This is a genomic window from Arthrobacter sp. BPSS-3 (genome assembly GCF_044628475.1).
Classification (GTDB): domain Bacteria; phylum Actinomycetota; class Actinomycetes; order Actinomycetales; family Micrococcaceae; genus Arthrobacter.
Genome location: NZ_JBIMMV010000002.1, coordinates 1 through 56,160, shown reverse-complemented (window position 1 = coordinate 56,160; position 56,160 = coordinate 1). Strand labels below are relative to the sequence as shown.

Genomic DNA, 56,160 nt, shown 5'->3' with positions numbered 1-56,160 from the left:
ACCACGTGGTCGGCACCGAGTTCACGGGCGGCGGCGAACTTGCGCTCCGACGTCGTGAAAACGGTCACCTCGGCGCCCATCGCCTTGGCGATCTTGACGGCCATGTGGCCGAGGCCGCCGAGGCCCACGACGCCGACGGCGTCGCCCTCCTCGACCTCGAAGTGGTTCAGCGGGGAGAACGTGGTGATGCCGGCGCACAGCAGGGGCGCGGCGGCGGCCGGGTCGAGGCCCTCGGGGATGCGCAGCACGTAGTTGCGGTCCACCACGATCGAGGTGGAGTAGCCGCCCTGGGTGACGGCGCCGTCGTTGCGGGCATCCTTGGCGCCATAGGTGCCGGTCATGCCCTTTTCGCAGTACTGCTCGAGGCCGTCGAGGCAGCTCTCGCATTCGCGGCAGGAGTCGACCATGCAGCCCACGCCCACGCGCTCACCGACGGTGAAGTCGTCGACGGCGGAGCCCACGCGGGTGACCCGGCCGACGATCTCGTGGCCCGGAATCAGCGGGTAGGTGTTTCCGCCCCATTCCCCGCGGCTGGCGTGGACGTCGGAGTGGCAGAGGCCGCAGAACTCGACGGCGATCTCGACGTCGTCGGCCTTGGGGGCGCGGCGGTCGACGGTCAGCGGCACCAGGCCGCTGTCCGGGGCGGTCGCGCCGTAGGCGGCAGCGAGGGTGGGGCCGGCGGCGTCGGTGAGGTCGGGAAGGGGCTTGGCGAGGGGCGGCGGTACGGGGCGTCCTGGAGTCATGGTTCGACGCTACCCCCGGGGTTGGTTTCCGTGCCACTTGGGGGCCTTGCTGGGGTGGCGTCCATTCGTAGTGACCTTTCAGTCCGTGAAGCCGACCGGCTTTCCGGCTGCACGGGCGTAGGCGATTTCGCCGGCCGTGGATTCGCCCACGTAGCCGCCGGGGTTGACCACCAAGATGCGGTCGGCGAGGTCGATCTTGCGGCGGTGGATGGTGCCGAGCGTTGATTTCTGTTCATTGGTGAGCTCTTCCCGTGCCTCGGCCGGCGCGAGGACAATGGCACCCGCGAGGGTTAACTTGAGGTTGGCCGCGCGCATCTCCGCCACGAAGCGGGCCGAGCCGCAGAGGCAGACGATCTCCGGCTGATCTGGCACGGCCGTGTCCCTTCGCGTCGGGTGACTGTCGCCTCATACGACGGCGCCCGCTGACGAGACTACGTCACAGGCGTGCCGCTTGAGGTCAGGCTCTCCCGGCGGACACTCGGGGTGTGCACGGGCCGGTCGGGTGGGCGTCAGCTGATACTTCCTTGGCTTCCACACCCCGGAGTCGGGCCGCCATCCCTTCCAACCTTTAATGTCAGACCCTCGCGGTTGAATGGGGTCATGGAAGGCAGTCGGAAGCTTTTCGAGGATTCAGTCGCAGTGTCGGTCCCGGTGGCGGGAGACGCGGCGGCGATCATCGATGAGCTCCGCGCTTTGGAGGACCGGAAATCGGCGATCGCGGCCCGGCAGGCGAGGTTGACGGTGGCGCTGGACCTGGTCCGGCGGCGGGAACAAGCCGCGCTTGGCTTGCCCGCGGACCAGCCTGGCGCGGGTGTGGCGGCGGAGGTCGCGTTGGCGCGGCGGGAATCCCCGGCCAAAGGCTCACGCCTCCTGGGCCTGGCCCGGGCGCTCGTGACCGAGATGCCGCACACCCTCGCCGCCCTCGACACCGGCCGCCTGAACGAATGGCGGGCCACGCTCCTGGTCCGGGAAACCGCCTGCCTGAACGCCGCCTACCGGACCGCCGTGGACGAGGAACTCGCCGCCGACACCGGCACCTTCGACGGCGCCGGCGACCGGGCCATCATCTCCACAGCCAAAGCCGCCGCCTACCGGCACGACCCGAGATCCGTCACCCAACGCGCAGCCCACGCCGAAACCGAACGCACCGTCAGTCTCCGCCCAGCCCCGGACACCATGTGCTACCTCACCGCCCTGCTCCCCGTCGCCGCAGGAGTCGCCGCCTACGCCGCCCTGACCCGGCACGCCGACACCGCCCAAGCCACCGGAGACCCCCGGACCAGAGGCCAGCTCATGGCGGATGCCCTGGTCGAACGCATCACCGGCACACCCGGCGGGATCACCGCCATCGAAGTCCAACTCGTCATGACCGACCGCACCCTCCTCACCGGCGACAACGAACCCGCCAGGCTCACCGGCTACGGAACCGTTCCGGCCGGGTGGGCAAGACAACTCGTGGCCGGCAAAGGCAACAACTCAGAGTTCACAATCTGGCTCCGCCGTCTCTACACCGCCCCCGCAACCGGGGAACTCGTCGGCATGGACTCCCGTGCCCGACTCTTCCCCGCAGGTCTGCGCCGGTTCATCGAAACCCGCGACAACACCTGCCGCACCCCCTACTGCGACGCACCCATCCGACACCTCGACCACATCCTCCCCTGGCACCGCGGCGGGGAAACCACAACAGCCAACGGCGCCGGACTCTGCGAAGCCTGCAACCACACCAAAGAAACCCCCGGCTGGACCGCCCGACCAGTCAACAGAACAGAGCCGGGCGAAATTTTCCGGGCCGGGCGCCACACTCTGGAGCTCACCACCCCAACCGGCCACACCTACAGGTCGACCGCGGCTCCGCTTCCCGGATACTGTCCGGGGACGGATGTAGCCCAGCAGCCCAATAACCCGGAATCGAGGAGGATGGCCAAGAGACTCAGGCACCAGCAACGATTGCGCCACCGTCACAGGGTCCCAAAAAATGGTCAGCCTGATGATCGGCTCATCGCCTGACGTTAGCGCGCCGGCCGGACTGTCAGCCCGGTCAGGGCTTGGTGCCCGGGGACATGCCGTCGGGCTCGGCGCCAGTGACCACCAGGTTTCCGGGGTTGTTGGACCATTCGGAGAACGACCCCGGATACAGCGCCGCCCGGTACCCTGCGATCTCCAGCGCCGCCACCTCGTGGGCGGCCGTCACGCCGGAGCCGCAGTACACGGCGGTTTGAATCCCGTCGTTGACGCCGAGCTCCGAGAACCGACGGCGCAGGGCATCCGCCGGGAGGAACCGACCGTCGGGGCCCAGGTTGTCCGCGGTCGGAGCGCTGACGGCTCCCGGGATGTGTCCGGCCCGCGGATCCACCGGCTCGATTTCGCCCCGGTACCGCTCGCCGGCCCGCGCATCCAGCAACAGCCCCGAGCCGGACCAGGCGCCGGCGCCGGCGGCATCGACGACGGGCATTCCCCCCTCGGTCAGCACGACGTCGCCCGGTTCCGCGGTCGCCTCGCCGCCCTCGACGTCGAACCCCGCCTCCAGCCAGGCGGCCAGGCCGCCATCGAGCAGTCGGACCGAGGAAACGCCCGCATTGCGCAACATCCACCAGACCCGGGCGGCGGCCATGTTGCCGCTGTTGTCGTACGCGACCACGGTGTCACCCTCGCGGATTCCCCACGCGCGGGCGGAGGCCTGGAACTGCTCCAACGGGGGCAGCGGGTGCCTTCCCCGGGTGGGGTCCTCGTGGGGGGCCGCCAGCTCGGTGGCCAAGTCAACGAAGACGGCGTCGGGCAGGTGCGATTCCAGGTAGTGATCCCGTCCATGAGGGTCCCCCAGGGCCCAGCGCACATCCAGCAGCACCGTCCGCGTGCCCGCATCAAACCGGTCCTTGAGTTCGGCAACAGTCATCAGAGTCTCCATCCCGCCACCCTATCCGGAGCACGGCCCCGGGTAGGCTGTAGCGGTGATCACCGCGCGCCATCAAGACCGGGACTGGGCCGACGAGGCCATCCGCCGAATCAACGCGGAAAACAACCGCTCCGCCGACACCCACCTCTACTCGGTGCCCCTGCCCGAGCGCTGGGGGGTCCGGCTGTATTTGAAGGACGAATCCACGCACCGCACCGGCAGCCTCAAGCACCGGCTGGCGCGGTCCCTCTTCCTCTTCGGCCTGGTCAACGGCTGGATCCGGGAGGGCACCACCATCGTCGAGGCTTCCAGCGGCAGCACCGCCGTTTCCGAGGCCTACTTCGCGCAACTGCTGGGCCTGCCCTTCATCGCGGTCATGACCCGGACCACCAGCCGGGAAAAGATCGCGCTGATCGAACAGTTCGGCGGCACCTGCCACCTCGTGGACCACGCGTCGGAGGTCTACGCCGCGGCCGAGGAGTTGGCGGCCGGCACCGGCGGCCACTACATGGACCAGTTCACCTACGCGGAGCGGGCCACCGACTGGCGCGGCAACAACAACATCGCAGAATCGATCTTCGGCCAGCTGGCCCTCGAGGAGCACCCGGTCCCCCGCTGGATCGTTGTGGGCGCCGGCACGGGTGGCACCAGCGCCACGATCGGCCGTTACCTGCGCTACCAGAGGCACGCGACCCGGCTCGCCGTCGTCGACCCGGAGAACTCTGCGTTCTTCACGGGCTGGCAGGAACACCGCGACGGCGGCAGCTGCGCGGACGTCACCGGCCTGCCCTCCCGGATCGAAGGCATCGGCCGGCCCCGGCTGGAACCCAGCTTCGTCCCCGCCGTCATCGACCACATGATCCAGGTCCCGGACGCCGCCTCGGTGGCCGCCATGCGCCACCTCCGCGACGTCGCCGGGCTGCACGCCGGACCGTCCACCGGCACCAACCTCTGGGGCGTCTGGCAGCTGGTGGCGCAGATGATCGCCGACGGCGAGACGGGCAGCATCGTGTCCCTGATGTGCGACGGCGGCGACCGCTACTCCGGCAACTACTACGACGACGGATGGCTGGAGGCGCAGGGCCTGGACCCCGCGCCGCACGAGGCCACGCTCCGGTCCTTCTTCGAGACCGGGACCTGGCCCGCCTAAACCTCCACGGAATCGCCGCTGGACAGGTGCCGGTACTCGGTGCCGTAGCGGGCGCCGATGCGGGTCACGTGCGCCTCGACGAGCCCCACGCCCAACTCGTTGAGCAGCCCGTCGTGGACCGGGAAGGCCCGGGGCGCCCGGACGCTGATCACGAAGTCCACCACCTCGCCGATCTTGTTCCACGGCGCGTGAATGGGCACCAGCAGCGTGCCGACCGCAATCCCGTCCGGCACCGCGAAGGAATCCCCCGGGTGGTACACATTCGCGTCAATCAGGTAGCCGATGTTGGCCACCACCGGAATCTGGGGATGAATCAGGGCGTGCTGGCCGCCGAAGCAGCGCACCGCGAAGCCCGCCACCTCCCGCTCATCACCCTCGGCGGCGGCGTGGATCCGGCCGGACGCCGCCGGCGCCTTGCCCCGCAACGTGGCGGCCACCACCTCCGGCGCGTAGAGCTGCAGCTCATCGTCGGCCAGCAGCGCCGCGGTGACGGCGTCGACGTCGATGTGGTCGCCGTGCTCATGGGTGATCAGCACCGCGTCGGCGCCGGCGAGCGCGACGTCGGTCTCGGAGAAGGTGCCGGGGTCCAGCACCAGGACCTTGCCGTCCTTCTCGAGCCGGACACAGGCGTGGGTGAATTTCGTCAGCTTCATCCGGCCAGCCTAGGACCCCCGTCGGAGCGGTGTCCACGGCCCGGCTGGTAATCTGGAACCCCTCTCATCCGGCAGCACCCCCGAGCAGCGAAGCGAGTTCCCATGTCCCACGGCGCCACCACCGACGGCCGGGCGGCCGCCGCGCCGACCGGCGGCAAGGACCAGCCCGCGGGCCGGGAGCAGCGGGTGACCAAGCAGCGGCTCGCCGTCAGCGCCGCGCTCGATGAACTCGCGGACTTTGTCAGCACCCAGGAACTGCACCGCATCCTGCAGGAACGCGGCACCTCCGTCTCCCTCGCCACCTCCTACCGGATCCTGCAGTCGCTCGCCGACGAGGGCCTGGTGGACGTGCTCCGTAACGCCGACGGCGAGGTGGTGTACCGCCGCTGCGCCGTCACCGGACACCACCACCACCTGCTCTGCCGGAACTGCGGCAAGGCCGTGGAGGTCGAGGCGCCCGCCGTCGAGGCGTGGGCCGCCCGGATCGCCGCCGAGCACGGCTTCACGGCCGTCGAGCACACGGTCGAGATCTTCGGCCTCTGCCCGGAGTGCACGGCCCTGCAGGCCAACAGCTAGCCCGTTACCCCACCCACGGCGAACCGGATCTGGCCGCGCGGGTTGGTGATCACCAGCTCCGCCGAATCCAGCTGGTAGACCGACGGCTCACCGAAGAAGTCCCTTAGCCAGGCGCGCTTGTCCGCATCCAGGCAGTCCCCCACACCATCGGTCGTTCCCACCCCATCCGGGACCATGCCGAACCCGTCCACCGCCATCGGAACGGTCAGGTCCCCGCACGCGGTGCCGAGCACCGCCGTCGTGCCTGCCCGCCGATCGAAGCGCAGCTGCACGGGAGTGGCGGTGAGCCAATACAGATTCCGGCCGCGGGCCTGGGCCCACGACGAGCTGAACGTCCGGCAGCTCAGGTCGTCGGCACCGTAGGGAGCGCCGGGCGCGGTCCCGCGGCCGGCGGTTGCGGTGGGACAGCTCGACGGCGCGGCTGACGCCCCGGGCTGCGGGGCAGGCGGGGTGGACCGGGTCCGGGTGGCGGGATCGATGATCTTCGCTCCCCCGGTCGGTGGATTCCTGGGCTCGCCGATCGCGAGGGACCAGCGGTCCCCGGCCCAGGAGATGGCGAACCGGACGGCGGCCTGCCGGCCCTCACGCCAGGCGGTGACGTTGGCAACCGAGGGGAAGTCGCTCCGTACGCCCAGCTGCCAGGTGCCCTGGCCCCAGCCGCGGGTGGCGTCCACCAGCTGCTGCGCCTCCGGGCCGGCGTTCGTCATGGCAACTCCGACGAGGGCGGCGACTTCGTCGGAGTTGCCGCCGATGGCCGCCGCCATCACGCTGCGGGCGAAGGGTTCGCGGCCGGCGGGATCCGGCGGGTGCGACGTGGCCCCGAGGCCGCAGGATGTCACCGCCAATACCAGCGCGGTGACAACCGCCGCCACAGCTACGCGAAAAACGCCACGGAAGCCGCCGCGCACCACACTCTGATCCCCCATGCGAGCACCCTACGGCACGGATGCCCGGAAAGCGTCGATTCCGCCTAAGCGGCCACAGGACTGGTCCGGCCGTTGAGGCCGCGCCGGGTGCGGACGCCGCCGATGATCCGGCAGACCACATAGATCAGGAAGGACAGCGTGGTCACGTACGGGCTGATGGGAAGCCGGCCGCCCAGTGCCAGCAGGATCCCGCCGACCGTGGCGGACACGGCGAAGAGCACGCTCAGCAGCACCACCAGGCGAGGCGAGGATGTGACCCGCAAGGCCGCGGCCGCCGGCGTGATCAGCAGTGCCAGCACCAGCAGCGCCCCCACGATCTGGATGGACAGGGCCACGCTGACGCCCAGGAGCACCATGAACCCCAGGGCCAGCCCGCGCACCGGGACACCGCGGGCGGCTGCCACCTTGGGATCGACGCTGGCGAAGGTGAGCGGCCGCCAGATGGCGATGAGCGCCAGCATCACCACGACGGCGGCACCGGCGAGGACCTGCAGCTGGACCGTTCCCACCGAAACGATCTGCCCGGTGAGGAGGCCGAACTTGTTCGCGGCGCGGCCCTCGTACAGGGAGAGGAACAGGATGCCCAGGCCCAGGCCGAAGGGCATGAGCACGCCGATGGTCGAGTTCTTGTCGCGCGCCCGGACCCCCATCACGCCGAGGATCAGGGCCGCCACCACGGACCCGGCGAGCGAGCCGGCCACCACGTCGGCGCCAACCAGCAGCGCGAAGGCGGCGCCGGCGAAGGAGAGTTCGGAGATGCCGTGCACGGCGAACGCGAGGTCCCGCTTCATCACGAAAGTGCCCACCAGGCCACCCAGCAGGCCGAGGACCGCCCCGGCCCAGAGCGAGTTCTGCACCAGGGCCAGCAGCTCGCCGTAATTCTCGAAGTTGAAAATGGCGTGCAGGATGGCATCGAAGTCCACTTAACCCACCTCTCCGGCCACGGCGTGCGCGTCCTCGTGGTGGTGGGTGGTGGCGTCCGGCAGGCCCACCACAATCAGCCGGCCGTTGGCGCGGATCACCTCGACGTGGCTGCCGTAGAGGTCGGAGAGCACCTCGGTGGTCATCACTTCCTCGGGCGTTCCCACCCGGAAGCGCCCGCCGGCCAGGTAGAGCACCCTGTCCACGTAGTCCATGATCGGGTTGATTTCGTGGGTCACGAACACCACGGCGCTGTTCTGCTCGTGGCATTGCCGGTTGATCAGGGAGCTGACCGCCTGCTGGTGGTTCAGGTCCAGGGAGAGCAGCGGCTCGTCGCACAGCAGCACGCCCGGATCCGTGGCGAGGGCCTGGGCCACCCGCAGCCGCTGCTGCTCGCCGCCGGAAAGCTGGCCGACGGGCACCTTGGCATAGTCCTGCGCGCCCACCTCGGCCAGCAGGTCATCGATCCGACGGTTGACCTTTCCGCCGCCGACGCGGATGCCCCAGCGGTGGCCGTCAACGCCGAGGCCCACCAGGTCGCGGGCCCGCAGCGGGGTGTCCGGGTCGAAGGATTCCTGCTGCGGGACGTAGCCGATCCGCCGGTTCCCCCGCGCGATCGGCTGCCCGTCGAGGGTACCGGTACCGGCGCTCAGTTCCTGCAGGCCCAGCAGCACCTTGAGGAAACTCGTCTTGCCGCTGCCGTTGGGCCCCAGGACGGCGAAGAACTCCCCCGGCATGATGTCCAGGTCCAGGTTCTCCCAGAGGACGCGGTTCCCGAACCGCAGGGAGGCGCCACGCAGGCTTACGACGGGTGTCAACTCGGGGATCCTCAATTTCTGTCGGGCCGAACGGCCGCGTCTGATGGGATGATTCTAGGTCCGCTAGCCCCGGCCGAGGGCCTTGGCAAGCGCGTCGATGTTGCCGGACATCCACTGGAGGTACGTTTTGCCCTCGGGCAGCGTCTCGCCGAAGTCCACCACCGGCACACCGGCCGCGGTGGCGGCGTCCTTGAGCGCGATGGTTTGCGGCCCCTCGGTTTGCGGGTTGTACGCCAGCAGGCGGATGGAACCGGATTTCACGAGGTCGACGGCGGAGCGCAGCACGGCCGGTGGCACGTCGGCACCGTCCTCGATCGCCGCGGTGTACTCCTCCGGCGTCCGGTTCTGCAGGCCGGCGGCCTCAAGCAGGTAGAGCGGCACAGGCTCGGTCACGGCGACGCCGGCGTTCCCGTCGGCGGCCTTAAGCGCGGCCAGCCGCGTGTCCAGTCCGGCGAGGTCCTTCTTCAGGGCCGCCGCGTTGGCCTTGAAGGCATCCGCGGAGGAGGGTTCCAGGGCCGCCAGCTTGTCGGCCAGGGCGTCGGCGAAGGTGCTCATGCCTGACATGCTGTACCAGACGTGCTCGTTGAAGGACGAGGCATCCCCGGTCTTGAGGCCCGAGGCGTCGGAGGCGTTCAGCAGGTTCTTCTCCCCCAGGCCGGCGTCCCCGGCCAGCTTGTGCAGGAAGTCGTCGTAGCCGCCGCCGTTTTCGACCACCAGCTCGGCCTTCGAGACGGTCAGCTTGTCCTGGGTCGTCGCCTCATAGGAGTGCGGGTCCTGGCTGGTCCGGTTGATGATCGAGGTGACGCGGACCTTGTCTCCGCCCACAGACTTGACCACATCCCCGTACACGCTGGTGGAGGCGACGACGTCGACCACGCCGTCGCCGGCACCCGCACGGTCTGCACCGGAACCGGTGCCGCAGGCGGTCAGCAGCAGGCTGCTGATGCCTGCGAGGAGAAGGACGGTGGCGGAACGGCGCACGGGAAGCCTCGAATCGTTTATTGAGAAGCGTTAGCAATAAAACGAGTCTAACCCTAAATAGGAATCATTCCTATTTAGGGTCAGACCCGCGCGCCGCTACTCCTGTCCGAGCCTCCGGTAGCCGGTGGCCTGGGTGGCGTCCCGGATCTCGCCGACCAGCAGTTCGATGACGTCCTCGAGGAACAGCACACCCTGGGTGTGGCCGTCCGCGCCGATGACGCGGGCCAGGTGCGAGCCCGTGCGCTGCATGACGGACATGGCCTTCTCGATCTCGTCCCCCACGGCCAGGTTCGCGAGGGACCGGATCCGGCTCTCGGCGATCGGGTGGTGGTAGCGGGACTCCGGGATGGAAAGCACGTCCTTGATGTGTAGGTAGCCGGAGAGCATCCCCTCGTCATCCAGCATCGGGAAGCGGGAGAACCCGGTCCGGCTCACTGCCTTCTCGAACTCCTCCGGGGTGGTGGCGTCCTTGAGCATCACCAGCCGCTCCAGCGGCACCATCACCTCGGCCGCGGTGTGCTCGGAGAACTCCAGCGCACCGGTGATCAGCCCGGCGTCGTCCACTACCAGCCCGTGCCGGGTGGATTCCTGGACGATCGACTGGACCTCCTCCAGGGTGAAGGAGGAGCTCACCTCATCCTTGGGCTCAATCCGCATGAGCTTCAGGATGTGGTTGGCGGACCAGTTCAGCGCCACGATCGCCGGCTTCACGCCGCGGGCGATCAGCATCAGCGGCGGCGCCAGCAGCAGGGCCGCCTTGTCCGCCACGGAGACGGAGATGTTCTTGGGAACCATCTCGCCGAACGTCACGTGCAGGAACGTCACCGCCAGCAGTGCGATCGCGAACGCGACGACGTCGGCCATCTCCACCGGGATACCCACGCCCTCCAGCGGAACCGCCAGGAGGTGGTGGATGGCCGGCTCGGCCACCTGCAGGATCAGCAGGGAGCAGACGGTGATGCCGAGCTGCGCGCAGGCCAGCATGAGGGAGACGTTCTCCATGGCCCGCAGCGTGGTCTGCGCACGCTTGGATCCGGCCTCGGCGAGCGGTTCGATCTGGCTGCGCCGGGCCGACATGATGGCGAATTCCGCGGCGACAAAGAAGGCGTTGCCGAGCAGCAGCACGGCCAGCCACAGGATTCCTACCCAGTCGCTCATGCCGCACCTGCCTTCCCGGCATCGATGCGCCCGTTGTCCGGGCCGCCGCCGTGATCAGGCGGTGCAGGCTTGAAGCAGATCCGGTCGATCCGGCGTCCGTCCATGCGCGTGACGCTGAGGGTGCCGCCGACGACGTCGACCGTGTCACCCACCGCCGCGATCCGGCCCAGCTGGCTCATGACGTAGCCGCCCACGGTCTCGTACGTTGACTCGTCCGGGACGGTGAGTCCGGGAATCTGTTCGGAGAGTTCGTCCGGGCGCAGGAGCCCGGGGAAATACCAGTCACCCGAGGCGCTTTGCAGCAGGCCGGGGCGGACCTTGTCGTGCTCGTCGGCCACCTCGCCCACGATTTCCTCGACGAGGTCCTCGAGGGTGGCGATGCCGGCGGTTCCGCCGTATTCGTCCAGCACGACGGCCAGTTGGAGATTGCCCTCGCGCAGTTCGGCCAGCAGTCCGTCCAGGTGGATGGTCTCCGGCACCCGGAGGACCTCGGTCATGATGGCTCCGGCCTCGAGGTTGGCGCGGCGGTCCGCCGGGACGGCGATCGCCTTCTTGATGTGCACCACGCCGCGGATGTCGTCGGAGGATTCACCGATCACCGGGAACCGGGAGTAACCGGTGCGCTTGGCGGCCTCGACAATGTCGGAGACCGGCTGGTGGCTGTCGATGGTTTCGACCCGGATGCGCGGGGTCATCACGTCGGCCGCGGTGCGTCCGGAGAAGTTCAGCGTCCGCGACACGAAGTTCGCGGTCCCCTCGTCCAGGGTGCCCATGGCGGCGGAGCGGCGGACCAGCGAGGCGAGCTCGGCGGGCGTCCGGGCCCCGGAGATCTCCTCCTTGGCCTCCAGGCCGAAGAGGTGCAGGACCTTGTTGGAGAAGCCGTTGAGCAGCACGATGGCCGGCTTGAAGATGGCGGTGAACACCAGCTGCGGCCGGGCGAGAGCCTTGCCGACCTGGAAAGACAACGCGATGGCCGCGTTCTTGGGCACCAGCTCGCCGATCAGCATCGAGAGCAGGGTGGCCAGGATCATCGCCACGATCAGGGACACCGACGTCGCGGCAGCCTCCGCCAAACCGAGGGCAGCGAGCGGGCCCTCCAGCAGGCGGCCCACCGAGGGCTCCATGACGTAGCCGGTCAGCAGCGTGGTCAGGGTGATGCCCAGCTGGCAGCTGGAGAGCTGGGTGGAGAGGGACTTCAGGCATTTGAGCAGCGGCGCGGCCGCCGTGTCGCCGTTGTCCACGGCGCGTTGCACCGTTGCCTGGTCGAGCGCCACCAGGGAGAACTCGACAGCCACGAAGAAACCGGTGCCGAGGATGAGCAGGAAACCTGCTCCAAGCAGTAGCCATTCCATTTAGCGGCCCGCTTCGCGGGGCTGGAGGCCGGGCCGGGGGAAACGTCCCGGCGGAGGATGGTCAGCGGACGCCGACCCTGTTTCCTTGAAGACACTCCGGCCGGCGAAGGACGCGTGCCGGGCGCACGGGCTGTGCCGGGCGGCGGGAGTGTGATGGGCGCGTGAACGGGGTTTGCCGGCTCTGTGGGTGGACTGGGCGGGAACGGCGTGCGTTCCGCGCTGACAGCCCCCAGGCCGGCACCTAGATTTACTGTCCATAAGACTTTCAGTCTACAGGAGCACCGTTCCCCGCCACCGGGGTGTTTCCCGCCGCCCGGGCGCCGCTACCAGCTCTGCGGGACCGGGCGGCCTTCCTCGTATCCGGCGGCGGACTGCAGGCCCACCACCGCCCGCTCGCGGAAGGCGGCCAGGTCCGTGGCGCCGGCGTAGGTCATGGAGCTGCGCAGGCCGGCGGTGATCATGTCCAGCAGGTCTTCCACGCCCGGGCGCGCCGCGTCCAGGTACATCCGCGAGGTGGAGATGCCCTCCTCGAAGAGCGCCTTGCGGTCCTTGTCGAAGGCGCCCTCGCGCTGGTTGCGGTTCTGCACCGCCCGCGCCGAGGCCATGCCGAAGCTTTCCTTGTACTGGCGGCCGTTGGCGTCCAGCTGCAGGTCGCCCGGGCTCTCGTGGGTGCCGGCGAACCAGGAACCGATCATCACCTGGCTGGCCCCGGCGGCCAGGGCCAGGGCCACGTCGCGCGGGTAGCGGATGCCGCCGTCGGCCCAGACGCGGCCGCCCGCGGCCCGGGCCGCAGCGGAGCATTCGAGGACGGCGGAGAACTGCGGGCGCCCGACGGCGGTCATCATGCGGGTGGTGCACATGGCCCCGGGGCCGACGCCTACCTTCACGATGTCCGCGCCGGCGGCGATCAGTTCGCGGGTCGCCTCGGCGGTGACCACGTTGCCTGCCACGACGGGGACGCCGGGGTTGAGGCCCTTGACGGCGGCCAGTGCGTCGAACATCTTCTGCTGGTGGCCGTGGGCGGTGTCCAGGACCAGGACGTCGACGCCGGCGGCGAGCAGTTCGGCGGCACGGCCGGCCACGTCCCCGTTGATGCCGACGGCGGCAGCCACCTTGAGGGATCCCCCGGCGTCCAGCGAGGGACGGTACAGCGTGGAACGCAGCGCACCCTTGCGGGTCAGGACGCCGGCCAGCACGCCGTCGCGCTGGACCGGGGCGAAGTCCGTGCCCGCGGCATCCATCGCCTCGAAGGCCCGGCGCAGCGCCTGGCCCGAATCCTCCCCGGCGGCGTCGAGGTCGGCGGCGTCGAACACCAGCGGCTGGTGGCGCATCACGGAGCCCAGCGACGCGAAGCGGTCCTGGCCCTCGAAGTCCGCGGCGCGGACAACGCCGGCGACAGCACCGGCGTCGTCCACCACGACGGCGGCGCCGTGCGGACGCTTCCCGATCAGGTGCAGGGCATCGATCACGGTGTCGGTGGTGCTCAGCCGCACCGGAGTCTCGAAGACCGCGTGCCGGGACTTGACCCAGGAGGCGACATCCCGCAGCACCTCCAGCGGGACGTCCTGCGGCAGCACGGCCAGGCCGCCGCGGCGGGCCATGGTCTCGGCCATCCGCTTGCCGGTCACGGCCGTCATGTTGGCCACCACCAGCGGAATCGTCGAGCCGGTGCCGTCGTCCGCGGCGAGATCGACATCCAGCCGGGACGTGACCTCCGACCGGGACGGGACCAGGAAGAGGTCCGAGTAGGTCAGGTCGGTGCTGGGCTCACTAAGGAAACGCACGGTTGCTCCTTGCCGGAAAAGGGGTTCTCCGAACGATTCTAGGCGAGCCCTGCGACACTCCGGCGGCCGGCCCGAACCCGCTATTCCCGGCCCGCTACGGCCAGGCAATGATTTGAGTCACGCTTATTGGCGGATTCGCGCGGGTCGTCACTAGACTGGCAAAGGTCTGGGTTCACTGGACGAGGAGAACTGGTTCGATTGACGTGCTGCGGCACCGTGGAAACCAGCGGGAATCAAACTCATGGAAGAGGCGTATTTCAAGTGCCAGAGCAGCCAAGCCACCGTCTACCCGAGGAATTTGGCGGAAACGAGTGGCTCGTTGACGAACTGTACGAGCGGTACCAGCAGGACAAGAACACGGTAGACGCCAAGTGGTGGCCCCTGTTCGAGTCCTTCGAAGCCAGCGACGGTTCCTCGACCAACGGCGCGACGGCTCCGGCCGCAGCCCACCCCACCACCCGCGAACTCCCTGTCGTGCCGCCCGCCGCCCCGGCCCAGGCAGCCCCTGCCGCCCCGGCTCCTGCCGCCCCGGCTGCTGCGCCCGCCGCTGCCGCCCCGGCCCCCGCCGCCCCGAAGGCTCCGGCCACCGTGGCCCGCGACGGTGCGAAGACCGCAGAGCCCGGCGCCGGCACCCAGCCCATCCCGGCCCAGCTCCCCAAGAACGTCAAGGCACCGACCGCCCCCGAAGAGGACGTCGTCTCCGTCCTCCGCGGCCCGGCGAAGGCCATCGCCGCCAACATGGTCACCAGCCTCGAGATTCCCACCGCTACCAGCGTCCGCGCCATCCCGGCTAAGCTGCTGATCGACAACCGCGTCGTGATCAACTCCAACCTGGCCCGCGCCCGCGGCGGCAAGGTTTCCTTCACCCACCTGATCGGCTACGCCGTCATCCGGGCCCTCGCCCAGTTCCCCTCCATGAACGTCTACTACGACGTCGTCGACGGCAAGCCCTCCGCGGTGCAGCCGGCGCACGTGAACTTCGGCATCGCGATCGACATGCCCAAGCCGGACGGCACCCGCCTCCTCATGGTCCCGAACATCAAGAAGGCGGAGACGCTCAACTTCTCCGAGTTCTGGCACACCTACGAGGACCTGATCAAGCGCGCCCGCAACGGAAAGCTGACCGCCGACGACCACGCCGGCACCACGGTCTCGCTCACCAACCCGGGCGGCATCGGCACCGTGCACTCGGTCCCCCGCCTCTCCAAGGGCCAGGCCGCGATCATCGGCGTCGGCGCGCTGGATTACCCGGCCGAATTCCAGGGCGCCAGCGAAAAGATCATCGCCCAGAACGCCATCAGCAAGGTCCTGACCCTGACCTCCACCTATGACCACCGCGTCATCCAGGGTGCCGGCAGCGGAGAGTTCCTGAAGCTGGTCCACCAGCTGCTCCTCGGCGCGCAGGGGTTCTACGACGAGATCTTCGAATCCCTCCGCATCCCCTACGAGCCCGTGCGCTGGAGCCCGGACCTGCAGGTGGACCCGGCCGACGAAATCAACAAGGTCGCCCGGATCCAGCAGCTGATCCACTCCTACCGTGTCCGCGGCCACCTGATGGCGGACACCGACCCGCTCGAGTACGTCCAGCGCAAGCACCCGGACCTCGACGTCCTGACCTACGGCCTGACCCTCTGGGACCTGGACCGCGAGTGGCCCACCGGCGGCTTCGGCGGCAAGCCGATGCTGAAGTTCCGCGACATCCTGGGCGTGCTCCGCGACGCCTACTGCCGCACCACCGGCATCGAGTACATGCACATCCAGGACCCGGCCGAGCGCAAGTGGTTCCAGGACCAACTGGAGCACCCGTACTCCAAGCCGAGCCGCGACGAGCAGCTCCGCATCGTCTCCCGGCTCAACGCCGCCGAGGCGTTCGAGACCTTCCTGCAGACCAAGTTCGTCGGCCAGAAGCGCTTCTCCCTAGAGGGCGGCGAGTCGCTGATCCCGCTGCTGGACGCCATCATCTCCGACGCCGCCGACGACGGCCTCGACGAGGTTGCGATCGGCATGGCCCACCGCGGCCGCCTGAACGTGCTGACCAACATCGCCGGCAAGACCTACGCCCAGGTCTTCCGCGAGTTCGAGGGCACCCAGGATCCCCGCTCCGTGCAGGGCTCCGGCGACGTGAAGTACCACCTCGGCACCGAGGGTACCTTCACCTCGGACAACGGCAAGCAGACCAAGGTCTACCTCGCCGCCAACCCCTCGCACCTCGAGGCCGTGGACTCCGTGCTCGAGGGCATTGTCCGCGCCAAGCAGGACCGCCTCGACCAGGGCGAGACCTTCCCCGTGCTGCCGATCATGGTCCACGGCGACGCGGCCTTCGCCGGCCAGGGCGTCGTCGCGGAGACCCTGAACCTCTCCCAGCTGCGCGGCTACCGCACCGGCGGCACCATCCACGTGGTGGTCAACAACCAGGTCGGCTTCACCACCGCGCCGTCGTCCTCGCGGTCCTCCACCTACTCCACCGACGTCGCCAAGATGATTCAGGCGCCCGTGTTCCACGTGAACGGCGACGACCCGGAGGCCGTGGTCCGCATCGGCCAGCTGGCCTACGAGTTCCGCCAGCGGTTCCACAAGGACGTCGTCATCGACATGGTCTGCTACCGCCGCCGCGGCCACAACGAGGGCGACGACCCCTCGATGACCCAGCCGCTGATGTACAACCTGATCGAGGCCAAGCGCTCGGTCCGCAAGCTCTACACGGAGTCCCTGATCGGCCGCGGCGACATCACCGAGGAAGAGGCGGAGCAGCTGCTGCGCGACTACCAGGAACGCCTGGAGCGGGTCTTCGCCGAGACCCACGCCGCGCAGACCTCGCCGATCCCGGTCATCACCGCGGACACCGGCGCCGTCTCCGACCTGGAGCTCCCCTCGGCCCAGCAGTCCGACACCGGCTCCGGAGCCCCCGAGTCCACCGCGATCTCCGCGGAGACCCTGGCCCGGATCGGCAAGGCCCACATCGAATACCCCGAGGGCTTCACCGTCCACGCCAAGCTCAAGCAGCTGCTGGAGAAGCGTGAAGTGATGTCCCGTGAAGGCGGCATCGACTGGGGCTTCGGCGAACTGGCTGCCTTCGGCTCGCTGACCATGGAGGGCGTCCCGGTCCGGCTCGCCGGCCAGGACTCCCGCCGCGGCACCTTCGTGCAGCGCCACGCCGTCTTCCACGACCGTGCCAACGGCGACGAGTGGACCCCGCTGGCCAACCTCACCGAGGACCAGGCCAAGCTCTGGATCTACGACTCCCTGCTCTCCGAATACGCGGCCATGGGCTTCGAATACGGCTACTCGGTGGAGCGCCCCGACGCGCTCGTGCTCTGGGAGGCCCAGTTCGGGGACTTCGTCAACGGTGCGCAGACCATCATCGACGAGTTCATCTCCTCCGCCGAGCAGAAGTGGGGCCAGCGGTCCTCGCTGGTGCTGATGCTCCCGCACGGCTACGAGGGCCAGGGCCCGGACCACTCCTCGGCCCGGATCGAGCGCTTCCTGCAGCTCTGCGCCGAGGAAAACATGATCGTGGCCAACCCCACGACCCCGGCCTCGCACTTCCACCTGCTGCGCCGCCAGGCCTACAGCCGTCCGCGGAAGCCGCTGATCATCTTCACCCCGAAGCAGCTGCTGCGCCTCAAGGCGGCGGCGTCCTCGGTGGAGGACTTCACCTCGGGCGCCTTCCGCCCGGTCATCCCGGAGCACGAGCAGCTGCAGGCGGACGCCGTCGAGCGCGTGCTGCTGGTCTCCGGCCGGCTCTACTACGACCTGCTGTCCACGCGGCAGAAGACCGGGGACACCACGACGGCGATCGTCCGCGTCGAGCAGCTCTACCCGCTGCCCGCCGAGGAGATCGCGGCCGAACTGGCCAAGTACCCGAACGCCGAGGTTGTCTGGGCCCAGGACGAGCCCGCGAACCAGGGTCCGTGGCCGTTCATCGGCCTGAACCTGCCGGACGCACTCGACCGCCGCGTGCGCCTCGTCTCCCGCCCCGCCTCCGCCTCCACGGCGGCCGGGTCGATGAAGCGCCACGCCGCCGAGCAGGACACCTTGCTCAAGCAGGCATTCGCACGTAAGTAGCACCGGGCTGCCCGGCCGGAAGTGGACCACCACGAACCGGCCGGGCAGCGTCGTTTAAACCAGCAGCCGGGTCCGTGGGCAGCGTCCCGGGTCGGGGCGCAGGGAGTGAAGAGGTAGACGTGGAAGATCGTAAGCTGCGGATCGCAGCCGTGGGAGATGAACTGCTGGCCGGCATGGGCGATCCCCGCGCCCTGGGCTGGCTGGGCCGGGTCCTGGCGCGCACGCCGCAGGACGGCCTCAGCCTCGAAAGCTACCCGCTGCCCTGCCCCCAGGAGGGCACCGAGGGCCTGGCCGAGCGCTGGCTTGAGGAAGCCGGCCGCCGCTTCTCCCCGCAGAGCGAGAACCGGCTCGTCATCGGCCTCTCCGGACGGGACATCGAATTTGGCCTCTCCACCGCCCGCAGCCGGCTCAACCTCGCCAACATCCTGGATTCGGCCTCGCAGAACAAGATCGAAGTCTTCGTGGTGGGGCCGCCGCCCACCCTCGACCCGGCCCAGAACCGCCGGCTGGGGGACCTGAACACCGCGTTCGCCGACGTCACCACCCGCCGCAAGCACCTCTACGTGGACACCTTCTCCCCGCTGCTCAACCACGACCAGTGGCGCCAGGACCTGGCCGCGAACGGCGGGACCCCGGGGCAGGCCGGTTACGGCCTGATGGCCTGGCTGGTGCTGCACCGCGGCTGGTTCCAGTGGCTGGGCATCGCCACCCCGGAATAGGACGCGATATATCTTGACCCCTGCCTTCCCTGGCGGTAGCGTGGTGCCATCAACGCGATATATCGCATCCTGCAGCCGAAGAGGAAACCATGGAAGAGAACTCATGGACCGTCACCGGTCCCCGGACCATCGACGTCGACGGCGTCCGTTCGCTCAAACTCGGCATCGTCCGGGGCCGCTTCGACATCGTCAGCCATGACGAGGACGTGGCCCGGATCGAAGTCTCCGCGATTGACGGCGACCCGCTGGCCATCAGCCTGACCGACGGCCGGCTGGAGATCCGGCACCAGCTGCACGGACCGCAGGGCTGGTTCAAGAACCTCATGGGCACGGTCAACAACAACTCCACCAACTCGGTGGTCATCAGCATCGCCCTGCCCGCCGGCGTCGATGTCGAGGCGGGCACGGTCAGCGGCGACGGCATGGTCTCCGGGCTGACCGGCCACACCCGGCTTAACACCGTCTCCGGCTCCGTCCTGGCCGACGGCACCGAGGGCGAGCTCGGGGTCAACACGGTCAGCGGCGAGGTCATCGCCCGCAACCACCGCGGGGTCCTGACGGCCAAGAGCGTCTCCGGCGAGGTCACCGCCTCCGGCGACTTCAGCAACATCCGCGCCAACACCGTCAGCGGCGACCTCAGCTTCGACCTCTTCGGCTTCACCCAGGACTTCGGCGCCAATTCCGTCTCCGGCGACGTCACGGTCCGGCTCCCCCACGACGTCGGCGTGGACATCATCGCCAAGTCCGCCAGCGGCGCCGTCGTCATCGACAACCAGCAGTACACCCAGCCCGGTGGCAGCGTCCAAACCATCGCCGGCCCGGACGCGAAGCTGATGCTGGTGCGGACCAACTCGGTCTCCGGCAAGACCGCGCTCTTCCACCGCCAGCCGGAACCGGGCAGCGAAGCGGGCCTCTGATGCCGCCCGTCTTCGCCCACGGCGCGCTCCGGCTCTACCTGCTGGCGCTGCTCGAATCGGGTCCCAAGCATGGCTACGAGCTGATCAAGGCCCTCAGTGACCGCTTTGGCGGCACCTACTCCCCCAGCGCCGGGACGATTTACCCCCGGCTGGGCAAGCTCGAGGAAGAAGGGCTGGTGGCCACCAGCTACGAGGGCCGGCGCACGAACTACAGCATCACCGACGCGGGCCGGGTGGAGCTGGACCGACGGCGGGACGAACTCGCCGCGGTGGAAAGTGACATCTCCGCCTCCGTCCGGCGCCTGGCCGATAAGCTGCGCGACGACATCCGGAGCAACATGCAGGGCCTGCGGGCCGACCTGGCCGCGACCGCCGAAGCCGCCCGCGGCGCGGCCCGGGCCGGAGCGGCGTCGCGCTACTCGCGGGAGGGCGACCTCCGGCTGCGCGAAGCCGAAATGCTGGTGCAGTCCTTCCGCGACGACATCCGGGTGGAACTGCGGCGGCACGCCGGGCAGGAACCGGTCAGCCCGGTGACCCTGGAGACCGTCAGGACCGTCCTGGACCAGGCCCGGATCTCCATCCGGAACTCCCTGGACGGATGACGGTCCGACCCTGGCGGCAACGCCCGTCCGGTTCGCGGCGGCCCCGCCAATGTGGGAGACTTGAGGGCAGCTCTTTTGAGTACTAAAAATTAAGGAGGCCAGCTATGAGCAAGCGTGCACGTAAACGTCGTGACCGTAAGCGTGGCGGCGCGAACCACGGTAAGCGCCCCAACACCTAAGCCACGGCTTGGATAGACAGCTTTAAAGCCGAAGACCCCGGAAACCATCTGGTTCCGGGGTCTTCTGCTGTCTCGACCGGCCGTTGTTGCCGGCGGCCGGCTCAGGCGTCGGCCGGCTTGTACGAGTGGATGCGGTCGAGGATGGAGTTCTTGAGGTTCTCCGGGGCCGCCTCGGAGCAGGAGCGCTTCACCATGACCCGGATGACACACTCCAGGTCATACTGCTCATGGCATTCCGGGCACCCGTCGAGGTGGTCCTTGATCTCTGCAATGTCGTCGTGCGTCAGGGCGCCGTCGAGATACTCGTAGATGCGCTGCATCCGGGTGTCTTCGCAGTCGCCCAGTCCCTGGCAGTCGCTCATTTCCTGTTCTCCTGATTGTTGCCTTCGGCCGCGGCGGTCTCGCCTGCGGCCCTGAATCCCCGCTCAGCCGCGTAGTCGGCCAGCATGTCCCGCAACATGCGCCGCCCGCGGTGCAGCCGGGACATGACGGTCCCGATCGGGGTGTTCATGATGTCTGAAATTTCCTTGTACGCGAAGCCTTCGACGTCGGCGAAGTACACCGCCAGCCTGAACTCCTCGGGAATGGACTGCAGCGCCCGCTTCACGTCGGAGTCGGGCAGGTGGTCCAGCGCCTCCGCCTCTGCCGAGCGCAGCCCCGTGGAGGTGTGCGATTCGGCGCGGGCCAGCTGCCAGTCCTCGATGGTGTCCGAGTTCGACTGCAGCGGCTCGCGCTGACGCTTGCGGTACAGGTTGATGTACGTGTTCGTCAGGATGCGGTACAGCCAGGCCTTGAGGTTGGTTCCCGGCTTGTACTGGTGGAAGGCGGAGAAGGCTTTGGTGTAGGCCTCCTGCACCAGATCCTCAGCATCCGCGGGGTTCCGGGCCATCCGCATCGCCGCCGAATACAGCTGGTCGACGTACTGCATGGCGTCACGTTCGAAGCGGATGCGCCGCTCCTCCGTGCTTTCGACGTCGGTGTCCAGCGGCGTGCCGCTGCCGTCCACCGCGACGGTTTCGCTGGCGGCGCGCTCGGCCGCAACGTCCTCGGCGGTGGTGTCCCGGTCCGACGGGGTGGCGGCTGCATCGTTCCCGGCTGCCTGGTGCTTGGCCGCGACGGCCGGATCCATGGTGCTCATTGCCTTCAAGTCTACTGTCACCGCGGGCCTGCCACCGGTTGTGATGGTTCCCGGCGGACCCGCGAAGGCGCGGGCCCAGGGGTTGGCGACGTCCGTGTCGGTCCGTTCCGTGGTCTGAACCAGAGTCAAACTTCCACCTCTCCTCGCTTCTTGCGGCACTACCTGCACAACCCCCGTCAGCGGGCAAATATTCCGCAAAAGTGCAAGACTAGAACCGGTTCCCCGCAGAACACCCGCGGTTCATCCCTCCAGGAGGAAATTCATGTCGCCAGTCCGGTTCTTCGCCCGTCCCATGCTCGCCTCCAGTTTCGTGCTCGCAGGCATGGACAAACTGCGGAACGCGGACGATACGGCCACCCAGCTGTCCCCGCTGCTGAGCCGCGCTGCCGACGCCCTCCCCTTCCAGACCTCCGAGAAGACCCTCGCCCGCGTGATCGGGGGCGCCCAGGTGGGCGCCGGCGCCTGCTTCGCCCTCGGCAAGTTCGCCCGCCTCTCCGCGACGGTCTTGGGCGTCATCTCCGCCCTCAACGCCTACGTCGAGTGGCGCTCCGCCGACATCTCGTCCAAGGAAGGACGCGAGAACCGGCGCAAGCAGCTGCTCAAGAACATCACCCTGACCGGCGGCGTGCTCCTGGCCTCCGTCGACACCAACGGCAAGCCGAGCCTGGCCTGGCGCGCCGAGCACCTCGCGGCCGACGCCCGCCGCTCCACCGCCCACCTCGCGGCCGACGCCCGCAAGAGCACCGGCAAGAAGCTGAAGAAGGCCGACAAGGCGGTCCGCAAGGCCGTCGACAACGCCGTCGGAGCCTAGAGCGTCAATGTCTGGTACTGCCCCCGCCGCAGCTGAATCCGTGCCCGCCGGGGGCGGCCCGCACTGGCCCGCGCCCTTTGCCGGCCACCCGGTCGACGCCACCGTCACGGTCCCGGGCTCCAAGTCGCTCACCAACCGCTACCTGGTGCTCGCCGCCCTGGCCGACGGCCCTTCGCGGCTCCGCGCCCCGCTGCATTCGCGGGACTCGGCCCTGATGATCGCGGCACTGCGCCGTCTCGGGGCGACCATCACGGAGGTCCCCGGCGACGGCGCGTTCGGCCCCGACCTCGAGGTGCTGCCGGTTGCCGCCGGGGCGTCCACGGGGTCGGCCGACATCGACTGCGGCCTGGCCGGCACCGTGATGCGTTTCGTCCCGCCGCTGGCCGCACTGCGGCGGGGCCGGACGGTGTTCGACGGCGACCCCCACGCCCGGCTGCGGCCGATGGACACCATCATCGAGGCCCTCACAGGACTCGGCGTCGACGTCGCCGCACCCGACGGCGGCCCGGCGACGGCCCTCCCCTTCGCCGTCGAGGGCACCGGTGAGGTCCGGGGCGGCCACCTGGTCATCGATGCCAGCGCCTCGTCCCAGTTCGTCTCCGCCCTGCTGCTGGCCGGCGCCCGCTTCACCGAGGGACTGCACCTTGAGCACCGCAGCGCGGCCAACCCCGGCCAGCCCGTCCCAAGCCTCGACCACATCGCGATGACCGTCGCCACGCTCCGGGAGCTCGGCGTCACCGTCGACGACTCCCGCCCCAACCACTGGATCGTCTCCCCCGGCCCCATCCGCGCCTTCGACCGCAGGATCGAGCAGGACCTCTCCAACGCCGGACCGTTCCTCGCCGCGGCCCTCGCCACCCGCGGAACCGTCCGCATCCCCGACTGGCCGGAAGGCACCACGCAGGTCGGCGACCTCTGGCGCGACATCCTCGCCGCGATGGGTGCAACCGTCAGCCTCGAGGGCGGCACCCTGACCGTCACCGGCGGCCGGTCCATCAGCGGCGGCACCTTCGCCGACACCAGCGAACTCGCCCCCACGGTCGCGGCACTCTGCGCTTTGGCCGAAGGCCCCTCCACCCTGACCGGCATCGCGCACCTGCGCGGCCACGAAACGGACCGGCTCGCCGCCCTCGTCACCGAGATCAACCGGCTGGGCGGCGACGCTGAAGAAACCGCCGACGGCCTCGTCATCCGGCCCGCGCCGCTCCATGGCGGGGTGGTCCGCAGCTACGCCGACCACCGGATGGCCACCGCCGGCGCCATCCTGGGCCTCGCCGTCCCCGGCGTCGAGGTCGAGGACATCGCCACGACGGCCAAGACCATGCCGGACTTCCCGCGGCTCTGGGCCACCATGTTGGCCCCGGCCGATGGCACCGGTACAGACGAGGCCCGTGCAGACAAGGACGCCGCCGGTGGCCCGCAGCACTGACTCCTGGGACGAATCCGACGTCCGGATCCGCCCGAACAAGAAGGGGTCCCGGCCGCGCACCAAGGACCGGCCCAGCCACGACGACGCCGTGACCGGCCGGATCATCACGGTGGACCGCGGCCGCTACACCGCGGTCGTCGCCGAGGGCACCGATGAAGAGCGCACCGTGATCGCAGCGCGTGCCCGCGAACTGCGCCGCAATCCGGTGGTGGCCGGCGACTTCGTCTCCCTGGTCGGCAACGTCAGCGGCGAACCGGACACCCTCGCCCGGCTGGTGAAGATCCAGGACCGGCGTACCCTGCTGCGCCGCAGCGCCGACGACACCGATCCGATCGAGCGGGCCGTGGTGGCCAACGCGGACCAGTTGGTGGTCGTCGTGGCCGCCGCCAACCCGGAGCCGCGCACCGGCTTCATCGACCGCGCACTGGTGGCCGCCTACGACGCCGGGATCGAGCCGCTGCTGCTGATCACCAAGGCCGACATCAAGGACCCGGCCGAGCTGCTGGCGAACTACCGCCACCTCGACCTGCCCGTCATCATCTCCAAGACCGCCGATGCCTCCGCCTCCGGCATCGACGCCCGCTCGGACGACGGCCTCTCCGCCCGGCTGGACGGCCCGGCCGTCGCCGAACTGCACGGCTACCTGGACGGCAGGGTCACCGTCATGCTCGGTCACTCCGGCGTCGGCAAGTCCACCATGGTCAACGCCCTCACGGGGGCGGAGCGGGCCACCGGCGGCGTCAACGCCGTCACGGGCCGCGGCCGCCACACCTCTTCCTCCGCCCTGGCGCTGAAGGTCACGGATGCCCCGGCCGGCAGCTGGATCATCGACACCCCCGGCATCAGGTCCTTCGGGCTGGCCCACGTGGACCCGGACCGCATCCTGCGTTCCTTCCCCGACCTGGCCCCCGGCACCGAGGACTGCGAGCGCGGCTGCAAGCACGACGCCACCGCCGTCAACTGCGGTGTGGACGCGTGGGTGCAGGCCGGCCACGCGGGACCCTCCGGCCCGGCCCGGCTGGCCTCGCTGCGCCGGCTGCTGGGCACCGACCCGCGGCAGGAAGCCCAGGAGACCAAGGAACTGGGCACGGTCTCCTGACCGTACGTCACCCATTCGTCCCGCGGGCGATCCGGCCGTCCGGGACGTGGCCTCCCCGGCCGGGGCGCGTTTAGACGGTAGTTTGGAAGCATGAGCCAACCCGCGTCGAGCTACAACGATGACCTGCGCCTTGCCCACGTCCTGGCGGACTCGGTCGATTCCCAGACCATGAGCCGCTTCAAGGCCCTTGACCTCAAAATCGAGACGAAGCCGGACCTGACGCCGGTCACCGACGCCGACAAGGCCGCCGAGGAGGCCATCCGCGGCCAGCTCTCCCGCTCCCGCCCCCGCGACGCCGTCCTGGGCGAGGAATTCGGCAGCTCGGGCCACGGCTCCCGCCGCTGGATCATCGACCCGATCGACGGCACCAAGAACTTCGTGCGCGGCGTCCCGGTCTGGGCCACCCTCATCGCTCTGGTGGACGAGGGCGAGCCGGTGGTCGGCGTCGTCAGCGCCCCTGCCCTCGGCAAGCGCTGGTGGGCCGCCAAGGGCGCCGGCGCCTACACGGGCCGCTCGCTGGCCGCCGCCACCCGGCTGCGGGTCTCCAACGTCTCGGACCTCTCCGACGCCTCCCTCTCCTACTCCAGCCTGGGCGGCTGGAAGCAGCGCGGCAACCTCGACGAATTCCTGGGCCTGACCGAGGAAGTCTGGCGCACCCGCGCCTACGGCGACTTCTGGTCCTACTGCCTGGTGGCCGAGGGCGCCGTCGACATCGCCTGCGAGCCGGAACTGAACCTTTACGACATGGCCGCCCTGGTCCCGATCGTCACCGAGGCCGGCGGCCGGTTCACCTCCCTCGAGGGTGAGGACGGCCCGTTCGGCGGCAACGCCCTGGCCACGAACTCGATCCTGCACTCCGAGGTCCTCAAGCGGCTCAACCCGAACCTCGACGACCTGCTCTAGAGCGGCGCCTTCTCTAAGGGCCGGTTCCGCGTAACACAGCGCTTCACATTGCCGCGCCCCTTTCCGGGGCGCGGCACATGTGTCCTAGGCTCGAACCAGGTCACGAGTGCCAGCGCTAAACCCCGGTTTGCTGGCCGGCAACCCTCCTTTCGCGGCGGGGTGCCCCGGGTGACGACCTGGCCGGTCCGGAGCGGACCCGGCAAGCGCGGATCCCCAGCACGCGGGGTCCTTTTCGAGCGAGGTCCCATGTCGACTGCCATTTTTTCGTCCCCAGCATCCACCTCCACGGCTGTATCCGCCGCGCGCGCCCCGCTGGCCGCCGTGACCGGCGCCGAGATCCAGGCGCCGCTGATCCAGGGCGGCCAGGTCCGCTACGCCAATCTGGACTACGGCGCCTCGGCCCCCGCCCTGTCTGTGGTCTCCGCGTACCTCAACGAGATCCTGCCCTACTACGCCAGCGTCCACCGCGGCGCCGGCTACGCCTCCCAGCTGAGCACCTCGGTCTACGAGAACGCGCGGACCATTGTGCGGGACTTCGTCGGCGGCCGGCCCGACGACGCGGTCATCTTCACCCGGAACACCACCGATTCGCTGAACCTCCTGGCCGGGTGCCTGCCCACCGCCGGCGGCCGGCACCTGGGCGAGGTCCTGTACCTGGACATCGAACACCACGCGAACCTGCTGCCGTGGCAGGGGGTTCCGCACCGCAGCGTCGTCGCCGCGCCGACCCTCGCCGGGACGCTGGCGCGGCTCCGGGCCGAGCTGGCAACCGGCGGCATCAGCCTCCTCGCGGTCACGGGCGCGTCGAATGTCACCGGCGAGATCCTGCCCGTCCGGGAACTGGCTGCGCTGGCGCACGAGCAAGGGGCGCGGATCGTCGTCGACGCAGCGCAGCTGGCCCCGCACCGCCGGATCGACGTCGCGGCCGACGGCATCGACTACGTCGCCTTCTCGGGGCACAAGCTCTACGCGCCCTTCGGCGCGGGTGTCCTGGTGGGGCGGCCGGACTGGCTCGACGCCGGGACGCCGCATCTGGCCGGCGGCGGCGCCGTCCGCGACGCCCGGCTGGACGCCGTCAGCTGGACCACCGGACCTGCCCGGCACGAGGGCGGCTCCCCCAATGTCCTCGGCGCGGCCGCCCTGGCCCGCGCCACCCAGGCGGTCGCGGCCCTGGACGAAGCATCCTGGCACGGCCACGAGGATGCCATCCGGTCCTTCCTTGCCGACGGCCTGCGGGAGATCGACGGCGTGAGCGTGCACCACATCTTCGAGGAGACCGACCGCGGGGAGGGCCACGGCACCATCGGCGTGGTGAACTTCTCGGTCGCGGGGTACGACGCCGGTCTCGTCGCCGCGTACCTGTCCGCAGAGCACGGTATCGGTGTGCGGGACGGCAGGTTCTGCGCGCATCCGCTGCTCAAGCGGCTGGGCCTGCCCGCCGGGTCGCTGCGGGCCAGCTTCGGCCTGGGCTCCCGGCTCGAGGACGCCGAGCGGCTGCTGGCCGCGCTGCGGACGCTGCGGCGGCACGGCCTGGACTGGGACTACGTGGTGGATGCCGGGCGCTGGGTACCGGCGAACGACACCCGCAGCTACCCGCACTGGGCGCCCAACACCCCCGGCACCGCCGGGGCGGCCCCCTGCACCCTCGACGGCCCCGAATAGCCGGTTTACGGTAGATTCGACGGGTATCTTCCCGAGCTGCCGAAGGAGAGTTCACGTGGCAGGCGGCGGCCCCAAACTGCATCAGACCCGGCGGAAGGAGCTCGGAGCGAGCTTCCAGGACGGCGGGGAACACTACGACCGGGTGCGGCCCGGCTATCCCGCCGACTCCGCCGACTGGCTCATTCCCGCCGTAGCCCGGGACGCGGCCGACGTCGGGGCGGGGACCGGTAAGTTCACCGCCCTTCTCGTGGCCCGCGGCCTGGCCACGGCCGCCGTCGACCCGTCGGCGGACATGCTGGACCAGCTGCGCGCCGCCCTCCCTGGTGTCCCGGCCACGGTGGGTACCGCCGAACACACCGGCCTCCCGGCGTCGGCCTTCGACCTGGTCACAGTGGCGCAGGCCTGGCACTGGTGCGAGCCGCTGCAGGCCAGCACCGAGGCCGCCCGTATCCTGCGGCCGCACGGGGTGCTCGGGCTGATCTGGAACCAGTTGGACACCTCCATTCCGTGGGTGCACCGGCTGTCCCGGATCATGCACGCCGGGGACGTCCACAAACCCTCGTTCCGTCCACCGGTCGGGCCCGAGTTCGGCGGGCTGGAGAGCCACCTGACCCGGTGGGAGGACCCGGTGACGCCGGAGGAGATCCTGGAACTGGCCAAGTCCCGCAGCTACTTCCTGCGGGCCGGGGAGGCAACCCGGGCCAAGGTGCTGGCCAACCTCCAGTGGTACCTGTACGAGCACCTCAGTCATGGTCCCGGCGAGACGCTGGCGCTGCCCTACCTCACCCAAAGCTGGCGCGCGGTGAAGGTCTGAGCCTATGATTTCGGTATGCCTAACTTTTTTGTTCAGGCATACGGAACTCATTTGACCCACCAGCCGCAGGAGCCTGCAATGTTGCACCTCGCCGAACAGGATCCCGCCGCCGGCGGCCGGAGCCCGGTCCGTGGCAGGAAGGGGCCCCGCCGGGCCCTGCTGGGGCTGCTGGGGCCGGCCTTCGTCGCCGCGATCGCCTATGTGGATCCCGGGAATGTGGCGGCCAACCTTACCGCGGGCGCCCAGTTCGGCTACCTGCTGGTCTGGGTGCTAGTGGTGGCCAACGTCGTCGCCGTCCTGGTTCAGTACCAGTCCGCCAAGCTGGGCATCGTCACCGGCCGCAGCCTGCCGGAACTGCTCGGGGAACGCCTGCGTCCCGGCTGGCGGCGCGCCTTCTGGGTCCAGGCCGAAATCGTCGCGGCTGCCACGGACCTGGCCGAAGTGGTCGGCGGTGCCGTGGCCCTCTACCTGCTCTTCGGACTCCCCCTCCCACTGGGCGCCGTCGTCGTCGGCGGCATCTCTATGGCGCTGCTGGCCATGCAAAGCCGGAACCGGCAGCGGCCCTTCGAACTGGTGATCATGGGCCTGCTCGCCATCATCACGGTGGGCTTCCTGGCCGGGCTGTTCATCAGCCCGCCGGACGCGTCAGGGGTCCTCTCCGGCTTGGTCCCCGGGTTCCGCGGACCGGACACCGTGCTGCTGGCCGCGAGCATGCTGGGCGCCACCGTCATGCCGCATGCCATCTACGTCCATTCGGCGCTCTCGCGCGACCGGCACCGCCCCGACCGGCACCGGCACGTTCCGCAGCACGCGGTGGAGCGGCTGGTTCGCGCCACCCGCTGGGACGTCATCGCGGCGCTGGCCGTAGCCGGCATCGTCAACATCGGCATGCTGCTGCTGGCAGCGTCGACCCTGGGCGGGGTGGAGGGCACGGACAGCATCGAGGGCGCCCACGCCGCCATCAGCGCCAGCCTGGGACCCGTGGTGGGCGTGGTCTTCGCCGTTGGGCTGCTCGCCTCCGGGCTGGCCTCCACGTCAGTGGGCTGCTACGCCGGGGGAACCATCATGGAGGGGTTGCTGAAGATCAGGATCCCGCTGATGCTGCGCCGGCTCCTGACCCTGGTGCCCGCCGTCGTGCTGCTGGCCGTCGGCTTCGACCCGACCTGGGCCCTGGTGCTCAGCCAGGTGGTGCTGAGCTTCGGCATCCCCTTCGTGCTGGTCCCGCTGGTCGTGCTGACCAGCAGTACCCCGCTGATGGGCGGCTTCGTCGACCGGTTGCCGCTGCGGATCGCGTCGGTGGTCAGCGTGCTGCTGGTGGTGGCCCTGAACCTGGCGCTGCTGTGGTTCACGTTCACCGGTGCGGCCGGACGGTAGGCTAGGGGCTGTGAAAACCAGCCCGCCTTCTTCCTCGATCGAGGACTACGTCAAGGTCATCTACACCTTCACGGAGTGGCAGGACAAGCCGATCACCTCCACGCAGCTGGCCCAGCGCCTCGGCGTCGCGAACTCCTCGGTCTCGGAGATGGTCCGCAAGCTCAAGGAGCAGGGCCTGGTGGACCACAAGCCCTACGGAGCCGTCACCCTGACCGCGGACGGTGAGCGGCTGGCCCTGTCCATGGTCCGGCGGCACCGGCTGATCGAGACGTTCCTGGTCCAGGAGCTCGGCTACCGCTGGGACGAGGTCCACGACGAGGCGGAGACCCTGGAGCACGCGGTCTCGGAAACCTTCATCGACCGGATGGCGGCCAAGCTGGGCCACCCGGTCCGCGACCCGCACGGCGATCCCATCCCCGCGGCGGACGGCTCAGTCCTGATGCCCCCGGCGGTGCGGATGAGCGAATTGCCAGCCGGCCAGGGCGGCCGCATCACGCGGATCAGCGACGAGGACCCGGACCTGCTGCGCTATCTGGCGACCGAACGCATCGAGTTGGACGCCGCCGTCGCGGTGCTGGGCAGGAAGCCGTTCGGCGGACCCCTGACGGTTCGGATCGCCGGACCTGACGGATCACGGGAGCTCGACCTTGCCGACGGGGTCGCCGACGCCCTCTGGGTGCACCCTGTGTCAGCCGACGAGGAAGAACCCGGCAGCTGAGCTGCCGCTAGTCTCAGCTAGCCCCTTGGGCTCCCCCGCCGTCGCCCGGCACGCCGTCTGGCGCAGTCCCGTCTGCTGCAGGTCCGGCGGACGCGTCCGCGGGCGCTGGCGGATTCCGGATCCCGACGGCGGAGGCCAGCGCGCCGGCGACGAACAGCGCGGCGGTAACCAGCGACGTCGCGTGCAGTCCCGCGGTGGTGATCACCGGCCCGGTGATCAGCCCGGCGAAGGCGATCGTCACCAGCCCGGCGATGCGGGCGACGGCGTTGTTCACGGCCGAGCCGATCCCGGCCTCCTCCGGCGGAACCGCGCCGAGGATGGCCGAGGTCAGCGGCGCCACGGTGACGGCGAGCCCGATCCCGAAGACCACGACACCGGGAAGTACTTGCCACGCATAGTCCAGGGGCAGGCCGATGCCGAGCATCAGGAGGAACCCGGCCGCGCAGAGCAGCGGCCCGGCGGTCATGAACCAGCGCGGGCCAAACCGTCCGGAGAGAGCCCCCATCCGGGAGGAGAGCAGCAACAGGATCAGGGTGGAGGGCAACAGGGCCAGGCCGGCGGCGGTGGCTCCGAGCCCGGCCACCTGCTGGAGGTAGAGGCCCAGGACGAAGAAGCCCAGGTTCAGCGCCCCGTAGATCACCAGGGTGGCGGCGTTACCCCAGCCGAAGTTCCGCACCGTGTAGAGCCGCAGCGGCATCATCGGCGCGCGGGTCCGGCCCTCGTGCACCAGGAAGGCGGCGAGACCGGCGATGCCCACGGCCAGCGGCAGCCACACCTGCGGCGAGCCCCAGCCCTGGCTGCCGCGCTCGATGAAGGCATAAACGATCCCGCCCAAGCCGACGACGGCGAGCACCGTGCCGGCCACGTCGATGCTGCTGCCGGGAGGCCGCTCCAGGTCCTGGGCGCGCAGCCGGCGCAGCGCCGGCCAGACGGCGGCGGCCGGAACGATGTTCAGGAAGAAGATCACCCGCCAGGTGAAGACATCCACGGAGATCCCGCCCAGCAGCGGGGCGGCGACGATCGCGCCGGAGGTCCACGCGGACCACTTGCCGATCGCGGCGGACTGGGCCGGGCCGCTGAAGACGGTGACGATCAGCGCCAGTGAGCTGGGCACCAGCAGCGCACCGGCCACACCCTGGAGACCGCGGAAGATGATCAGCGACTCGCCGTTCCACGCCACGCCGCAGAGAATGGAGGTGGCGGTGAACCCGGCCAGCCCCCACTCGAGGACCCGGACGCGGCCGAACTGGTCGGAGAGGGATCCGGCCACCAGGATCAGCGCGCCGAGGGTCAGCAGGTAGGCGTCCACCACCCATTGCTGGACCACCAGGCCGCCGCCGAGTTCCCGGCTGATGGCCGGCAGCGCCAGGTTCACCACGGAGCCGTCGAGGAAGGCGATGAAGGAGGCCACGATCGCCACGTAGAGCACGCGCTTCTGCAGGCTTGTCATGGGTGCGGCGGGGGTGCCGGGCATGGTTCGTGCCTTCCTGATCCGGTGCCCTGAGCCTAGCACCGGGCGGACCTCCGGGGGCCCGCGGCCGTTCCAGACGACGGCCGGCCGGGGTCCTCCGGCGCCCCTTCTCCCGCCGTCGCGTAAAATTGACGGATGATTACCCGCCGCGAAGCAGCCCAGGTCCTCGATATTCCGCTGGAAATGGCCAGCCGCCACGGCATTCCCGCCCGGCTCTCGGACGCCGAACTCGCCGAACTGCTGGACAGCCCGCCGGCGTGGCTGCGCCAGTCCAAGGCCAACCGGACCGGCAAGCGCCCGGTGTGGGTCCAGCTCACCTGCGCCGTGTGCGGCTACTCGGAGGCCGCTCGGCCTAAAAAGTGGTGGCCCGAGTTCAGCTGGGTTTGCTGCGAACGGCACTCCCCCTTCGAGCTGCCGGAACTGGCTCCCAACTACGTACGGAGTGAGTACGAGGGCGTCGGAACCCGGTTTGTTGGCGTCGTGGACGTGGCCGTACCCGGGGCGTAGCCTGAAACGAACGGGTTCATCCCGGGCCCGTTTCTTTTGAGGGAGTGCGCCATGCCTGATAAGTCGCCGCACCGGCACCAGAGCAAGAAGCCGGTCAAGACCATCAAGGAAAAACGGGCTGAGAAAAAAGCCAAGCACATCGTCGATGAGCACACGGACCAGGTGTCCCACATCAAGCGGCGTTAACGACGAAACGGCCGGAAGCTGAAGCTTCCGGCCGTTTCGCTGGGTTGGTGGAGATGGGGGGAATTGAACCCCCGTCCGATGTCGTGTTGTCAGGGCTTCTCCGGGCGCAGTTTGCGTCGGATTTTCTCGGCCCCAGCCATCCTGCAAACAGGTGGCTGATCCGGGCCCAGTCATCTAAGAGTCCCGTTTACCCCGATGACGGGGGTAAACAGCAGTGGCTATCTAAATGACGCCAGGATCCGGGGCAATAGCAACCTCGGGCTGACGGACTGTCTTACTGCTTAGGCAGCGAGAGCGAAGTCAGTGCGTTTTGATTCGGCACTTATTGGTTTGCAGACAGCGTTTACGAGATAATTCTGCATCCTCGGCCCGCTTCACCTGTCGCGACTAACATCGTCGAAACCGATCATCCCCGTGTTTAGTTATCAAACGTCCATAACCCGCCGTTCGGGATCCTGTGGATCCCTCCCGGACAATCAATGATAACGCAGCCGCGGTCGGAATCATTCCCGCGGCCGGCGCGTGGCCGTCCCGGCCTTAGCGGCGGTTGCGTTCGCGCATGACGCGCAGGGCCTCGCGCTTGTCCTGCTGTTCGCGCAGGGTCTGGCGCTTGTCGTATTCCTTCTTGCCGCGCGCGACGCCGATCTCCACCTTGGCCCGTCCGTCCACGAAGTAAAGCTGCAGGGGCACGATGGTGAAGCCCGACTCACGGACCTTGTGCTCGATCTTGGTCAGTTCCTCGCGGTGCAGGAGCAGCTTCCGACGGCGGCGGGCGGCGTGGTTGGTCCAGCTCCCCTGGTGGTACTCGGGGATGTGGATGGCTTCCATCCATAGCTCGCCGTTGTAGAAGGTGCAGAACCCGTCCACCATGGACGCGTGGCCCTCGCGCAGGGACTTGACCTCGGTACCCATGAGCGCGATGCCCGCCTCGTAGGTATCCAGGATGTGGTAGTCGTGCCGGGCCTTGCGGTTGGTGGCCACTGCCTTCCGGCCACTTTCTTTGGGCACGGTGCTAACTCCTCAATCGATGGTGCAATTCACTCCAGTTTAGAGCAGGCCCATGGGGTCGACCGCCTGGCCGTTGACCCAGGTCTCGAAGTGGGCGTGGCAGCCGGTGGAGTTGCCGGTGGTGCCGGAGTAGGCGATGAGCTGTCCCTGGCTGACCTGCTGGCCGACGGAGACCACCACGGAGGTGTTGTGGTAGTAGACGGTGGTCAGTGAGTTGCCCTGGATGACGCCGTGGGAGATTTTCACCCGGTTGCCGCCGCCGTCGTTGCCCCACCCGGCGGAGAACACGGTGCCCGCGGCCGCGGCGTAGACCGGGGTGCCGCAGGTGGCACCGAAGTCGATGCCGGTGTGCATGTAGCCGCCCTGGCCGTAGAAGTCGATGGTGCCCGGGGGCGTCGCGCGCCAGCCGAAGCCGGAGGTGATCGGGATGTTGGCCGCGAAGGGGTGCCGCAGCTCGAATGCCGAGATGGGACCCGGTGCGGGCGGAACGTAGGGTGCCTGGGGCGGCGGCGCCTGGCCCTGGGCCTTGGCCGCTGCGGCCGCTGCCGCCGCGGCGGCCTCGGCGATCCTGCGCTGTTCGGCCAGCCAGGCCTCGCGGAGCTTGCGGTCCCGCTCGGCGATTTCGGCGGCCACGGCGTCCTGCTGGGCCTTGACCTGGGCGAGCTGGTTCTGGATGCCCGGTTTGGCGGCCTGGAGTTCGGCGTTGATCCGGGTGGTGTCGGAGATGAGCTTGTCGACCTGGGCCTTCTTGGCCTCGGCCTCGTCGCGGGCGGCCTTCTCCCGCTCCAGCGCGGCGTCGGCTTTGGACTTGAGGTCCTTGATCTCGGCCTCCACCGCCTGCAGCCGCGCCTGGGAGTTCACGTTGGTGGCGTTCTGCTGGGTGAGCTTGTCCATCGCCGAGTTCTGGCTGCGCAGGGCCTGGTCGGCCAGGTCGATGGTGTCCGTGAGGCTGCCGCCCTGGTTCGACCCAAAGAAGAGCGAGAGGTTGGAGGGAACGCCGCCGGACTTGTAGGCCTGGGTGGCGATCTGGCCGATCAGCTTCTTGGTCTCGGTGATCTTCTGCTGGTCGTTCTGGAGCTGCTGGGTGATCTTGGCCTTGTTCTGCTGTGCCAGGTCCACCCGCGCGGCGAGGGCGTCGACTTCCTTGACCGCCCCGGCCACCCGGCCCTGGGCCTCGAGGAGGGACTGCTGGGCCCCGGGCAGCTGGCCCTGGTACACCACCAGGTCGGCCGCGGCCTGGGAGATCTTCGCGTCGACGAATTCGAGCGAGTCCTGGACCCTTGCGGCCTGGTCCCGCAGGGCGGCCTGCTGGTCCTCGAGGTTGTCCGCCACGGCCAGCGGCGCGGGCGCGCCGAGGCTGGCGGCGAGGGCCAGCAGGACGGCGGTGCTGACCAGCCGGCTGTGGCGGAGGGCCTTGCGGGCCGCTGCGGTCCGTCGTGCTTTCGGTGTCATGGGCAGTTCCTCTACGTTGCGCACGGCTAGACCCTAAGGTACCGGCGGAGGGTCAGGAGCGATGATATTCCGGCGAGCACGATGCCCAGCCCGATCAGGGCGGGGGCAAGGATCAGCGTCTGGCCCGGGGAAATGAAGGCGGTATCCGGGTACTGCTTGGACAGGAAACCGTTGAGGAAGAAGTTCGCCACGGCCCAGAGCGTGCCGGAGGCCAGGGCCGCACCGATCACAGCTGCAATAACGCCCTCAAGGATAAAGGGCAGCTGGATGACGGTCTTGGAGGCACCGACGAGCCGCATGATGCCAGTTTCCCGGCGGCGGCTGAAGGCCGAGAGCCGGATGGTGGTGGCGATCAGCAGGATGGCGCAGATGATCATGACGCCGGCGATGCTGACGGCCACGAGCGAAGCGGCGTTCATGGCCGAGAAGAGCCGTTCCAGCAGCTGGCGCTGGTCGATGACGGATTCCACACCGGCCTGGGAGGAAAAGTTCTCGCTGATGACCTGGTATTTCTCCGGATCCTTGAGGTTGATCCGGAAGGAGGCCGGGAGCTGGTCCGGGGTTACCGAGTCGACGATCGGCGAGTTGGAGAACTGCTCCTTGAAGTGCTTGTACGCGTCGTCCTTGGATTCGTACTGGAAGTCGTTGACGTACTGGGCCACGGACGGGGACTGCAGGAGTTTGCGCAGGTTGTCCTGCTGCTCCTGGGTGGCCGGACCGGAGGCGCAGCCGGGCGCCGTCGAGCCGTCGCTGCAGAGGAAGATCGCCACCTGGACCTTGTCGTACCAGTAGCCCTTCATCTGGTTGATCTGCAGCTGGAGCATGCCGGCCGCGCCGACGAAGGTCAGCGAGACGAAGGTGACCAGGATGACGGAGACGACCATGGAGAGGTTGCGGCGCAGGCCGCTGCCGATTTCCCCGAGGATGAAGGCGAGCCTCACAGCTGGACCTCCCCGGCGTCGTCGGCCTTGGCCGTGGTGTTGCCGGCCGTGCTGCCGTCGTCCCTGCTGCCGTTGTCTTCCCTGCCGCTGTCTTCCCGGCCGCCGGCGTCGCGGGCCCGGCGGGCCTGGCCCACCGTGGGGATCATCGAGGTGTAGAGGGCGCGGGCTTCGTCGCGGATGACCTTGCCGTTGCGGAGTTCGACGACGCGCTTGCGCATCTCGTTGACGATGTCGTCGTCGTGGGTGGCCATCACCACGGTGGTGCCGTTCTGGTTGATCTTGTCCAGCACTCCCATGATGCCCATGGAGGTGGTGGGGTCCAGGTTGCCGGTGGGTTCGTCGGCCAGCAGGATGCCGGGACGGTTCACGACGGCGCGGGCGATTGCCACGCGCTGCTGCTCGCCGCCGGAAAGCTCATGCGGGAGGCGGTTTTCCTTGCCCTCGAGGCCAACGGTTTTGAGGACCTCGGGCACGGTTTCGCGGATGACGCTGCGGCTGCGGCCGATCACCTGCATGGCAAAGGCGACGTTGGCGAAGACGGTTTTTTGCGGCAGCAGGCGGAAGTCCTGGAAGACGACGCCGATCCCCCGGCGAAGCCGCGGCACCCGCCAGCTGGAAATCCGGGCCACGTTCTGGCCGGCGACGTAGACCGCGCCGGAGGAGGCCCGGTCCTCCTTGAGGACCAGGCGCAGGAAGGTGGACTTGCCGGAGCCGGAGGCCCCCACGAGGAAGGCGAACTCTCCCCGGTCGATCTCAAGGTTGATCGAATCCAGCGCCGGCCGCGCCTTCTGGTCGTAGACCTTGGTGACATTTTCGAAGCGGATCATGACCCTATGTACCCAGCAGGCCGGGCATCTTTCAGACCAGTTCTGCCGCCGGGGCGCGGGCTTTCTTTTGGGGGAAGTAGGGCACCGGCCCTCCGACTATACGCACCGGCCCCGGCGCGCCGGCCGGAGGGTGGTGGCGTGTCGCGGGAATTTGGACTGGTTGGGCCTGCCGGGGCGGGGCGGGCGGCGGACGCCGGCCCGGTTGGGCGGCCCGGTCGGTCTGCCTCGCGCCCGTCGGGGCGGCGTCCCTTTCCCGGTTAGGCGGCGGCGCTCCCCGGGTTTACTTCTCCGCGTTACGGTTGTCGGTGCGCCAGCGGATGCCGGCGTCGATGAAGTCGTCAATCTCGCCGTCGAACACGGCCGAGGTGTTGCCCACCTCGTGTTCGGTGCGCAGGTCCTTGACCATCTGGTACGGGTTGAGGACGTAGGAGCGCATCTGGTCGCCCCAGGAAGCCTTGACGTCGCCGGCGAAGGCCTTCTTTTCGGCGTCCTCCTGCTCCTTCTTCAGCAGCAGGAGGCGGGACTGAAGGACGCGCATGGCGGCGGCGCGGTTCTGCAGCTGGGACTTCTCGTTCTGCATCGACACGACGGTGCCGGTGGGAATGTGGGTCAGGCGCACCGCGGAGTCGGTGGTGTTGACCGACTGGCCGCCGGGGCCGGAGGAGCGGAAGACGTCCACGCGGATCTCGTTGTCCGGGATCTCGATCGAGTCGGCGGATTCGATTAGCGGGATGACCTCGACGGCGGCGAAGGAGGTCTGGCGGCGGCCCTGGTTGTCGAAGGGGCTGATCCGGACCAAGCGGTGGGTGCCCGCCTCGACGCTGAGCGTGCCGAAAGCGTAGGGCGCCTTGACCTCGAAGGTGGCCGACTTCAGGCCGGCTTCTTCGGCGTAGGAGGTGTCCATGATGGTGGTCGGGTAGCCGTGGCGTTCGGCCCAGCGCAGGTACATCCGCAGCAGCATCTCGGCGAAGTCCGCGGCGTCCACGCCGCCGGCGCCGGCCCGGATGGTCACCACGGCCTCGCGTTCGTCGAACTCGCCGGAGAGAAGGGTGACCACCTCGAGGTCGGCGAGCGCCTTACGGACCGATTCGAGCTCCGCGGCGGCCTCCCCCATGGAAGCCTCGTCGCCCTCGTCCTGGCCGAGCTCCACGAGTACCTCGAGGTCGTCGATGCGGGCCGCCAGCTTGTTGAGGCGCTCGAGTTCGGACTGCTTGTGCGAGAGCTTCGAGGTGATGACCTGTGCGGCGGACGGATCGTCCCAGAGATTCGGCTCGCCGGCGCGCTCGCTCAGTTCGGCGATGTCCTCCTTAAGCGCCTCGACATTGGAGACGTTCTCGATCGAGGCGTAGGTGGCGCGCAAAGCGCGGATTTCAGCGGGAAAATCAATGTTTGCCATGGTTTTTCAAGCCTACCCCGGTTGCGAGTCAGCGCGTCAGCCGGGACCGCGCCGTCGACGTCGCCTCGATCCTGATGCCGTCGGTGACCAGGAAATTGACGATCGGCGGGTGCACCGCCGCGCTGAGGACCACGACGGCGGTGGCCCCGTCGGGGCTGCCGGTCGCCGGGGTGACGGCCAGGCCGCTGAAGCGGGCGAAGGCGCCGTCGCGGGCGAGGTAGTCGAGGGTGGTGCCGCGGACGCGGGGACCGCTCAGGATGGCGGTGGGGGTACCGGAGCTGCCGTCGATCTGGCCCAGGGTGAAGCTGTCCGCCGCGGCGATCGAGGCGCCGTCGGCGAGGGAGAGCAGCTTCTTGTGTTCGAGGTACACGCTGGAGGCCGCGGCGACCACGGTGACGATCAGCAGGGCGATCAGGACATAGCCAATGATTAGGACCATCAGCTGGCCGGCCTCTCCGGCGTCCTCCGGCTGTTGCGTTGTCTGCCTTCTGCTTCCTGTCCGCGGTGCCATCAGCGGAACCGCCCGACGATCTGGGTTGAGGTGGCGCTCAGGTGTCCGGCGTCGAGCCGGAGCGCCTCGCCGAAGGGGACGAACGGCAGCGGGACGGTGAGTCGGACCGTCACCGTCACGGCTGATCCGGCGGCGGTGCAGTCTGGGGAACTGCACGCGGTTTCCAAGGTGGCATTGCCCGCGGGCTGCCCGTAGTCGGCGAGCGCGAGTTGGACGGCCTGTTCCGCAGCGGCGCGCCCCGCACCGGCGTCGGCCTGGGCGACGAAGACCTTGGCCGCCTGGTCCGCGGCCCCGGCCACGGCGAACGACCCGCCCTGCAGTTGGCCAAGCGTAATGACGAAGTACACGACCGGGACCATCAGGAGCAACGCGAGAAAGGTGAACTCGACGACGGCGCTCCCCTGTTCCGGGTCGGTCCTTGCGGCGTCGGGGTCCGGGAGGCCGGGGCGGGCGGGGTCAGGGACACCCGGGGACAAAAGCTCCGGGACTCCCGGGGGTTCAGGGTCAGGGACACCCGGGGATTCAGGGCTGGAAGGCGGCATGGCCCTTCACCTCCAGCATCCCGGTCGGCCCGATCAGGCCGATGACCGGCAGCGGGGCACGGACAGTCACCTCCAGGGTGCGGATTCCACCGTAGCTGGCCTCCCCCGTGCTGACATCGCGGGCGAAGTCAGCGGTCAGCGCCACGCCGATCAACTGCGCCGTGCGTTCCCTCGCGTCACCGGCGCCCCGGTCGGCGAGCGTGCCGTACCGCGCCCCGGAGGCAGCGGCGTCAATCAGGGTGTTCCGGACGTGCAGGACTAGCGCGAGCTGGACGACGGCCAGGAAGAACACGGTTGTGAGAGCGCCGACCATCACAAAGTCGACAACCGCGGCACCCCGCTCGGGGTGGTGGGCCCGGGGTGGTTTACCGGCGCGGCGCCGGACCGGGACGGGCCGAACCGCTTTTCGCCCGGCCGGGCGGCGCGAGAGTCCTATCCGGGCCACGCGGTCCTTGTCCCCGTCATGACGGCTCACCGCTCCCCTGCCGCCGCCGTCGCGCGCCCGCGCCGGCTTACCTGCCGGTGGGTGCATCACCGCCTATTGCCCGACCTTCTGCATCGCCTGATTGAAGAGCCCCTCGAGCGCCGGCCCGGCGATGGCGAGGAGGGCGGCGACCAGGACGGCAGACATCAGCGTGATCATCACCCAGCCGGGGACGTCACCCCGCTCCCGGGGGTCGTCTCCGGCCGGTTTGCCCTTGTGGAGCTTTACGGGCGCCGCACCCGCGCACCAGAGGAGCGCGAAAAGCAGCCTGTTCATGACGCGGGCCGGATGTGTTGGTGTAGCCACGTGATTCCCCTTTTTTCTTTTGCTGCTGATGCTTTTGATGTTCTTTCGATTCGTGGGCGGGCTCGCCCGTCAGAGGCCTAGGGTGATGGCCGCTAGGCCCGGAAAAACGGCGAAGACGACCGTCAGGGGCAACACGCCGAAGACGAGCGGAACCCTTGTAGTCACTGTTACGCCTTACTGTTGAGTCATGAAACGCGTGGCGGTTTACGTGAGGCAGAGCGAGGACAAGACCGGCGAGGGGACCGCTGTGGAGCGCCAGGAGCGTGATTGCCGGTTACTCGCGGAGGCCAAGGGCTGGGAGGTGGCCTCCGTGTACCGGGACAACTCCATCAGCGCCTCATCGGGCAAGAAACGCCCAAGCTTTGAGCAGCTGGTGGGCGACATTGAGCGCGGCCACGTGGACGCCCTGGTTGTCTGGCACCTTGACCGTCTCACCCGCTCAATCGCCGACCTCACCCGGGTGATCGACGCGGGAAAGACGCGGAACGTCAACATTGCCTCCGTCCACGGCGTCTCCATCGACCTGGGCGACCCCACCGGCATCGCCGTGGCCACAATCCTGGCGGCTATCGCCGCCATGGAGGTCCAGCACAAAGGAAACCGCCAGCGGACGGCAAACAGGAAACGCGCCACAGAGGGCAACGCCTACTGGTCGCGTCGCCCGTTCGGATACGACCGCGGGGAGTCCGGCGTCACTGTCGTGGCCGAGGAGGCCCGCCTGATCCGGGAGGGCGCCGCCAGCATCCTGGACGGAGCTACTGTGGCCTCGGTCGCCAAGCGGTGGAATGCGGCGGGCGCCAAGACCACGGCGGGCGGGGAATGGGGCGTCACCCAGGTCAGGCGCCTCCTCATCAACCCGCGGATGGCTGGCCGCCGTATCTACAACGGCGAGGATATGGGGTCCGGTGAGTGGGAGGCCATCCTGGATGAGGAGACGCACCGCCGTCTTGAGGAGAAGCTGACTGATCCGAGGCGCCGCACCGCCCCCCAGGACCTCAACAGTAAGTACCTGCTTTCGGGGATCTGCGTCTGCTCCGTGTGCGGCGGGAAAATGTACGCCTCCCCCATGCGGACCAGCACTAAGGAGTACATGGTCTATCGCTGTTTCGGCTACCACATCACGCGCCGGATGGACCTGGTGGACGGTGTAGTGGAGGAGGTTGTGGTTGGGATCCTTTCCCGCCCAGACACGGCCCGGTTGTTCTCCCGCTCCGATGACCTCCACGCCTTGAGGGCGCGCGCCGTGGAATTGCGCGACCGCCGGGACGCCCTGGCAGCCATGCTGGCGGACGGCCTACTGTCCGCCGCGGCGGTCCGCGAACAGGCGGGCAAGCTGGGTGCCGAGCTGGCCTCCGTTGAGGGCGCCATCGGCGCCCAGGAGACGCTGAACCCGATGGCCGCCATTGCCGGAGCGGACGACGTTCCAGAACAGTGGGCGGCCCTCCCCCTGGAGAACAAGCGCCGGATCATCCGCTCCCTCATGGACGTCACCGTCGAAAAGGCGGGCAAGGGAACTAGGTTCTCTCCGGACCAGGTACGGATTGAGCCGAAAGGGCGGGTAGACGCGCGGGGCGTGGCGGCGGAATAACCCGGTAAATCGTGTTAATTTGAACGTGTAGTCCCGCTGTATAGCCTGAATACTTAGGCGGGAGAAACGTAGGATCACCACGTACTCGGCATTCCCACCGCATCACGCGGGGTAGGCAGGATTCAGGCCCGTCCAAGTCCCCCGGAGCCAGCGGCAGCTAATCACTGTCCTGGAGGCTCCAATGCCCGAGTCAACACACCGCTACGCTTCACCGGCCACGGCCGCCAAGTATGCGGACGTCACCCCGCGGACAATCCACAACTGGATCGCCCGAGGGATCCTCACGGCCTACCGCGTCAACGCCAAAGTCATCCGCGTCGACCTGAACGAAATTGACGGCGTCCTCGCTCCTGCGGGAGGTGCCCGATGAGCGCATGCACGCCCAGGCCGGAAGCCGCCCATACGCCCGTCCTGATTGAATACGTCCGCCGACTGGTGGAGACGTGGCCGCCCCTCACCTCGGAACAGTCCGAACGTATCGCCGTCCTCCTCCGCCCGGGGGGTGGATCCCAGTGACTACAGAGAAAAGCCCCGGTTGGGGGTCCGGGGCGATTCATCAGCGAGGCGGCGAAGCTTCACTAACCCAAAGCCTACCCCCGGGTGTCCCGATCTATGCGGGTGCGTTCGATCAATACTGCGACGCTGGATGGCTGGGCGTCCTGCCCCTCCCAGCCCGGCAAAAAAAGCCCGTTCCCTCCGGTTACACCGGACGGGACGGTGAGTGGCCCAGCTACTCGGACGTGTACGACTGGGCGGAGCAGACACCGGACGGCAACATCGCCCTCCGCCTCCCGCCGGACGTTATCGGGATCGACGTGGACCATTACGACGGCAAGGACGGCGGCGGCACCCTGGCGGCTCTGGAGAGCCTCCACGGGCCATTGCCGGACACTTGGCGGACCGGCTCCCGCGCGGACGGTGTCTCCGGGATCCGGCTTTACCGGGTGCCGGAGGGCCTCCGGTGGCCCGGGGACCTCGGAAACGGTATCGAGGTCATCCAGACCCGGCACCGATACGCCGTCGTGTGGCCCTCCGTCCACCCCAACGGCGGAACGTACCGCTGGACCGGCCCGGACGGCATCACCCGCGCCAGCGGCGTCCCCTCCCCCGCGGACCTGGCACTTTTGCCGGCCGAATGGGTAGAGGCATTGACGTCCGGAGCCGCGGAGCAACGCGTCAACGCCACCTCACTGGACTCAGCCGCTGTTAGCGCCTGGTTGGCGGGCCGTGGCGCCGGGGAACCATGCCGGAGAATGGCCCGGGCTGCCCAGGGCTACGTTGCGGCGCTCGCCTCCGGGAGACGCTCCAGGCATGACTCCGCCATGGACGCCGCCATGGGTATCTGCCACTTGGCGGCGGAGGGCCACGACGGGGCACTGGCGGCCCTGGCCGTGGTCCGGTCCGCGTTCCTGAACGCGGTGGTCGGTGACCGCACGCCGGAGGAGGCCGCCGCGGAATGGGACCGCCTCCAGGACGGTGCCGTGAATATTGCCGCTGCCGGGTCCGCGGTCACCCCGGATCCCTGCGCGGACCCACTCACCCAACTGGACGGCCTCATCATGCCCGAGGACCGGCCCGCGGCGCTCGCGGTCCTAGCTCCGGCGCTTGAGGCGGCCCCGGACTTGGCGGGCGCCCAAGGCGTGGTGGAGCGGGTCCTCCCAGTGGTGGACTGGGCGGACCGTTGGGACCGTCCCATCGTCCAGGAGTGGATTGTGGAACCGATCCTCCCGGCCCGGCGGCTGGTGGCCCTCTACTCGCCGCCGAAGATGGGCAAATCCCTGCTCATGCTAGAGGTAGCGGCCGCCGTCGCGTCCGGCCGGGAAGTCCTAGGCACCACTCCCGCGCCCCGGCGGGTCCTGTACGTGGACTTTGAGAACGACATTGACGCGGACGTCATCCCCCGGCTCAAGGCCATGGGCTATCGGGCAGAGGACCTGGGGCGGCTCGACTACCTGTCGTTCCCGTCCATGGCGGCTCTGGACACGGAGCGCGGCTCGCTGGAACTCATGGCCGCCCTGGACACTTACCGGTCCGAGGTGGTGGTGGTAGACACCGTTTCCCGGGCCGTGGAGGGGCTGGAAAACGAGAATGACACCTGGCTGAACTTCTACCGGCACACCGGGCTGAAGCTCAAACAGCGTGGCGTCTCCCTGGTCCGGTTGGACCACTCCGGCAAGGACGAAACGAAAGGCCAGCGCGGCGGGTCCGCCAAGTCAGGTGATGTGGACGCCGTGTGGCGGCTCTCCACCGTGGTCCAGGACAAAACGTTCCGCTTGGACTGTGAAGCGGCGCGTATGCCCATCACGGAGAAAACGCTCGTCTTTGAGCGACTCCAGGACCCGCTGCGGCATAGGGTGGAGGGCGCCGGTCCGGTCGCCGCGTTCCGGCACAAGGAGGCGGCCGTGGTGGCGTTCATGGACCAGGAAGACCTCCCGCTGGAAACCGGCCGCAAGGCCTTGCGGACCGCGATGACCGGCTCCGGGATCACCGCCTCCAACACCGTCCTTGACGCGGCAATCAAGGCCCGCCGGAGCCGTCACGGCTTGCCCGTCCAAGACTCCCTTGAGGGGCTGATTTAGGTGACCGCGGCCCTCCGGTCACCTGCCCTCCGGACCGGCCCGAAAAAGGGTGACCGGGACCGTCCGGTCACCCCCGGTCACCTGCCCCAAAATCCTCGCCAATACAGGGGTGCAGGGTGACCGCGGCCCTCCGGTCACCCCCGGCACCCGGTAAACCCTGGCAGGTGACCGCCGCTCCTCCTCCCCATAGGAGCGGCGTCCCGGTCACCGCGGACCACAGATGGCGAAACAACCCCAATAGACAGACACGGAGGACACCATGACAACCCACCACTTCGGAAAACCCCGCCCCTTTGAGGAGGCCGTGGTAATCCGGCCCGAGGATCTCCGCAACGCGGCCCGCCTGGCCGTCGCGTTCCGACATGAGGACCGGATGGGAATCGCCGCGCTCCTGGAGGACGTCCTCACGGCTGCCGCGGTGGAAAAGGACGACCGGGCCGTTACCGGCCTCATCCTGGGCCTGGGCCGACTCCTGGGGCTCAACGTCGGCGCCTTGGACGAACACACCGCCAATTCCGCCACCGCGGGCCTCCGCCACCTCATCACAGAGTCAACGCTCAAGATCGAAAGCAGGGACACCAAATGAACAGCACCAACGAAGTCTGGCCCGTCATGAACGCCTTAAGCGCGGACAAGCACACGCTGGCGGTCCAGGCCGTCACCGCGCTGGCGGAGGGCGACCCCCGCGTGGTGCAGATCATCGGGGTGGAGTACATGGAGAACCTCAACGCCTCGGGCCTCATGGACGGGCTGACCATGGGTGAGGCGGTGGAGAAAATCCTGGGCCACCAAACCCAGGACGATTTCACCGTCGCCCTCCTGTGCCTGGCGGCAGATCTCATGAACCGGCAAGCCCACGGCGTAGCCCGCTCAGGCTATGAGGCCCTCCGCCGTGAACTCGGCCCCATCCAGCACCCCCGGGACCTCTGAGCCATGGCACAGAAACGGCAAACGCCGGGCGGCGCCCGCCTCATCATCGACCAACGTTCAGCGGTCACCCGGATCGAAATTGACCGGCGGGACATTGGCGAATGCACCGCGGCCCAGGAGGAGGCCGTCCATGCTCTGGCATTGGAGGAGGACGCCCGGCTGGAGGCTATCGGCTGGGAGTCACCGTTCTACGCCGGGATGACTGTCTGGCTAGTCTCCACCCCCACCCCGCGCACGGCCGCCGTCTTGGGACGGCTGTACGCCATCGAATCCCAGCATTGAGGACACGGCCGCGGGCGGGCTTTTAATCGGTCAACCCGCGGCGTATCCTCAATTCCGAGGCCACATAGCGGAGCAAGCTAAAGCTGCGGAGGCCGGGGCACCCCGGTAACCAGCGAGTAAGAAGCTCCAATAACCCGTCTCGTTTCATGACGCACCCGGAAGACGCCATCGGTAACCAACCCGCCCGCGCACCCAGCGTCATCCCCGTCAGCGCCAGCCCGTCCCCCTGGGGGACCGCGGCGCCCACCTTTCATCGAAACGAGAAAACGCCATGAGCATCCATGTAAAACGCGCCGCCGCCCTCAAGTCCGCCAAAGCCCTCATCGACGCCGCCACGACCGGCGGCCGTGACCTCACCGCGGACGAGTCGGCAGAAGTCCAGGCTTTCATCACCGAGGTCAAGGGCTACGACGCGGAAATCGCCCGCGTCTCCGGCCAGAAGTCCTACACGCAGGCCATTGCCGATCTGGCGGGACCCCAGGGCGGGGAACCAGGCGACGGCGCCCAGTACCTGGACCTCGGATCCAAAACCCACGCCGCTGCCCTGACGGCCGCCATGAAAGGCACCCGCCCTGACGGCGCCAAGGCACTGGTCACCAACGGCTCCGTCGTGGTGGGCACCCCGCTCGTGGACTCGACGCCGGTCAGCATAGGACGGCCGCTGAGGTCATTCCTCCAGGCCATCCCGGCCGTCGAACGGCCCGCCGCGTACTCCTACCTGGCCCAGTCCGTGAGGACCGAAAACGCCGCCGTAGTCTCCACCGGGGCCGTCAAGCCCACGTCCGTCCTGTCGCTGGTCAAGAAAAACGGCAAGCTGTCCGTTATTGCCACGCTCTCCGAACCGATGGACAAGTTTGTCCTCTCGGACGGCGAGGCCCTCCAGACCTGGGTGGGCCAGGAGCTTACCCAGGCCGTCCTCACCTCACTGGAGGCCCAGGTCCTCAACGGTGACGGCACCGGGGACAACCTCACCGGCCTTGCCAACACCTCCGGCATCCAGCTGTTCGCGTCGTCCGCGGGCAACACCGACAAGCTGGTTGAACTCCGCAAGGCCCTCACCAAGCTGGAGACGGCCGGGGAAGTCCCCGTCCAGTTCATCCTCAACCCCGCCGACTGGGAGGCGTTGACCATCAAGCGGAACGCCTCCGGCGAGTTCGACACCGGAAGCGCCATCGACGCGGAAACCCGCAAGGCATGGGGCGTCCCCGTTGCCCTGTCCAACTCGCTGGCCGCCAACTCCTACTACCTGCTGGGTGACGGCGCCGCCGTCATCGGCCGGGACAAAGGCATCGTCACCGAATGGGGAACACCCGGAGACGCGTTCACCCGCAACCAGGTGGTGGGCCGAACGGAGGGCCGGTTCTCGCTGGAGGTGCGCCGCGCGTCCGCTGTCCTCAAGGGCACATTCGTGACCGTCTAGTCCCCCGCCGCGGCGTCAACCTCACCGCGTTGAGCGCGCGGACGGATGGCGGGAACAGTTGGGACAGACTCCAAACCCGGCGTCAACGCCTGCCAGCGCCACCAGGAAACGAAAAAGCGCCCGCCAGCACACCACCCGCTGGCGGGCGCTCCCGCACCCCACCCACGGCCCCGGGGACACCCAGGACGGGGGTAGGGGGTCAACGCCGCAACACGCGAACGGGCGGGCCAGTCCACCGTGAGAGTGACTTCCCTCCCTCCGGACACAAAACCACCACACGATGCTGAACCAGCTAACGACAGGACAGAACCATGGGACGACATTCCGAAGCCGTGGAGGCCACCCTGACCGCCGACGGGGTCGCCATAACTGGCAAACATCAGGCCCTCTGTGAACTGGTCCGCACCCTGGCCGAACAGTGCGACGCCGCCGGGCCGGATGGGCCGGGCACCCGGCTTGCCGGGACCTATCTCACCGCCGTTCGGACCCTCAACGCCGTTCTGGCCGCGGCGCCCTCCCAAGCGACCAAGTCGCGGAATGGGCTGGCCGCGGTCCGCGGGATCCATGGTGCCGCGAGTGGTAAATGAGGGCGATCAATCCATGAGTTCGGGACCCCATTTTTGGATCACGGCAATGGTGTCATTCATAGCTGTGATTCCCGATCGCATTGGTTTGAGAGCGTTTCGCATCAGGCTCGACGTGGCCTCGGCAGTCGCCATTGACATGAGCAGACCATCCATCTGCGCGACGACCGTGGCGGTGTCCCCGAGCGAGCTTTGGGCATTTTTGAGGAAGTCCCGCATGGAAGTTTCCAGTGTGGGGACGTCTCCGGAGGTGCTGATCCTTACTAGGTGACGGATACTCACATCGATGGAATTCGCCTTGTCGCGGACTGCGCGCCCCTTCTCTGCGATCTGGGTCGCAAATGGAAGAATCTGCCTGGAAGCGAGAGCGAGCTTGGCGTTCATCTGTTTTGCCGAGGTGATACTTGAGAAGTCGATGTCTCCGAGAGGGGTTACCGCAGTTTCCAATAGCGGCCCGATTTCGCCGGTGAGCCTTGTCAAGTCTTCAAAATCAGACTCCAGGTCGGCCATGGCATCAAAGTAACCGCGGTCGTCAGCGTCGTCGTCCGCGCCCTCATTTTCCGTGGTAATCACTGCGACTTCAACGGAAGCAGCCTCCGCCTCGGCGTTAGTCACTACCTCAATAAACCGATCGGCGAGACGAATGATGGCTTTCTTCCAGTCCGCTGAGCCCGGCCCCGCAATAACGGCATCCTCGATCAACTCGTACTGAATCGAAGCGATTTCAGCCGCGACCTCGTCGTCGGAGTCTTCTTTGAAGACGGACGGTGCTGCGATTGGCATGATCGGCAGAATCAATCGGCGCATCTCATCGCGTCCTGTTGATTTGGCCGCGTTTAGGAAGTCTTTGAACTCCTCCCGGCAGCTATCGCTGGCCAGGTAATGGGTTGTGGCGATAACGAACAGGACGCTAGCGCCGGTCAGGCCGCTATCGATTGTGGCCCGGAAACGGACCCCCCATTGCAGGTCGATTTTATCCCTGAATATCTCCACGTCCCGGTTGGACCGGAGCTTGATCATTCCGACGAGGTCTTTATGTAGTGGTTCTACCAAGTTGAGATGCTGATCCGATTCGTGGGCATAGCTCAGGAACGCTTCAATCTTGGAACTGGTGGCCTGGGTGCTGGTGGTGGTCATGGTGTCAGAGTAGACGATGCAACGCCGCCGAACGAGGTTCGTGCACATGATGGACTAATGCCCTCATGTCCGATGGACACGAAAGGGTAATAACCCACCATAAGCACCATCATGCCGATCTCCTTCTTGCCTGCAGATTCCATGAGGTCGCGCTTGGCGGCGTCTCGGACGTCCTGGGCCTGGGCCCGGAGGATTTCCGCCAGCGGTGTGCCCCGCTCGACCGCGACGATGAGTCCGTCGACAAAGCGGACCAGCGGGGCCAGGTTGGTCCGGGCGGAGAACTCCTGCAGGGCTTCCACCAGCGGCTGGCCGGCCCTGGTGGACGCGAGCACCAGGCCGAACTCCTTGGCCAGTTCCCCCTGGGTGCGGCGGCAAACCCGGTCCAGCGCCCCGGTGGCACTCTCGCCAGCGCTCACGGCCAGGGCCATCAGCTCGGCGACGCTCGGGAACTCCGCCATCATGCGGACCTCACGCTTCTTGATGCGGGCACCGAGCGCGTAGTCCCGGAGCATGAAGCCGGCCAGACCCGCGGCGACGACGATCAGGACAGCGAAGAGCGGGTTGAGCCGCACGGACAGACCACTGATCAGGACCACGGCCACCGCACCCAGGAATCCTCCGGCGGCCCACAGCAGCTGTTCCGCGCGAAATTCGACGGCGGTCTTCTCACTCCCGGCACGAACCAGCCTGCGGTTCAGCGCCGTCGTGCCAGGATTAAGCCGGCCCAGAGCCCGCATCCAGTCGCCGAGGACGGGCCGAATGATGCGCTCCAAGGGCCCGAAGGGAGTGAGGTTCCGGGGTGCCTCGTGCAGGAGCCGGGATTGCACGCTGTAAGACCGCAGTTGTGGGGCGATCCGTTCGGTGAAGCTGACCGGCCTCATGAACGGCAGGCGAACGAGCACCAGCCACAGCGCGGCTCCCAGCACGGCACCACAGGCCGCCGCGGAGGCCAGCAGCGCGCTCATCGGAGCACCCGTTCGTCCTGCGGCAGGGCGCCAATCCGGATCATGAGTGTGTAACAGATGAGCGAGACCACAAGGCCTCCGACCAGCACGGCGGCGCCGACGGCCGTATTGTAGGCGGCGACCGCTTCGGGCCGGCTGGCGAGCAGGACGAGCACAATCCAGGGTGCCGCGACGGCGAGTCTGGCTGCGTTGACGGTCCAGGACTGGCGCGCCTCCAGTTCGCTACGGGTGCGGGCGTTCTCGCGCAGGAAGTCCGCGAGGGTGCCGAGTAACCGTCCCAGATCTGAGCCGCCCACTTCGCGGGTGAGGCGCAGGGCTTCCACGATGCGGTCGGCTACGGGGTCGGCGAGCCGTTCCTTGAGCCGGTTCAGTGCGGGGTCGAAGCGGCCACCGGACCGGTAGTCGGCGCCGAAGTCCCGGAACAGCGGGCGCAGCTCCGATGGCCCCTTGTCGCCGAGCTGGATCAGGGCCTCGGGGAGCGACAGCCCAGCGCGGATCGCCGATCGCAGGTGGTCCACGAGGTCGGGCCACAGCTCTCGGAGCACTGCCGTCCGTTTTCGTGCCCGCCACCTGACGACGCCCAACGGCAGCCATCCGCCGAAGAGGCCGAAGCAACAGGAGATGGGCCACGACCGGGTGCTGGCGAAGAAGAGCAAGGACACGAAACCTCCGACGCCGAGGCATGTCGCCAGGAGTCCGGCCCTGCTGACCTTTTCGATGCCCGCGGTGCGCAGCAGGTCATCCAGGCGGTTCACTTTCGGAGGCCGTGGCGCCCGGGGCCGCTGCTCCCAGGCCGACCACCAGATCAACAGCAGCCCCACTCCCCCGAGCAGCCCCAGCAGCGGCGCCATCAGTGCGACTCCAGCAGTGCCGCGACGTCGTATCCGGCGCGAGCGAATTTCTCGGCCGCCGGCATCGAGTTCGCCCGGGCTGCCAGCTGGCCGCCGTCGTGCTCGAACACCAGGGAAGACTCGATGACTCCGCTCTCGACCCTGCGGCCCAGAGCGAGGATCTCCGTTACCTGGCGGCGGCCGTTCGCGTGGCGACTGCAGTGGACGACGAGGTCGATGCAGGAAGCGACGGTGGGGACAACGAAGGCGCTGGAGATATTCTCGCCCGCCAAAAGCGGCAGGGTGCAGATCTTCGTCACCGCGTCGTGGGCGGAGTTTGCGTGGACGGTGCACATCCCGGGAAGGCCAGAATTCAGGGCTATGAGCATGTCAAGGCTTTCAGCCTCCCGGACCTCGCCGACCACTAGGCGGTCCGGGCGCATCCGGAGCGCTTCCTTTACCAGTCGGCGGAGTGGGATTTCGCCCTCGCCTTCGAGGTTCGGCTGCCGGCACTGGAGCCCAACGACGTCGCGGAGCGGGAACTTCAGTTCGAAGATCTCCTCCACCGTGACTACACGCTCCCGGGTGCCGATGCTGGCCGCGAGACAGTTCAGCATTGTTGTTTTCCCTGCCTGCGTGGCTCCGGAAACGAGGATGTTCAGCCCGCTGGCGACGGCCGCACCGAGGAACCGGGCGGCCTGCGGAGTGAGGGTGCCTAGCTCGACGAGGTGCTCCAGCCTGCTGGCTTTCACGACGAACTTACGAATGTTGATGGCCCAGTGGCGCCGGGTCACGTCCGGGATGACGACGTGGAGCCTGGAACCGTCCGGCAGGGAGGCATCGACGAAAGGCGAAGAGAGGTCGAGACGGCGGCCGGAGCTTTTGAGCATGCGCTCGACCAGATCGTGGACCTGCTGCTCGGTGAGGGCAGCCGACGTCAGTTCCGACTCGCCGTTGCGGGCCACAAAGATCTCGTTCGGCGCGTTAAGCCAGATTTCCTCGATCGCGGGGTCATCCAGAAGAGGCTGTAGCGGGCCAAACCCGGCGACGGCGTCGAAGACGAAGCGACGTGCCGTGTCCAAGGGGCCGATCGGTGGCAGGGGCGCCAGCAGGGCCCTCTCGTCGTAGTCCAGGACGGCTTCATCAACCAGCCGGCGCACCTCCACGGTCTGCCGCAGCGGGTCCAGCCCGCGACGCCGGATCAGTTCCCGGACCTCGTCCTCGACGATGCGCACAGCTTCCACGGTGCCCCCAACATGACCGCTGCCCCTTCCCCTGGGGCAGTGCAACTGGGGTTAAACCTAGGGTGGGGCGGTCATAAGAACAACCAATTTTCTCCCGGTTGTGGAAAAATCCCCGCAGATTTATAACAATTTTCACACAGGTATCAGGCGAAACTCTGGTGGCGCTGTTTTGCCGGGATAGGGTGAGCGCGATAAGTCAGACATTCTCGTCCCCGGTTAGCGCTCGGTCGCTTGGCCCAGGGGCAGAGATCACCATGACACGGCTCGAACGTGTCGTTGTACCGGAGCGGCACATGCAGCAGTCCCCACTTCCCCCAACCTATTACTTTCTCGGCCGGGTTGGAGCCGGGCTGCTAGCTGCTGCCCTCATGGCAACGGCCTGTCAGACCGCACCGGCATTTGCGGTAGAACCCACCCCCAGCCCGTCGGTCACGACGACGGCGGCCCCCGCTCCTTCGCCAACCCCTGGGTCCACGGTGGCGCCGACGTCGACCGTCGCTGCCTCGGCATCTCCCTCCGCAACAGCGACATCGTCGCCAGCGGTTTCTCCCTCTCCGACTCCGTCGGTCGTGTTGGATCCTTCCTCGGCTTCTGGCCGGGCTGCAATGGCAGCGGCGGTCGGCCCCGCTGGTGCAGAAATGGGTCAGGGTTCCAAGCGAGTCGCTTCAACCCCCACCGGCGCCAAATCCCTCACCACCCAGTCGCTGAGCACTGAGGGTACTTGGAGCCCAACGTTTGGCGTGCAGGGTCTGGACGTCAGCGGCTATCAGACCAGCGTGAACTGGCAGCAGCAATGGAACATGGGTGCTCGCTTTGCTTATGTCAAAGCGAGCGAAGGAAATTACTTCACCAACAGTCTTTTTGGATCGCAGTATCAAGGTGCGCGCAATGTAGGCATGATCCGAGGCGCTTACCATTTCGCCATTCCGAACTGGTCTTCCGGTGCCGACCAGGCCCGCTACTTCGTTCAGAATGGAGGGGGATGGAGCGCCGATAGCTACACCCTTCCGCCTGTTCTCGATATTGAGTTCAATCCCTACGAGAACAAAACCATCAACGGGTTCTACTTTGGTGACACCTGTTATGGCATGTCACCCAGTCAGCTCTCTTCATGGGTCAGAGATTTCGGCAGCACCATGTCCTCGCTGACGGGGAGATTGCCCGTTATCTACACCAACACATCCTGGTGGAACCAATGCCTTGGAAACCCCGGCGGCTTCGGCGACTACCCGCTGTGGGTTGCCTCCTACCCGGGCGCCTTCACGAACAATGCGGGCCCTCTGCCGTCCGGCAGTTGGGCCAACTACAGCATCTGGCAGTACAGCAGTACAGGTCCGCTTACCGGTGACTCAAACGTATGGAACGGCAGCTACACAGATTTAGTCGCTTTCGCTAATGCGGGAATTCCTTACGGAGCAAGCAAGGCGATTGCTGATGTGGCGGCTGTTTCTCCCGGGCTTGGTAAGTCGGTTTCGGGTTTGAAGACCGGGTTGCGGGGAGGTGTTTCGCAGGGGTTTGAGAACGGTGCCATTTATTGGACTGCCGCTAACGGGGCTCATGTTTCTTCGGGCGTGATTCGTGATGCCTGGGGCGCGCAGGGCTGGGAGTACGGGCAGCTCGGCTACCCGACCACTGATATCCGGACCGCGTCCAACGGCGCCCAGTCCCAGGGGTATGAAAACGGTGCGATCTACTGGACCGCCGCGACAGGCGCCCGTGTCTCTTCCGGCCCGATCCGTGACGCCTGGGCCGCACAAGGCTGGGAAACAGGCCCCCTGGGCTACCCCACCACCGATATCCGGACCGCAGCCAACGGCGCCCAGTCCCAGGGCTACCAAAACGGTGCGATCTACTGGACCGCCGCGACCGGCGCCCGTGTCTCTTCCGGCCCGATCCGTGATGCCTGGGCCGCACAGGGCTGGGAAACAGGGCCCCTGGGCTACCCCACCACCGACATCCGGACCGCGTCCAACGGCGCCCAGTCCCAGGGCTACCAGAACGGTGCGATCTACTGGACCGCCGCGACCGGCGCCCGGGTCTCTTCCGGCCCGATCCGTGACGCCTGGGCCGCACAGGGCTGGGAAACCGGGCCCCTCGGCTACCCCACCACCGACGTGAAGACCGGCCCGAATGGCGGGCAGTCCCAGGGCTACCAAAACGGTGCGATCTACTGGACCGCCGCGACCGGCGCGCACAGCACCTCCGGTGTCATCCGAGACGCCTGGGCCGCCCAGGGCTGGGAGACCGGGCCCTTGGGCTACCCCACCACCGATATCCGGACCGCAGCCAACGGCGCCAAGTCCCAAGGGTATGAAAACGGTGCGATCTATTGGACCTCCACAACCGGCGCGCACGTCTCCTCCGGTGTCATCCGTGACGCCTGGGCCGCCCAGGGCTGGGAAGCCGGCCCCCTGGGCTATCCCACCAGCGACGTGACCGCCGCCAACGGCGGGCAGTCCCAGAGCTACCAGAACGGTGCGATCTACTGGACCGCCGCGACCGGCGCGCACAGCATCTCCGGTGTCATCCGTGACGCCTGGGCCGCACAAGGCCGGGAGACCGGCCCCCTGGGCTACCCCACCACCAACATCCGGACCGCAGCCAACGGCGCCCAGTCCCAGGGCTACCAAAACGGTGCGATCTACTGGACCTCCGCGACCGGCGCCCGGGTCTCTTCCGGCCCGATCCGTGACGCCTGGGCCGCCCAAGGCTGGGAAACAGGCCCCCTGGGCTACCCCACCACCGACGTCCGGACCGCAGCCAACGGCGCCCAGTCCCAGGGCTACCAAAACGGTGCGATCTACTGGACCTCCACGACCGGCGCGCAACTAAGCCCCAACGGCCCCATCCGCAACGCCTGGGCCGCACAAGGCTGGGAAACCGGGCCCCTCGGCTACCCCACCAGCGGCCAATACCCCACCGCAAACGGAAACACCGCACAAAACTTCCAAGGCGGCCGCATCGACTCGTCCCCCACCACCGGCACCAAAACCACCCTCACCCGATGACCCACCCACAACACAAATTCACGCCCCATCGCCGGCCCCAGCCAACGACCTCGGGTGCTTTGAAGGAACACATGAATCGCAAACGGTTTACCGCCGCTCTCGCAGGTGCTTTGCTGGTCTCGGCGTCATCGCTGACATTCGGAGCGGCAGCACCGGGGCTGGCCTCGGAACCGACGGATTCGTCAACGACCATCAGTACTCCCACGGCGACCAGTTCGCCGTCCGTCGGATCCTCATCCGCCCCTACGAATCAGACCGTTGCAACCCCCACTGCAACGGCGACAGCTACTGACACGTCCACCGGTTCGGGCACGAGCATCCCGGTTCAGGGACCCACCCCGGAGCCTCCGGTACCCGAACAGACCGGCGGCGCACCTACCAGCGTCCATGTCTTCCAAACCCCCCCATTGGAAGGCGCTAAGGGTGCGTCGGCTAGGACTCTTGGTACAGAGTCATACTCATTGGCCAGGACAGGCAATATCAAAGTCCGGCTGGTCACTGTGCAGCTAACCGACGTCAAAGCCAATATTTCCATGGACTCTGCGGTCTCCGCCGTTCAGGCGACCAGCAACTACTGGGCAACCATGTCGAACGGCCGGCTCAGCATGAGCGTTGCCAGTACCGAGACATTCAACAGTCGCAGTGCCTCCTCAACGCAGCGGTACTCGGACATGATGAACACGATTACCAACGAACTGGGTTGGGTGCCTAACCCCTACACGGCACTCGTGGTATTCGTATCGACTCCCACGCTTTCCGACGGCGCGTACGGCGCAGGCTGGAGCTACAACGGAACAAGCGGCCGGGTCATCATGCCTCTACCGGCCGCCCTTACCCGAAGTGTGCTCACGCACGAGTTCGGTCACGTCCTCGGGCTGATGCACGCCAACAGCCTCCAGTGCGGCAGTGGCGCCCAGGATGTGGCGACAAACAGTGACGGTACCTTTGCTGACCCGTCCTGCAGCATCAGGGAGTACGGCGACAGCATGGACCTCATGGGGGTTTCCCAGTCCTCCCAGCCCACAATCAGCTCGACACTGTGGGAGTACGGCGGCTTTGGAACCGGCCGAGAAGTCCGGGACCTTGGCAAAGCCGGAAATAGCACCGCCTACACCCTCACCGCATGGAGTGGCACGGCCGATGGCCGTGCTGTGAAGTTCACGGATCCGGTAAGTGGGGAGGTCTACTACCTGGAGTTGCGGCTGCCTGTCGGCTATGACGCTGCGACCGCCGTCAACGGCAATCGCGGAGTGAAAATCGTGCAGCAACTCGGGGCAGGGTCCCTCATCCTCATGCCAGACTCCCACCCCTTCGCCGGTTACTACAGCACGCGGCACGCGTGGCAAGCGGGAGAGGTATTCACGACTCACGCGGGGACGCGGGTAACCGTTAATTGGATCTCAGGTACCGCCGCGGGTGTGACGATTGAGTCGACGGCGGCCATGGCCGTCAAGGCGATTGCTGATGTGGCGGCTGTTTCTCCCGGGCTTGGTAAGTCGGTTTCGGGTTTGAAGACCGGGTTGCGGGGAGGTGTTTCGCAGGGGTTTGAGAACGGTGCCATTTATTGGACTGCCGCT

At 68.1% G+C, this 56,160-nt stretch carries 55 protein-coding genes, 1 other RNA gene and 1 riboswitch (1 of these 57 only partly in view); of the genes, 28 read left to right on the top strand and 28 right to left on the bottom strand.

The features are described from left to right. Positions 1-743 carry the 5' portion of an NAD(P)-dependent alcohol dehydrogenase gene (locus tag ACFVY3_RS03225; RefSeq protein WP_400158746.1) on the bottom strand. The gene continues 403 nt to the left of window position 1, outside the view, so 743 of the gene's 1,146 nt are visible here — the first part of the coding sequence; it begins with the start codon at positions 741-743; its stop codon lies off the left edge, out of view. A gap of 78 nt (positions 744-821) precedes the next feature. Further along, positions 822-1,115, bottom strand: coding sequence for a hypothetical protein (locus ACFVY3_RS03220; RefSeq protein WP_377969950.1), 294 nt, complete (start codon positions 1,113-1,115; stop codon positions 822-824). Positions 1,116-1,343: 228 nt separating this feature from the next. On the opposite strand from ACFVY3_RS03220, the gene ACFVY3_RS03215 reads away from it, so the two are divergent. Further along, a complete protein-coding gene (locus ACFVY3_RS03215; RefSeq protein ID WP_400158745.1) occupies positions 1,344-2,750 on the top strand; it encodes a DUF222 domain-containing protein in 1,407 nt (468 codons plus the stop codon). A 31-nt stretch (positions 2,751-2,781) separates the two neighbouring features. Here the strand turns inward: ACFVY3_RS03215 and ACFVY3_RS03210 are convergent, their stop codons facing one another. Next, on the bottom strand, positions 2,782-3,648 hold the full coding sequence (locus ACFVY3_RS03210) for a sulfurtransferase (RefSeq protein WP_400158744.1): 867 nt from the start codon (positions 3,646-3,648) through the stop codon (positions 2,782-2,784). 43 nt (positions 3,649-3,691) lie between these two features. Between ACFVY3_RS03210 and ACFVY3_RS03205 the strand changes: the two genes are divergently transcribed. Next, positions 3,692-4,786, top strand: coding sequence for a PLP-dependent cysteine synthase family protein (locus tag ACFVY3_RS03205; protein ID WP_400158743.1), 1,095 nt, complete (start codon positions 3,692-3,694; stop codon positions 4,784-4,786). On the opposite strand, the gene ACFVY3_RS03200 is transcribed toward ACFVY3_RS03205, so the two are convergent. Then, positions 4,783-5,439 (bottom strand): MBL fold metallo-hydrolase, encoded by a 657-nt coding sequence (locus ACFVY3_RS03200; protein WP_400158742.1) that lies wholly within the window; start codon positions 5,437-5,439, stop codon positions 4,783-4,785. The genes ACFVY3_RS03205 and ACFVY3_RS03200 overlap by 4 nt on opposite strands. 102 nt (positions 5,440-5,541) lie before the next feature. Between ACFVY3_RS03200 and ACFVY3_RS03195 the strand changes: the two genes are divergently transcribed. After that, a complete protein-coding gene (locus ACFVY3_RS03195; protein ID WP_377969942.1) occupies positions 5,542-6,015 on the top strand; it encodes a Fur family transcriptional regulator in 474 nt (157 codons plus the stop codon). On the opposite strand, the gene ACFVY3_RS03190 is transcribed toward ACFVY3_RS03195, so the two are convergent. The 7 genes from ACFVY3_RS03190 to ACFVY3_RS03160 form a co-directional block, all read right to left on the bottom strand. Further along, positions 6,012-6,941 carry a hypothetical protein gene (locus ACFVY3_RS03190; RefSeq protein WP_400158741.1) on the bottom strand — a complete coding sequence of 310 codons (930 nt, stop codon included), beginning with the start codon at positions 6,939-6,941 and terminating at the stop codon, positions 6,012-6,014. The two genes, ACFVY3_RS03195 and ACFVY3_RS03190, sit on opposite strands and share 4 nt — an antisense overlap. Before the next feature lie 44 nt (positions 6,942-6,985). Beyond that, positions 6,986-7,864 (bottom strand): metal ABC transporter permease, encoded by an 879-nt coding sequence (locus tag ACFVY3_RS03185; protein WP_400158740.1) that lies wholly within the window; start codon positions 7,862-7,864, stop codon positions 6,986-6,988. After that, the gene (locus tag ACFVY3_RS03180; protein WP_290257359.1) at positions 7,865-8,680 is read right to left on the bottom strand and encodes a metal ABC transporter ATP-binding protein; all 816 of its coding nucleotides are present in this window, start codon (positions 8,678-8,680) and stop codon (positions 7,865-7,867) included. Positions 8,681-8,743: 63 nt separating this feature from the next. Next, on the bottom strand, positions 8,744-9,661 hold the full coding sequence (locus ACFVY3_RS03175; RefSeq protein ID WP_290257358.1) for a metal ABC transporter solute-binding protein, Zn/Mn family: 918 nt from the start codon (positions 9,659-9,661) through the stop codon (positions 8,744-8,746). A 96-nt stretch (positions 9,662-9,757) separates the two neighbouring features. Further along, on the bottom strand, positions 9,758-10,819 hold the full coding sequence (locus tag ACFVY3_RS03170) for a hemolysin family protein (RefSeq protein ID WP_364139036.1): 1,062 nt from the start codon (positions 10,817-10,819) through the stop codon (positions 9,758-9,760). Next, positions 10,816-12,171, bottom strand: coding sequence for a hemolysin family protein (locus ACFVY3_RS03165; RefSeq protein ID WP_290257356.1), 1,356 nt, complete (start codon positions 12,169-12,171; stop codon positions 10,816-10,818). The genes ACFVY3_RS03170 and ACFVY3_RS03165 overlap by 4 nt, the downstream gene beginning before the upstream one ends. A 323-nt stretch (positions 12,172-12,494) precedes the next feature. After that, a complete protein-coding gene (locus tag ACFVY3_RS03160) occupies positions 12,495-13,955 on the bottom strand; it encodes a GuaB1 family IMP dehydrogenase-related protein (protein WP_290257355.1) in 1,461 nt (486 codons plus the stop codon). Between the two features lie 261 nt (positions 13,956-14,216). Between ACFVY3_RS03160 and ACFVY3_RS03155 the strand changes: the two genes are divergently transcribed. The 5 genes from ACFVY3_RS03155 to ACFVY3_RS03135 all read left to right on the top strand — a co-directional run bounded on the left by ACFVY3_RS03155 (position 14,217) and on the right by ACFVY3_RS03135 (position 20,437). Beyond that, positions 14,217-18,020: a multifunctional oxoglutarate decarboxylase/oxoglutarate dehydrogenase thiamine pyrophosphate-binding subunit/dihydrolipoyllysine-residue succinyltransferase subunit gene (locus ACFVY3_RS03155; RefSeq protein WP_400158739.1), complete on the top strand. Its 3,804-nt coding sequence runs from the start codon at positions 14,217-14,219 to the stop codon at positions 18,018-18,020. Positions 18,021-18,139: 119 nt separating this feature from the next. After that, positions 18,140-18,739 (top strand): GDSL-type esterase/lipase family protein, encoded by a 600-nt coding sequence (locus ACFVY3_RS03150; RefSeq protein ID WP_290257353.1) that lies wholly within the window; start codon positions 18,140-18,142, stop codon positions 18,737-18,739. A gap of 89 nt (positions 18,740-18,828) precedes the next feature. After that, positions 18,829-19,656, top strand: coding sequence for a DUF4097 family beta strand repeat-containing protein (locus ACFVY3_RS03145; RefSeq protein WP_290257352.1), 828 nt, complete (start codon positions 18,829-18,831; stop codon positions 19,654-19,656). Then, the gene (locus tag ACFVY3_RS03140; RefSeq protein ID WP_400158738.1) at positions 19,656-20,258 is read left to right on the top strand and encodes a PadR family transcriptional regulator; all 603 of its coding nucleotides are present in this window, start codon (positions 19,656-19,658) and stop codon (positions 20,256-20,258) included. Before ACFVY3_RS03145 ends, ACFVY3_RS03140 begins: the two co-directional genes overlap by 1 nt. A gap of 104 nt (positions 20,259-20,362) precedes the next feature. Further along, positions 20,363-20,437 (top strand): 50S ribosomal protein bL37, encoded by a 75-nt coding sequence (locus tag ACFVY3_RS03135; protein WP_369299106.1) that lies wholly within the window; start codon positions 20,363-20,365, stop codon positions 20,435-20,437. Positions 20,438-20,538: 101 nt separating this feature from the next. On the opposite strand, the gene rsrA is transcribed toward ACFVY3_RS03135, so the two are convergent. Further along, complete coding sequence (gene rsrA, locus ACFVY3_RS03130) at positions 20,539-20,799, bottom strand: mycothiol system anti-sigma-R factor (RefSeq protein WP_290257350.1); 261 nt, start codon at positions 20,797-20,799, stop codon at positions 20,539-20,541. Next, complete coding sequence (locus ACFVY3_RS03125; protein ID WP_400158737.1) at positions 20,796-21,575, bottom strand: sigma-70 family RNA polymerase sigma factor; 780 nt, start codon at positions 21,573-21,575, stop codon at positions 20,796-20,798. Before ACFVY3_RS03125 ends, rsrA begins: the two co-directional genes overlap by 4 nt. Positions 21,576-21,837: 262 nt before the next feature. Between ACFVY3_RS03125 and ACFVY3_RS03120 the strand changes: the two genes are divergently transcribed. The 8 genes from ACFVY3_RS03120 (at position 21,838) to ACFVY3_RS03085 (ending at position 30,385) form a co-directional block, all read left to right on the top strand. Continuing rightward, complete coding sequence (locus ACFVY3_RS03120; RefSeq protein WP_290257349.1) at positions 21,838-22,386, top strand: DoxX family protein; 549 nt, start codon at positions 21,838-21,840, stop codon at positions 22,384-22,386. A gap of 7 nt (positions 22,387-22,393) precedes the next feature. Then, the gene (gene aroA, locus ACFVY3_RS03115; protein ID WP_400158736.1) at positions 22,394-23,815 is read left to right on the top strand and encodes a 3-phosphoshikimate 1-carboxyvinyltransferase; all 1,422 of its coding nucleotides are present in this window, start codon (positions 22,394-22,396) and stop codon (positions 23,813-23,815) included. Next, a complete protein-coding gene (locus ACFVY3_RS03110) occupies positions 23,799-24,914 on the top strand; it encodes a ribosome small subunit-dependent GTPase A (protein WP_290257347.1) in 1,116 nt (371 codons plus the stop codon). The genes aroA and ACFVY3_RS03110 overlap by 17 nt, the downstream gene beginning before the upstream one ends. Before the next feature lie 90 nt (positions 24,915-25,004). Further along, entirely contained in the window at positions 25,005-25,817 is an 813-nt protein-coding gene (gene hisN, locus ACFVY3_RS03105) for a histidinol-phosphatase (protein ID WP_364139048.1), read from the top strand. A 98-nt stretch (positions 25,818-25,915) separates the two neighbouring features. Continuing rightward, positions 25,916-26,029: riboswitch (SAM riboswitch) on the top strand. 34 nt (positions 26,030-26,063) lie between these two features. Next, positions 26,064-27,479: an aminotransferase class V-fold PLP-dependent enzyme gene (locus ACFVY3_RS03100; RefSeq protein ID WP_400158735.1), complete on the top strand. Its 1,416-nt coding sequence runs from the start codon at positions 26,064-26,066 to the stop codon at positions 27,477-27,479. Between the two features lie 55 nt (positions 27,480-27,534). Beyond that, positions 27,535-28,293: a class I SAM-dependent methyltransferase gene (locus tag ACFVY3_RS03095; RefSeq protein ID WP_400158734.1), complete on the top strand. Its 759-nt coding sequence runs from the start codon at positions 27,535-27,537 to the stop codon at positions 28,291-28,293. Between the two features lie 78 nt (positions 28,294-28,371). Then, positions 28,372-29,667, top strand: coding sequence for an Nramp family divalent metal transporter (locus ACFVY3_RS03090; protein ID WP_400158733.1), 1,296 nt, complete (start codon positions 28,372-28,374; stop codon positions 29,665-29,667). Positions 29,668-29,677: 10 nt separating this feature from the next. Beyond that, positions 29,678-30,385, top strand: a complete 708-nt coding sequence (locus tag ACFVY3_RS03085) for a metal-dependent transcriptional regulator (RefSeq protein ID WP_400158732.1) — start codon at positions 29,678-29,680, stop codon at positions 30,383-30,385. A gap of 13 nt (positions 30,386-30,398) precedes the next feature. Here ACFVY3_RS03085 and ACFVY3_RS03080 read toward each other — a convergent pair whose 3' ends face one another. Continuing rightward, positions 30,399-31,859, bottom strand: a complete 1,461-nt coding sequence (locus tag ACFVY3_RS03080; protein ID WP_400158731.1) for an MFS transporter — start codon at positions 31,857-31,859, stop codon at positions 30,399-30,401. A gap of 132 nt (positions 31,860-31,991) precedes the next feature. On the opposite strand from ACFVY3_RS03080, the gene ACFVY3_RS03075 reads away from it, so the two are divergent. After that, a complete protein-coding gene (locus ACFVY3_RS03075) occupies positions 31,992-32,363 on the top strand; it encodes a hypothetical protein (protein ID WP_400158730.1) in 372 nt (123 codons plus the stop codon). Between the two features lie 51 nt (positions 32,364-32,414). After that, positions 32,415-32,549, top strand: coding sequence for a hypothetical protein (locus ACFVY3_RS03070; protein ID WP_290257339.1), 135 nt, complete (start codon positions 32,415-32,417; stop codon positions 32,547-32,549). Between the two features lie 45 nt (positions 32,550-32,594). Here the strand turns inward: ACFVY3_RS03070 and ssrA are convergent. The 10 genes from ssrA to ACFVY3_RS03020 form a co-directional block, all read right to left on the bottom strand. Further along, positions 32,595-32,963: a transfer-messenger RNA gene (ssrA, locus tag ACFVY3_RS03065) on the bottom strand. Positions 32,964-33,086: 123 nt separating this feature from the next. Then, on the bottom strand, positions 33,087-33,557 hold the full coding sequence (smpB, locus tag ACFVY3_RS03060; protein ID WP_364139060.1) for an SsrA-binding protein SmpB: 471 nt from the start codon (positions 33,555-33,557) through the stop codon (positions 33,087-33,089). A gap of 39 nt (positions 33,558-33,596) precedes the next feature. Beyond that, positions 33,597-35,009: a peptidoglycan DD-metalloendopeptidase family protein gene (locus ACFVY3_RS03055; RefSeq protein ID WP_400158729.1), complete on the bottom strand. Its 1,413-nt coding sequence runs from the start codon at positions 35,007-35,009 to the stop codon at positions 33,597-33,599. A gap of 26 nt (positions 35,010-35,035) precedes the next feature. Continuing rightward, positions 35,036-35,950, bottom strand: coding sequence for a permease-like cell division protein FtsX (gene ftsX, locus ACFVY3_RS03050; RefSeq protein ID WP_290257337.1), 915 nt, complete (start codon positions 35,948-35,950; stop codon positions 35,036-35,038). Further along, positions 35,947-36,777, bottom strand: coding sequence for a cell division ATP-binding protein FtsE (gene ftsE, locus ACFVY3_RS03045; protein WP_400158728.1), 831 nt, complete (start codon positions 36,775-36,777; stop codon positions 35,947-35,949). Before ftsE ends, ftsX begins: the two co-directional genes overlap by 4 nt. 280 nt (positions 36,778-37,057) lie before the next feature. After that, complete coding sequence (gene prfB, locus ACFVY3_RS03040) at positions 37,058-38,173, bottom strand: peptide chain release factor 2 (protein ID WP_400158727.1); 1,116 nt, start codon at positions 38,171-38,173, stop codon at positions 37,058-37,060. A 28-nt stretch (positions 38,174-38,201) separates the two neighbouring features. Next, positions 38,202-38,612 (bottom strand): pilus assembly protein TadG-related protein, encoded by a 411-nt coding sequence (locus ACFVY3_RS03035; protein ID WP_400158726.1) that lies wholly within the window; start codon positions 38,610-38,612, stop codon positions 38,202-38,204. 71 nt (positions 38,613-38,683) lie between these two features. Then, positions 38,684-39,226: a hypothetical protein gene (locus ACFVY3_RS03030; RefSeq protein WP_400158725.1), complete on the bottom strand. Its 543-nt coding sequence runs from the start codon at positions 39,224-39,226 to the stop codon at positions 38,684-38,686. Continuing rightward, positions 39,207-39,662: a TadE/TadG family type IV pilus assembly protein gene (locus ACFVY3_RS03025; RefSeq protein WP_400159052.1), complete on the bottom strand. Its 456-nt coding sequence runs from the start codon at positions 39,660-39,662 to the stop codon at positions 39,207-39,209. The genes ACFVY3_RS03030 and ACFVY3_RS03025 overlap by 20 nt, the downstream gene beginning before the upstream one ends. 102 nt (positions 39,663-39,764) lie before the next feature. After that, positions 39,765-40,016, bottom strand: coding sequence for a hypothetical protein (locus ACFVY3_RS03020; protein WP_364139065.1), 252 nt, complete (start codon positions 40,014-40,016; stop codon positions 39,765-39,767). Between the two features lie 187 nt (positions 40,017-40,203). On the opposite strand from ACFVY3_RS03020, the gene ACFVY3_RS03015 reads away from it, so the two are divergent. From ACFVY3_RS03015 to ACFVY3_RS02980, 8 genes are all read left to right on the top strand, one after another. Then, the gene (locus tag ACFVY3_RS03015) at positions 40,204-41,604 is read left to right on the top strand and encodes a recombinase family protein (protein WP_400158724.1); all 1,401 of its coding nucleotides are present in this window, start codon (positions 40,204-40,206) and stop codon (positions 41,602-41,604) included. 181 nt (positions 41,605-41,785) lie between these two features. After that, a complete protein-coding gene (locus tag ACFVY3_RS03010) occupies positions 41,786-41,974 on the top strand; it encodes a helix-turn-helix domain-containing protein (protein ID WP_400158723.1) in 189 nt (62 codons plus the stop codon). A gap of 73 nt (positions 41,975-42,047) precedes the next feature. Next, the gene (locus ACFVY3_RS03005) at positions 42,048-44,183 is read left to right on the top strand and encodes an AAA family ATPase (protein ID WP_400158722.1); all 2,136 of its coding nucleotides are present in this window, start codon (positions 42,048-42,050) and stop codon (positions 44,181-44,183) included. Between the two features lie 259 nt (positions 44,184-44,442). After that, a complete protein-coding gene (locus ACFVY3_RS03000) occupies positions 44,443-44,769 on the top strand; it encodes a hypothetical protein (protein WP_400158721.1) in 327 nt (108 codons plus the stop codon). Then, positions 44,766-45,113: a hypothetical protein gene (locus tag ACFVY3_RS02995; protein ID WP_400158720.1), complete on the top strand. Its 348-nt coding sequence runs from the start codon at positions 44,766-44,768 to the stop codon at positions 45,111-45,113. Before ACFVY3_RS03000 ends, ACFVY3_RS02995 begins: the two co-directional genes overlap by 4 nt. Positions 45,114-45,116: 3 nt before the next feature. Continuing rightward, positions 45,117-45,395, top strand: a complete 279-nt coding sequence (locus tag ACFVY3_RS02990) for a hypothetical protein (protein ID WP_400158719.1) — start codon at positions 45,117-45,119, stop codon at positions 45,393-45,395. 271 nt (positions 45,396-45,666) lie between these two features. Continuing rightward, entirely contained in the window at positions 45,667-46,815 is a 1,149-nt protein-coding gene (locus ACFVY3_RS02985) for a phage major capsid protein (protein WP_400158718.1), read from the top strand. A gap of 311 nt (positions 46,816-47,126) precedes the next feature. Then, on the top strand, positions 47,127-47,402 hold the full coding sequence (locus ACFVY3_RS02980) for a hypothetical protein (protein WP_400158717.1): 276 nt from the start codon (positions 47,127-47,129) through the stop codon (positions 47,400-47,402). 6 nt (positions 47,403-47,408) lie between these two features. On the opposite strand, the gene ACFVY3_RS02975 is transcribed toward ACFVY3_RS02980, so the two are convergent. The 4 genes from ACFVY3_RS02975 to ACFVY3_RS02960 are packed head-to-tail and all read right to left on the bottom strand — an operon-like array spanning position 47,409 to position 51,575. Continuing rightward, positions 47,409-48,536, bottom strand: a complete 1,128-nt coding sequence (locus ACFVY3_RS02975) for a toll/interleukin-1 receptor domain-containing protein (protein WP_400158716.1) — start codon at positions 48,534-48,536, stop codon at positions 47,409-47,411. Then, positions 48,533-49,501, bottom strand: coding sequence for a type II secretion system F family protein (locus ACFVY3_RS02970; RefSeq protein ID WP_400158715.1), 969 nt, complete (start codon positions 49,499-49,501; stop codon positions 48,533-48,535). Before ACFVY3_RS02970 ends, ACFVY3_RS02975 begins: the two co-directional genes overlap by 4 nt. Beyond that, on the bottom strand, positions 49,498-50,352 hold the full coding sequence (locus ACFVY3_RS02965) for a type II secretion system F family protein (protein ID WP_400158714.1): 855 nt from the start codon (positions 50,350-50,352) through the stop codon (positions 49,498-49,500). The genes ACFVY3_RS02970 and ACFVY3_RS02965 overlap by 4 nt, the downstream gene beginning before the upstream one ends. Then, a complete protein-coding gene (locus tag ACFVY3_RS02960) occupies positions 50,352-51,575 on the bottom strand; it encodes a CpaF family protein (RefSeq protein WP_400158713.1) in 1,224 nt (407 codons plus the stop codon). Before ACFVY3_RS02960 ends, ACFVY3_RS02965 begins: the two co-directional genes overlap by 1 nt. A gap of 254 nt (positions 51,576-51,829) precedes the next feature. On the opposite strand from ACFVY3_RS02960, the gene ACFVY3_RS02955 reads away from it, so the two are divergent. After that, a complete protein-coding gene (locus tag ACFVY3_RS02955; protein ID WP_400158712.1) occupies positions 51,830-54,583 on the top strand; it encodes a GH25 family lysozyme in 2,754 nt (917 codons plus the stop codon). A gap of 500 nt (positions 54,584-55,083) precedes the next feature. Next, positions 55,084-56,160, top strand: a 1,077-nt coding sequence (locus tag ACFVY3_RS02950) for a M43 family zinc metalloprotease (protein ID WP_400158711.1), incomplete at its 3' end; no start/stop codon positions are given.

Excerpts from the sequence above, each read along its gene's own strand:
- ACFVY3_RS03215 (WP_400158745.1), top strand. The coding sequence starts at position 1,344 with ATGGAAGGCAGTCGGAAGCTTTTCGAGGATTCAGTCGCAGTGTCGGTC.
- ACFVY3_RS03210 (WP_400158744.1), bottom strand. The coding sequence starts at position 3,648 with ATGGAGACTCTGATGACTGTTGCCGAACTCAAGGACCGGTTTGATGCG.
- ACFVY3_RS03200 (WP_400158742.1), bottom strand. The coding sequence starts at position 5,439 with ATGAAGCTGACGAAATTCACCCACGCCTGTGTCCGGCTCGAGAAGGAC.
- ACFVY3_RS03195 (WP_377969942.1), top strand. The coding sequence starts at position 5,542 with ATGTCCCACGGCGCCACCACCGACGGCCGGGCGGCCGCCGCGCCGACC.
- ACFVY3_RS03190 (WP_400158741.1), bottom strand. The coding sequence starts at position 6,941 with ATGGGGGATCAGAGTGTGGTGCGCGGCGGCTTCCGTGGCGTTTTTCGC.
- ACFVY3_RS03170 (WP_364139036.1), bottom strand. The coding sequence starts at position 10,819 with ATGAGCGACTGGGTAGGAATCCTGTGGCTGGCCGTGCTGCTGCTCGGC.
- ACFVY3_RS03165 (WP_290257356.1), bottom strand. The coding sequence starts at position 12,171 with ATGGAATGGCTACTGCTTGGAGCAGGTTTCCTGCTCATCCTCGGCACC.
- ACFVY3_RS03145 (WP_290257352.1), top strand. The coding sequence starts at position 18,829 with ATGGAAGAGAACTCATGGACCGTCACCGGTCCCCGGACCATCGACGTC.
- ACFVY3_RS03140 (WP_400158738.1), top strand. The coding sequence starts at position 19,656 with ATGCCGCCCGTCTTCGCCCACGGCGCGCTCCGGCTCTACCTGCTGGCG.
- rsrA (WP_290257350.1), bottom strand. The coding sequence starts at position 20,799 with ATGAGCGACTGCCAGGGACTGGGCGACTGCGAAGACACCCGGATGCAG.
- ACFVY3_RS03125 (WP_400158737.1), bottom strand. The coding sequence starts at position 21,575 with ATGAGCACCATGGATCCGGCCGTCGCGGCCAAGCACCAGGCAGCCGGG.
- ACFVY3_RS03120 (WP_290257349.1), top strand. The coding sequence starts at position 21,838 with ATGTCGCCAGTCCGGTTCTTCGCCCGTCCCATGCTCGCCTCCAGTTTC.
- aroA (WP_400158736.1), top strand. The coding sequence starts at position 22,394 with ATGTCTGGTACTGCCCCCGCCGCAGCTGAATCCGTGCCCGCCGGGGGC.
- hisN (WP_364139048.1), top strand. The coding sequence starts at position 25,005 with ATGAGCCAACCCGCGTCGAGCTACAACGATGACCTGCGCCTTGCCCAC.
- ACFVY3_RS03100 (WP_400158735.1), top strand. The coding sequence starts at position 26,064 with ATGTCGACTGCCATTTTTTCGTCCCCAGCATCCACCTCCACGGCTGTA.
- ACFVY3_RS03090 (WP_400158733.1), top strand. The coding sequence starts at position 28,372 with ATGTTGCACCTCGCCGAACAGGATCCCGCCGCCGGCGGCCGGAGCCCG.
- ACFVY3_RS03080 (WP_400158731.1), bottom strand. The coding sequence starts at position 31,859 with ATGCCCGGCACCCCCGCCGCACCCATGACAAGCCTGCAGAAGCGCGTG.
- ACFVY3_RS03075 (WP_400158730.1), top strand. The coding sequence starts at position 31,992 with ATGATTACCCGCCGCGAAGCAGCCCAGGTCCTCGATATTCCGCTGGAA.
- ACFVY3_RS03070 (WP_290257339.1), top strand. The coding sequence starts at position 32,415 with ATGCCTGATAAGTCGCCGCACCGGCACCAGAGCAAGAAGCCGGTCAAG.
- ACFVY3_RS03055 (WP_400158729.1), bottom strand. The coding sequence starts at position 35,009 with ATGACACCGAAAGCACGACGGACCGCAGCGGCCCGCAAGGCCCTCCGC.
- ftsE (WP_400158728.1), bottom strand. The coding sequence starts at position 36,777 with ATGATCCGCTTCGAAAATGTCACCAAGGTCTACGACCAGAAGGCGCGG.
- prfB (WP_400158727.1), bottom strand. The coding sequence starts at position 38,173 with ATGGCAAACATTGATTTTCCCGCTGAAATCCGCGCTTTGCGCGCCACC.
- ACFVY3_RS03035 (WP_400158726.1), bottom strand. The coding sequence starts at position 38,612 with ATGGTCCTAATCATTGGCTATGTCCTGATCGCCCTGCTGATCGTCACC.
- ACFVY3_RS03030 (WP_400158725.1), bottom strand. The coding sequence starts at position 39,226 with ATGCCGCCTTCCAGCCCTGAATCCCCGGGTGTCCCTGACCCTGAACCC.
- ACFVY3_RS03015 (WP_400158724.1), top strand. The coding sequence starts at position 40,204 with ATGAAACGCGTGGCGGTTTACGTGAGGCAGAGCGAGGACAAGACCGGC.
- ACFVY3_RS03010 (WP_400158723.1), top strand. The coding sequence starts at position 41,786 with ATGCCCGAGTCAACACACCGCTACGCTTCACCGGCCACGGCCGCCAAG.
- ACFVY3_RS03000 (WP_400158721.1), top strand. The coding sequence starts at position 44,443 with ATGACAACCCACCACTTCGGAAAACCCCGCCCCTTTGAGGAGGCCGTG.
- ACFVY3_RS02995 (WP_400158720.1), top strand. The coding sequence starts at position 44,766 with ATGAACAGCACCAACGAAGTCTGGCCCGTCATGAACGCCTTAAGCGCG.
- ACFVY3_RS02990 (WP_400158719.1), top strand. The coding sequence starts at position 45,117 with ATGGCACAGAAACGGCAAACGCCGGGCGGCGCCCGCCTCATCATCGAC.
- ACFVY3_RS02985 (WP_400158718.1), top strand. The coding sequence starts at position 45,667 with ATGAGCATCCATGTAAAACGCGCCGCCGCCCTCAAGTCCGCCAAAGCC.
- ACFVY3_RS02980 (WP_400158717.1), top strand. The coding sequence starts at position 47,127 with ATGGGACGACATTCCGAAGCCGTGGAGGCCACCCTGACCGCCGACGGG.
- ACFVY3_RS02975 (WP_400158716.1), bottom strand. The coding sequence starts at position 48,536 with ATGACCACCACCAGCACCCAGGCCACCAGTTCCAAGATTGAAGCGTTC.
- ACFVY3_RS02970 (WP_400158715.1), bottom strand. The coding sequence starts at position 49,501 with ATGAGCGCGCTGCTGGCCTCCGCGGCGGCCTGTGGTGCCGTGCTGGGA.
- ACFVY3_RS02965 (WP_400158714.1), bottom strand. The coding sequence starts at position 50,352 with ATGGCGCCGCTGCTGGGGCTGCTCGGGGGAGTGGGGCTGCTGTTGATC.
- ACFVY3_RS02955 (WP_400158712.1), top strand. The coding sequence starts at position 51,830 with ATGACACGGCTCGAACGTGTCGTTGTACCGGAGCGGCACATGCAGCAG.